The following is a 57,671-nucleotide window of genomic DNA, read 5'->3' as shown; positions in this document are numbered from 1 at the left end:
GCGTCCTGTGGTGCATACCGATTTTTGTATTTGTATTCATGATCTTTTATAGCGTGTCGGTGCTCGTCGGATTGATCTGGAAGAATGCGATCGTATCCATAGTATTCGTTGCGCTGTTTTGGGGTGTTTGTTTTGTGATGGGGATTACCCACGAGCAGATGCGCACATGGGCAGTTGATCTACCGCAGTTGACGTCGCTCGAAATCGTGGACCAGCATGTTGTTGGGGCGAGTCGCCGCGGAGAGCTTTTGATGTGGAACGAGGCCGAGCAGAAATGGAACGAGATCGGTAAAAGTGATGGGCGGATGCGACGCGTTCTTGGGCCATGTTGGGTTGAGGAACGAAAAACGCTTGTTTACGGCAGGCCGGAATGGAATCCCTTCGTTGGAATCCAAACGGATCGAATCAATTTACAGTCAATCGATCTGCATACGGAAGGCGAAGGAACTGATGAATCGATCTCTGCGGTTGACCCAACATTGCCGCTGACGAGCGAAAAGCGCATCGATTTGTTGGCAGAGTTGCCGTCCCGTTCGCGACGCGTAAAATCAGCCGGTGATTTTATTTTAGTCGCGAGTGAACAAGGCGTCTTCCAGCTTGATTTTTCTGCAGTTGGAAATCAAAAACCGAAGTCATGGCTTACCGACATGATAGGGATTCCTTTTGGAAAGAAGAACGATGCTTTCAAGCAGTTGACTCCTGCAGACTTGATACTTGAGCCACCGATCGATTTTGCTTCGATTCAGGGAACGAATGATATTCTTTTGCTGGCAAAGAAGAGTCTCTACCGCATGAATTTGGTGGAAGAAGATGGAGCAACTCGCTTTGACATAGTTGCTCAAAAAGAACTTGACTTGAAAGACGGAGTTCTGTGTCTGCTCGGAGCCAATCAAACTTGGGGCGTCATTTTGACGGACGAGGAGATTGCTTGGCGAGTCAATTTATCTGACTTGAGTTTGGAGAGTGATCTTCCAGCACCGTTGATCGAGAACAGCCCTCAAACGATCCGTGTCGATGCTGATACTGGTGATTTTTTTGTTTTGACAGGTGATGCTACGTTGTACCATGCTGATCAAAATGCCAAGAGTGCGAGGCTAGTTGATAGCAGCTGCGATTTGACGGCCATGGCGTTGGGGCCTGATGGCAACGTTTTTGTTGCGCGAAACGGAAACGTTGTCGAGAAGCTGAACGACAAAGGCGTTTCGGTTGGTTATGCAGCGCGACCAGTTTGGTCACGGCTGCAGTGGATTTATTGGACTATCGTGCGGCCGATCTATGTCGTTAACCCCAAGCCATCCGCAGTGAATGGACTGATCCAACACGTTCTGACAAAAGACAATCCGATTTCATTTGGCCAGCAAACGGAAGAGCTAGAAGAATCCAAGATCGCGGTAGATCTTTGGACACCGATTTGGTCCAACGCGTTATTTATCGCTGTGCTGTTGACGGCGAGCTGCATCTATCTTTACCGGCAAGACGTATAGCTACAGGGATTTCAGTGCGGTTATGACTTGTTCATCGTGTCCGTCTACCGAGACACGTTTGAATAGTTTTGCAACTTTCCCATTCTTGTCGATGACGAAGGTGCTGCGTTGGATCCCCATCGACTTTTTACCATACATATTTTTTTCGCGATAAGCGCCGTACAGGGTCGAGACTTCATTGTTTGGATCTGCCAGCAAAGGGAAGTTAAGCGAGTATTTGTCGCGAAACTTGACATGCGATTCGATAGAGTCCCCGCTTACGCCCAGTACGACAGCTCCGAGCTTTTTCATAATGGAAGAAGCGTCGCGAAATGCGCACGCTTCTTTTGTGCAACCCGGTGTATCGTCACGCGGATAAAAATAGAGGACGACTGGTTTTCCAGAGTAGCTGGATAACTTCCGAAGTTCGTTTTGATCGTCATAAAGTTCAAAATCGGGGGCTTCTTCCCCTTCTTCGATCCAATCGGCCATCGGGAAAAATCCTTTTGCAAAAAGTGTTTAGAGAGCTGACACGGGAAGGAATCTTGGTACAACAACTGCAATTGCGAAGTGTGGATTGCCATTTTCGACATTCCGGTCACAAATGTAGTGAAAACTGCGTTTAGAACTATAATAGGGATGTTGAAAAGCCGTCCCAATCGATTTTTCGTCAGTCGATTGACTTTGGCTAGCTACGTGAACCTGACCGGTCGTGGCGACGTCATTTGTGATAACTCTGTCTCAGGAACTAAATTACGACCCAATGACCAATCGCCTCCCACTCGCCAATGTGTTCGAAGATTCAACTGAAACGGTTGCACGCGTCTCTCAGGAACAGCGAGCACAAAGTCTGCAGACGGCGATGTTGGCTGCGAAATGCGCGGCGGAAAACAAGGGCCAGGATATCGTTGTTTTGGACATGACAAAACAGACTTCGATATTCGATTTCTTTGTGATTGTTACCGGTACCTCGCGCCGTCAGTTGCATGCGGTTGCTGATGACATTGCTCGAGTTTTGCGAGAGGATGGTGACGACCGAGCGAGCCGAAGTGGCTACGAAGAGAGTCGCTGGATCGTGCTCGATTACGGTGGGGTCATCGTGCATTTGTTTGACGAAGAGACCCGAGCGTTTTACGACTTGGAAGGGTTGTGGGCCGACAGTGCTCCAGTAGATATTAGCGAAGTGCTAAAAGAAACAGGCGCTACAGTTTCACGCGGTTTTTAGATCGAGCTTTCTCGCCCTGAAACGACTTGTGGATAAAGCTGCTCCGCGCTCCTCAAGACGTTACTGAGCTCGCGTGTCCTTTTCGCGATGTTGAATTGCGTTTAAAATACGACTAATTCTGATCTGCCATCTAATTCAGTTCTAGCTGTACTGCCATCGCCATGATTCCAATGAGCCCCTCGTACCTGTTGTACTACGTCCCGCTAGTACTTGCTGTCTCACTGGTATTGTCTGCCACACGGCATGAGCAGCCGGCATCGATCTGGAAGCAATGTCTCCACAACATCATCTGGATCACGGCGTTTATGCTGGTTGTGGCAGTGATCTTGCAAGTTGTTATGTGGCTGATCTGAAAGCCGCATCTATGCAGGGCCTTGCAGCCTTCTGCACTCGAGCAAAAAAAGAAAAATCCTCCGACCGTTTGGCGGCATGAACTGGAGCCGCTGCGAGAATGGTGAAGATCGAGCGTACACTTGTACGAGCCCTTTGGTGATCTAGACCAACGCAAAATGATGGTCCCTCTGCCGAAATGACGGCCGGAGGCTGTGCGAGCCATTTCATAGCTCACAGTCTCACTATAGAATTCAGATTACCCCAATGATAGTGCGATTAACTGTAAATTCTCCGATTACTTCTTGAACCGAAAATCGCCCGTCGCGGTTAACATCGTTGACAAGCTCGACTCAGTTGGGAGCTTTCAATTCGAATAAGCTGGGGCGCTTTTTCAGATTCCTGACGGGGCGGTGTAAAGACTGTTTTCTGTTTGGCGATTCGCGAGCAGCCGGAATGCGATCAAAATCGTGCCACAAAGAATTCCAAGGGCGCTGACCCACTGGCCGATGCTAAAAATTGTGCCAAACTGTCCCAGCTCGTCCACACGGATGATTTCTTCGATCGAGCGGCTGAATCCGTATAGAATCAGAGCTGCTCCGAAGACAGTTCCCCTTAGCCGATAAGAAAATGGAAGCGAGGCGAGAAGGAAGCTCAATATGCCAGCGTTGATCGTAGCATAGATTTGGCTTGGATGGACGGGTAGGCTTGCCGCCGGTAGCGGGAGCTGCTGCGTAGCACCGCTGGCCCGCAGAATGTTCGCCACAACCTCAGGTGAACTTGCCGGGTTTTCTGTGTCCGGATAGGACGTAAAAGCGATCTGATCCCCAGAGCTCAGCATATTCTCAGCAGCCCAGCTTTGCGGCTTGATCTTGTCAATCGAGAGTTGGCGTTGAGCCATCGAAGTTGAATTGTACTCGACTCCAATCAATTGTCCGTTATAGAGTTGGTCGGTATAGGGTGGCGAGCCCGGGGGGAAAACTATGGCGGGTAGCGGTACATCGCACACGCCGCCATAGCAACAACCATTTAGCAAACAGCCCACGCGTCCAATCGCAAGTCCCATCAAGAAGCCGGGGGTGACGATATCAGCGAGCTGAAAAAATGATCGGTTTCGAATAAAGCACCAAATTCCGGTAGCTAGTAAACCGCCAATTACGCCACCGTACACGACTAAACCACCTTCGGTAAACTGCATCGCTTGAAGTAATTTGCCACTTAGATTTGGCGATTCAAATTCAGACCATTTTTGAACGACGTAAAAGAGTCTTGCACCACCAATGCCACCGATCATTCCCCAAAATGCGAGACTGAACAGTGCGTCGATACCAAGACCAAACCGCTTGCCCCGCTGGTAAGACCAATAACAACCTGCGATTATGGCCACAATAAGCATCAAGCCATAACCGCGAACGGGGATGCCCAGCTTAATCGATTTGCCGTCAGCGAAAGTTATTGACGACTCGAGGTGTGGGACGGCGAAAGCGATAATCGCAGCCACAATTCCCCAGGAAATTAAGGTTGTGCCTTCCTGAGAAGCGTCGCTTGGTCTGCGAGCGCGCAAAAGTTGGCTGACGATCCAAGCGATCACCAGAGCGAGCAAGGCCCAGCCGAAACCAAAAAGCGGTAAAGGACCAATTTGGTGCGGAATATAAAAAAGCGTTGATCGCAAAACGACGTCCGGTGAAAAGTTTTGGTAACGAGTCTACTTGCAGTGCAGGCTCAAGTTGACGTTCGAATCTATTTCGTATGGGGAATACCAGGCCGTAGCAAAGTGCTTAAAGTCAATTGGTAGCCCACACGCTAAGTGGCACACTTTATAGCATTACGGACTGGTTTAAATCTATGGGATTCGCGACAATCCTTGCTGGTTCAGGAGCGAGTTTTATGGCATTGTAACTGCTTAAGAGCCCCTTTTGCTCGCTATCCACACACCTATCGAAGTGCTATTTTCGCCCATCGGTTTGGTAGCTTGAATCGTTGCATACGTGGTATGACTTCACTCTTGTGACTCGCAGATTTTGATAACCGTAGTATGCTTTGAAATCACATCGAGCACCTGAACCCAACATCGAAGCTCTTATTGTGCTGACAACAGCCAATACTAGCAGTATCAAAGCTTATCCGACCGGATCTCCTCTTTGCCATGCCCCACGTCGTAGACGATTCCATAAACAGTGACAACGTTGAAACCCTTAGTTCCGAGCAACTGTGCCAATATGCTAGGCATCTAGCCAAACAAAATGTCATTGTGCCCGTCGAACGGCGTAATCGACGTGCGCTGATTCGCAGGTTCCGAAAGAATGCTGAGCGAATCCGCTTTATCAACCAATCACTACGAAACTCGGTCAGAAGCGGTTTATACGTCCCGCCCGAAGCAGACTGGATTCTCGACAACTATTTTGTGATCGAAGAGCAGCTTCAGGAGATCGATCAAGACTTGCCGCCAGGGTATCTTGACGAACTTCCCCGTGTGGCTGGTGGTGACCCGCATGTGTATCGTATTGCGCACGAGGTTGCGAACCGCTCTGGTGCTGCGTTGGATGAAGACACGATCTCAAGCTTTCTGCAAGAATACCAGCAGGTAAAGACGTTATCGATTGGCGAAATGTGGGCGTTTCCAATTATGCTCCGGCTGACGTTAGTCGAGCAACTTCGGCGGCTTGGCGATCAAATGTTAGTTGCCCAACAAGCGCATGCGCACGCTGAGAAAGTTGTAAAGCGTTACGAGGAAACGTCGCGTTTGGAAGTGGAACCGGCCAAGCTTTTGCAGGCGGCCCCATGGATTGCAGATCTCGCCGATAAGTCCACGGAGAAAGTTGGGTTAGAGCTAACGTCATCGCTTAACAAACTTTTGCGCGACAATGGCTGGAAGCTGACAGACTTGGCACGGCTAGAGCACCAGCGAAGCGCTTCATCGCAAGTTTCGTTGGCGAACACAATTACAAGTATGCGATTGATGTCCGCGATTGACTGGCCGACATTCTTTGAAGACCACTGTCTTGCTGAGCAAATTTTACGAAGGGATCCTGCTGACTACTATTCGCAGATGGATCCGGCAACACGCAACCGATATCGGACAGTCGTTGAAACGCTTGCCAAACGGTCCGGAGTTCGGGATGAAGATGTAGCGCATGCTGTCATCAAGCTTTGCGATTCGGAAGCTAAGAAGTCTCCAGAGGAGTTACCACTATCATCACATATTGGGTATTGGCTGTGTGACGATGGGTTAGGGTTACTTGAGAACCAGTTGCGATTCGAGCCAAAGAGACGCGAAAGGTTGATTCGCTTTCTGCGTGCGAGGCCGTTTGCCTCCTACTTCGGTTTGCTGGGGAGCCTGTGGGTTGGCTTAACGCTTTATTGCGATTGGATGATTTCCTCGGAGGTTGGCATCGTCAACGTGCTGGTGATAAGCGCGTTTGCCGCAATCGCAGCCAGCGAGTTGGCGCTACAGCTTACAAACTGGATTCTGACGCTACTGCTACCGCCGCGAGTTCTTCCCAAGTTAGAAATTGAAACACAGGTTCCGGTTCTGCATCCGACTATCGTAGTGATTCCGTGCATGTTTGGGTCGCAAAAGGAAGTCGACATCATGATGCAGCGTTTGGAAAATCACTATCTCTCGAACTCAATAGCGGGTTTGAAATTCGCACTCTTGACGGATTTCGCCGATGCAAAAACAGAAACCACGCCTCAAGATGGAGCAATCTTAGAAAAGGCCAGGCATTGTATCGACTTTCTCAACGAACGATACGCAACCAGTGGCGCTGGGCCTTTCTATCTGTTACATCGTCCACGCAAATACAATCCTCAGGAAGAGCGTTGGATGGGGTGGGAACGTAAACGAGGCAAACTCATGGAGTTTGGACGCTGGTTGTTGGGTGAATCGGATGGAGACTATGTACTGGCACTGGGGGCACTTGAACAGCTACAAACGTTTCGTGACAAAATGACAGAACCCTTCGTCATAACGTTGGACGCAGACACGCAGCTTCCGCACGGGACATCACTCCAGCTCATCGGAACTCTTGCACATCCATTAGTCAGGCCCGTCTGGAATGAGGTGGACAGAAAGATCGAGCGTGGTTATGTCGTTCTCCAACCTCGTGTTAGTATCGATTTGCGATCACGCATGGCTTCTCATTTTGCAGCATTGCACTCGTGGGGAGCTGGTATGAATCCTTACGTAACGGCTTCTTCCGACGTTTATCAAGACCTGTTCGACGAGGGAAGTTTTACCGGCAAAGGGATCTATGATTTGCGTTCGTTCGAGCATGCTTTGCAAGGGGCTTTTCCCGAGAACGCGATCCTGTCGCACGATTTGATTGAAGGTGCCCATACACGCGTAGCGATGACAAGTGATATCGAAGTGTTTGACGGTTATCCGAGCAAATATGAAGGTGATGCTAAACGAAATCATCGCTGGGTCCGCGGCGACTGGCAGATCGCACCATGGCTATTTGGCGAAGTGCCGACGGCCGACGGACGACGCTCAAATCCGATCCATGCCCTTTCAAAATGGAAGATATTCGACAACATTCGTCGGTCTTTGGTTGCACCCTCGATAATAGTCTTTCTGGCAGCCGTCTGGATGTTTGTGCCGACCCTGGCCGCTTGGGGCGTCGTCGCAGCACTGAGCCTTTTTGTGTTGCCTAGTATTCTCCACGCACTCTATGGAGTTCTGCGTAGGCCTCCAAAAATTGCGTGGGGCGACCACTGGGCCGCTCTGGTGCGCAGTTTCGTACATAACATAGTGGCGGCATTCTTCGAGGTCGCGTTCTTAGCGCACAAAGCACACTTGATGCTCGATGCGATCGTTCGCACAATTTTTCGAATGTATGTTAGTCACAAAAATCGCCTGGAATGGCAGACGGCGCAAGCCGTTGAAATGGCAAATAAAGGTTCCTTTGCAAGCACCGCGATGTACATGTGGGCAAGTCCAGCAATTGCGGTACTGCTGTTGGTTCTGGTTTCCTGGGATAGCTTGGTGGCAGCACTGCCGTTGCTGGTCCTGTGGTTCCTTGCGCCATTGGTGGCATATCAGATGTCGAAACCAAAAGCTGATTTTCGCGAAGCTTCGGATGATTGGAATGCGAGTTACCTGCGACGAGTTGCACGACGGACATGGTCGTTCTTCGAAGCGTTCGCGACTGAACGCTATAATTTCTTGCCGCCGGACAACGTCCAAGAATTTCCGGACCTGCGAATTGCAACTCGGATTTCGCCAACCAATGAAGGGTTGTTTTTGTTGTCCGCTATGGCCGCACGAGACCTTGGTTTCATATCGATGACACAGTTGATCCCTTTGTGGGAGAAAAACTGGGCGAACTGGTCCAAGTTAGAAACTCATTTTGGGCATTTTTACAACTGGTATGACACGACAGACCTCCGGCCACTACCACCGCGCTACATTTCGACAGTAGACAGTGGCAACTTGGCAGCTTGTTTGCTCGCATGGCACTCGGCTTTACAGGCTATTGGAAGCGAGCCTATCTTGTCGAATCAGATTCCTATCGGTTTACTCGACACTCTGGAATGTTTCGGCGAGGACTTGCAAAAACTTTCCTATGGAACAGTCGAATCGCAGAGCTCGGAACAGCGGGAACGGTTCAAAGTTCTGCTGCACGAAACGGAATTGTGTCAGGGACGGATTAAGTCGCTGTTCGCGTTAAGCAACGTCATCGAAGATGAGATGCAAGAGGCCAGGAAAAGACCATATGGACTTGACCGCTTGGATGATTTCGAAAAGCTTCTTTCGGAGTTCGATTCCAAGATTTTTCCGATCATGCAGGAGATCCAAGATCGAATGCTTTACGATTGGTTGCGACAGAAGTTTGAAATACTACGTTCTGTCGTGAACGGATTTGCGAAAGACTTCGGGGTATTGCGAACGATCCTGGACCTGGGGATTTCGATCGACGAAACGAAAACGCCGGTTTCTATTCAGAGCGCTTTGGACGCATGCGACAAGCAGGCGAAGTCGCTTCGGGGTTCGCGTCTAACCGAACTTCAAGAAGTTGTTCAGCAATTGCGCGCGATGTTGGACGCAAGTCGCCGAATGGCAGCGGAAGCGGAGCAAACCGTGAATTGCATGGACTTTAAGTTCCTGTTCAACCGGAAACGCAAGCTGCTTACGATCGGATTCAACGTCGAAACGGAACGTAAAGATCGCAGCCATTACGACATGCTTGCATCCGAATCAAGGCTGGGAAGCTATGTCGCGATCGGTAAAGGCGATGTTCCAGCTAGCCATTGGTTTCGCCTGGGGCGCCAATCCACGCACGTGGCGGGGTCAGTAGCGCTGGTGTCTTGGGGCGGAACAATGTTCGAATACTTGATGCCGCCGTTACTGCAGAAGCATTTCGAAAAATCGCTGTTGACTGAAACTGCGATAGCCGCGATCCGCAGGCAGCAAGAATATGCGCGACAACGTAAGATTCCATGGGGGATTTCCGAGTCCGCTTATTGTGCCATCAACTCAAACGGCGATTATCAGTACCAGTCGTTTGGCGTCCCTGGCTTGGGGCTCAAGCGTGGTCTGGCCAAAGATCTAGTCGTTGCGCCCTACGCAAGCTTGATGGCGGTTGAATTAGTGCCCGTCGAAGCCACGAGTAACTTGCGAACGCTCGAAGCGATGGGAGCGTTGGGCGTTTGGGGATTCTACGACGCAGTCGATTTTACTCCTAGTCGTGTGCCGACTGACCAGCAACACATTCTCGTACGCAACTACATGGCGCATCACCATGGAATGAGCATTTTGGCGATTACCAATTGCTTGTGTGCAGGCGTGATGCAGGAACGGTTCTCACAACACAGGATTGCACGATCATGTGAACTGTTGTTACAAGAGAAGTACCCTACCACGATTCCGCGTACAGATGACGTAATGCAAAATTGGGAGGATGTTACTCCCGCGCCTGCGGACGAATCGGTTGTGGTGCGAAGGTTTGAGCATCTCAATACGCTCAGGCCGCGCACAATGGTCCTTGGCAACGGTCGTTATAATCTCATGTTAACCCATGCTGGTTGCGGTTATAGCCAGTGGAAGGACCTGATGATCACGCGTTGGCGGTCCGATACATTCGACGGGGTACAAGGCACCTTTATATACATCCGCGACGTAGATACGGGGACGAACTGGTCCGCGACCTATCAGCCGCTAGGGCATGTCGCAGCCGAACAGTCTGCGTCGTTCGCCGTGGATAAAGCCGAATTTCATAGTAGACATGAGAATATTGAAGTCGCGGTAGATGTAACAGTTTCGCCCGAGAATGACGCCGAGGTTCGTAGGATTCGAGTAACGAATCACTCTGATCGCGATCGCAAGATTGACGTCACATCCTACTGCGAAGTTGTGCTGGCATCACAGGCCGCTGACATCGCACATCCAGCGTTTCAAAAATTGTTCGTTGAGACTGGGAAGTATGAGGAATTGCCTGCGATCTACGCTTATCGTCGACCACGAGAAATAGAGTCGCCGGGAACGTGGGCCGCGCAGATCTTGACTCATGACAGTCAACGAGACGTAGTGTTAAGCCATGAGACATCGCGTGAAAAATTCATCGGTAGGCTGCGCGGATTGGACGATCCAATCTCTAACCAAGCAGATTCGTTAGGAGATACTGTCGGAGCGGTCTTGGATCCGGTGTTTGCTTTCAGGATTAGTACGCATATACCTGCTGGACAAACAGTTAACCTGACTTTGACGACAGTGGCAGCAGCCGAAAAATCGGAATTGGACAGTTTGGTTTCGCTTTACAGCGACTCGAAGGCTGCCCAACGAGCGTTTGAGCTAGCCTGGGCATTCTACCCAGCTGAGCTGAAAGGGCTGCGCATCAACTCCAGGCAATCTCACCTGTATCAGCGACTCGGTTCCTATCTTTTGTTTCCAAGTACTGCGATGCGGGCGCCCGAAACTGTCCTGATTTCCAACAGGATGGGGCAAAGCGGGCTATGGCAGTTCGGGATTTCGGGTGATTTGCCGCTGATGTGCGTCTTTGTGTCCAACACAGACGAAAAATCGGTGGTGGCGGACGTGTGCCGCGCACACTCTTATCTTTGTTCGATGGGTTTGCGCTTTGACTTGGTGCTGGTAAATGAGAATGCTGGAAGCTACTCCGACGAAGTATACGACATGCTAAGCGGATATTTGGCAAAGTATGCTCGTACGGAGCAGCGTGATGGCCAAATATATATCGTAGCGAAGAGTGCGCTCAACGATGCAACGCGGACGTTACTACAGACTCTGTCGAGCGTCTGCATCAATGCGGCCGATGGTTCGCTCGTGGCGCATATCGAATCGGCTATGATAGCCGAACGGAATGACTTACGCGATTTTGCTAGCGCAGAACGACGCACAGTGGACGCGATCGTCAGCCGCAAAAACGAAGAGCGAAAGACCAGTCAGGAGATCGAATTGCTGTCAGGTCTGTTGCCAAGAAAAACTCCGGTATCGTCTACTAGTTTCGATAACGGTTGGGGACATTTTCCTCAAGATAAAGCCGGATATGAAATCGACCGATCAAACGTCTTGCCAACGCCCGCGCCTTGGGCGCACGTGCTGGCAAATTCGACATTCGGCACGTTAGTGACAGAGTCTGGTGGTGGTTACACTTGGTTCGGAAACAGTCGCGAATTCAAGCTGACTTCATGGTGCAATGACCCCGTGATTGATGCTAAAGGGGAGCGGATGTGGATCCGCGACGATGAAGATTTTTCAGTGTTTTCGCCACTCGAAGATACGCATACCGTCGTCTATCAACCCGGAGTTGCAACGTTCAAATCCAGTCACCATGGACTAAGCTGCATAACAGATGTTTGGATCGACATCGATAAACCATTAAAGTTGATCCGTGTAAAGATCAAGAATGGTACAGATCGCGTGCGGAGCGTTTCGATGACGTATTTCGCAAACTTGGTCATGGGAGTCTCACGCGACAAAACGAGCCTGTCGTTGGTGACGCACGCAAGTAATGATCACAACTTTATGGCAATGCGAAACAGTGCACATGAGGAGTTCGCACGATCGACGGCCTACCTTTTCGCAAGTGGCGATTCGTTTTCATGCACCGGAGACCGACGTGTTTTTAGTTTTAGCAACGATGGCGGGCGAACTCCCTTCGCGATGCAATTGCAAACGTTGGACGGCAAATTAGGGGCTGGGCTGGATTCATGTGGCGCCGTTAGAAGCCACGGAGAGATTGCCCCTGGAGTTGAGAAGGTTTTTACGGTTGTCTTTGGTGTGGCGGATAGTGATCTACAATTTGAAGGGATGTTGTCGCAGTTCGAAACTGCCGAACTGATCCAAGAATCGTTTGAACGGACTACGAAAACTTGGTTGCGCAGGTCTCAACCCTTCGTTGTTTCCACACCCGACCGTTCATTCGATCGTTTGGTCAACGATTGGTTGCTATACCAGACAATCGCATGCCGGATGTTGGGACGTTCTGCATTCTACCAAAGTGGTGGTGCTTTCGGTTTTCGCGATCAGCTTCAGGACGCGATGGCTGCCGTTTACAGTGTTCCAGAGTTAGCTCGACAGCATCTGCTCTTAGCCGCCTCGCGTCAGTTTCGGGAAGGCGACGTACAACATTGGTGGCATCCACCCGTTGGGCGAGGGACCCGCACGCGGTTTTCGGACGATCTGTTGTTTTTGCCGTTTGCCATCATGCACTATGCTCGCGTCACCGGCGATCAATCAATATGGAGGGAGATGGCCAGCTTTGTTACGTCTGTCAAGTTACGTGATGATGAACTTGAGCGTTATGAGCTTCCCGAGAGTACAACCGAACAGGCTTCCGTGCTAGAGCATTGTATTTTGGCGATCGATCACTCTTTACAGTTTGGATCACACGGCTTGCCGTTGATGGGCTGTGGCGACTGGAATGACGGCATGAATCGCGTCGGAGCGGGTGGCGCGGGTGAAAGCGTATGGGTTGGTTGGTTTTTGTTGCAAATTCTGGAAGACTTCAGTGCGGTTCTTGAAGATAACGAATGCAAGGGCAAGAGTGCTTCGTATCGTAAGGCGGCAGCCAAATTGCGGCAATCGATTGAGTCATCAGCTTGGGATGGTGACTGGTATTTGAGGGCGTTTTTTGACGATGGAACCCCCTTAGGAGCTAAGGAGAACGATGTATGTCGCATTGATTCGCTGGCCCAATCCTGGGCAGTCATGGTCGGGAACCAACGCGGTCGAGCTGAGCATGCTTTCGATGCAGCGGTCAGTCAATTGGTTGACGATGAGAACAAGATGATACTCTTGTTCCAGCCTCCATTTGATCGAAGTAGGCCTGATCCGGGCTATATCAATGGTTACTTACCCGGTATTCGCGAAAACGGCGGTCAGTACACTCACGCTGCCGTGTGGCTGGCTCAAGCGGCTACGAAGCTTGGTAAAGGCGATCTGGCGATGAAGTTATTTGGCTACCTAAATCCGATTACACATTCGAGTGAGCCTGGGACAGCAAACCGATATAAGTTGGAGCCTTATGTGATGGCCGCCGACATTTACTCCAATCCCGATCACGTCGGACGCGGCGGTTGGTCTTGGTATACAGGTGCAGCCGGCTGGATGTACCGGCTCGCGATCGAGTCTATGTTAGGCATTTGCAAGGAAGGCAGCGTAATTGTCGTTTCCCCCTGTGTTCCGGCTAACTGGAATGAATTCCAGGTTCAAGTAAATCTCGAAGCGAAAACGATCGAGGTAACGTGTAGGCGATCGGTAGGCCGGGAAACTGCGAATCCGACCGCGAATGAATTTCAAGCTGGAGAGCGTATTGACCTGAGCGCAGTTCAGGATGGGGAGAAAATTGTGGTGCTCTTTTAGTTTGGTCGTGGCAGGATCGTACCTGGACGGGTCGACGAAACTGCTCATTCAGGGCAAAATGTCGAATTAGCAAAGCTGATCCCCTGGCCAGGCTTCTAAATTGAAGTGATGGCCGAGATGCCATATTTATCCATAGTCCTCTTTTACTTAAGATTTGCACGGAATTCATGAGCAAAGTCGAGAAATGTATTATCATCGGCAGCGGTCCCGCTGGTTGGTCGGCCGCCATTTATGCAGCTCGGGCGAATATCGAGCCGCTACTTTTCGAAGGGGCGATCACCGAGGAGAACCGGCTTCAAGGGACATTGCCGCTTGGTCAGCTGGCTCAGACCACGGAGGTCGAGAACTACGCGGGCTTTCCTAGTGGCCAACTAAAGCACTTTCTCGAGACTGCTTTGCCGCAGGACCGCATCATGATGATGCCGCCGATCGAGGAAGAATCGCATGCGGTAACGGGTCCGGAATTGATGGAGTTGATGCGTCAGCAAGCCAAGAATTTTGGGACGCGCATTATTACTGATGACGTCGTGTCGGTCGATTTCAAGAAAAAGCCCTATACGCTAACGACTCTGGAGCATGGTGAATTTCAGACGCACACTGTAATCATTGCGACTGGAGCGAGAGCGAATTATCTCGGTCTGCCAAGTGAAGAAATGTACCGTAATCGCGGCGTAAGCGCTTGTGCCGTATGCGACGGCGCTCTGCCTCGGTTCCGCAACCAGCCTTTGGCTGTAGTAGGCGGCGGCGATTCTGCAATCGAAGAAGCGACCTATCTTTCTAAATACGCATCCAAAGTCTATATGATCGTGCGACGTCATGAATTTCGCGCAAGCAAGGTCATGCAGGAACGAGCGATTACCAATAGTAAGATTGAAGTCCTCTGGAACCATGAAGTCGAAGAGGTCTTAGGCGAAGAGAAGAAGGGCGTTAACGCGCTGCGGCTCAAGAACAATCAAACGAACGGGACAAAAGAGTTAGCGATTGGCGGTCTGTTCTTGGCGATTGGACACACGCCCAACACTTTGTTTCTCAAAGGACAGGTGGAGTTGAACTCCGAAGGTTACATTAATTGGACAACGCCTCACCGAACATACACCAGCGTTGAAGGTGTCTTCTCGGCGGGCGATGTTTCAGATGACTATTACCGGCAAGCGATCACTTCGTCCGGCACGGGATGTATGGCTGCACTAGATGCAGAACGCTATCTTGCAGCACAAAACATCCACTAAGTGCCCGCAGAATGGTCCCGCTCAAACGCCCGTGACAATGTTGCCCATGCGTAACTCGTAAAGCTTTCGACATAGTCCATAATCATGATGGGTATGGACTATGTTGAGTACCGAATCAACTTAGAAATCGCTGAAATGCCTCGCTATAACCCTTCCGATATCGAACCCAAATGGCAAAAGTTTTGGGACGAAAACCAGACTTTCCGCTGCCCTGACATGCCTCAAGGCGAAAAGCTATATGTCTTAGACATGTTTCCTTACCCCAGTGGTGCTGGATTGCATGTCGGTCATCCGGAGGGTTACACTGCGACCGACATTGTTTGTCGTACGGCAAGGATGCAGGGCAAGACTGTTTTGCATCCCATGGGTTACGATGCGTTTGGACTGCCGGCGGAAGAGCACGCAATCCGGACAAACACGCCTCCGCGCGAGAGTACCGAGTCCAATATCGAGAACTTCACGCGACAGCTCAAGATGCTGGGGTTCTCATACGATTGGTCGAGAAAAATCGCCACGACCGATCGCGAATATTTCCGCTGGACGCAATGGATCTTTTTGCTGATCTATGACACTTGGTTCGATGCGAAAGAGCAGCGAGGACGCCCGATCAGTGAGTTGCCGATTCCGGCTGAAGTATTATCCAAAGGCGATGATGAAGTGCGTCGCTACCAGGATAAACACAGGCTGGCTTATCAAGAAGATGCGTTAGTGAACTGGTGTCCGAAGCTTGGGACGGTGCTTGCCAACGAAGAGGTTGTCGATGGCCGGAGCGAAGTTGGAGGGCATCCGGTGCAACGCATTCCGCTTCGCCAATGGATGCTCCGAATCACGGCTTATGCCGACCGACTGTTGGACGACCTCGAGTCTCTAGACTGGCCAATCGGTATCAAGAAACTGCAGCAAGACTGGATTGGACGGAGTAAAGGGGCTGAAGTCGACTTCTACTGTGGGCCGACTGACGGTTTCGAGAAATGGAAAACGCTGCGAGCTAACTCTGGATTTCCGGATGACCAAACAAGTGATGCGTTGCGAGTTTACACGACGCGTCCCGATACTCTTTTCGGAGCGACCTATATGGTTGTGTCTCCGGAGCATCGTATGGTTGAAAAGCTCACGACTGAAGAACAACGCGCCGCTGTCAAGCAATACGTCGAAGCAGCGTCCTTCAAGAGTGACCGCGATCGCACGGAAGGCAATCGCAAGAAGACGGGAGTCTTTACGGGCTCGTATGCGATCAATCCGGTTAATCAAGCGAAAGTTCCAGTCTGGATTGCCGACTACGTGCTAGCTGGCTACGGCACCGGAGCAATTATGGCCGTTCCAGCGCATGACGATCGCGACTTTGAGTTCGCACAGGCCTTTGGTCTTCCGGTGATAACAGTTGTTAGGCCCGCCGATGACCAAGCCGTTACTGCAGGCGAGTGTTTTTCGGGAGAAGGCATCGCAATGGCGAGCGGTCGGTTTGATGGCCTTCCAACAGCGGTCGTCAAACAAGAGATTGCAGAGCAACTGACTTGCAGCGGGATGGGACGTGTTGCATCGAATACAAAGCTGCGAGACTGGTTATTCTCTCGGCAGCGATTCTGGGGTGAGCCGTTCCCAATCTTGCACGAATTGGATCAGAACGGGACACCAACGGGCTTACGCCGGATGGTTGATTTAGATCAGTTGCCGGTCGATTTGCCGGAATTGGAAGACTTCAAACCACACGGTCGACCTGAACCGCCACTCATGAAAGCCGACGATGACTGGCTGTATGTTTCCATTGATGGCAAACGCTATCAACGCGAAACAAATACAATGCCTCAATGGGCAGGCTCTTGCTGGTATTATTTACGATATATCGATCCGCGAAACTCCGATCAAATCATTGATCCCGAAAAGGAAAAGGCGTGGATGCCGATTGATCTATACGTCGGCGGAGCAGAGCACGCTGTATTGCATTTAATGTATTCCAGATTCTGGCACAAAGTGTTGTATGACCGCGGTGTTGTGACGGAAGCGGAGCCCTTTCGAAAGCTGGTAAACCAAGGAATGATTCTTGGGGAAGTGGAATATACGGTTTACCAAGATGACGCCGGGCTGAGTTATCCAAGCAACGAAGTAGAGAAGCTTGATGACGGAACCTTTAAGCATTTCAAGTCGGGCATGGATCTCAAGTTGGTCTCGTTGAGTGAGTCGGAAGTTGTCAAACAAGGCGATGCATTTGTTATGACCGCAAACGCGGGGGTGAAAGTCGATGCACGATCTTTCAAGATGAGCAAGAGTCGCGGCAATGTTGTGAATCCCGACGAAGTTGTTCGTCAGTATGGCGCCGATGCGCTGCGGTTGTACGAAATGTTTATGGGACCGCTGGAAGCTACCAAGCCGTGGAGTATGAACGGCGTTAGTGGTGTTCGAAATTTCTTGGATCGATTTTGGCGGCTTTTGGTCGACGAACGCAGCGAAGTTGTCGAGTTGAATTCCACTATCGTTGATCGCGATTGCAACAAAGATGAAGCGCGTGCCGTCCACACAGCTATTCAGTCAGTTACGCGTGACATTGCCAACTTGAGCTTCAATACGGCGATTGCGAGAATGATGGAAACGGTGAATTTTTTTACTAAACAAACCGAACGTCCTCGTGCCGCGATGGAATCGCTCGTTCTTTTGTTATCACCATTCGCGCCACATATTGCTGAAGAGCTCTGGAGAGTATTGGGGCGTAAAGAAACCTTGGCTTATGAACCCTGGCCACAGTTTGACGAGTCCGCGATTCTAGAAGAACAGATTGAGATACCTATTCAGGTCAATGGTAAAGTACGTGCCAAGATGATGGTGGATGCGGCAGCCGATGCCGCGGCAATGGAGTTACAGGCGATGGAAGACCCTCGCATTGTAGAATTGCTAACTGGAAAAACTGTTGTCAAAAAAGTAGTCATTCCAGGCCGCATGGTAAACCTAGTCATTAAATAATAAAAGGTTTCAATTGTACGATGCGCCGACAGCGAGTTTGTATAGCGGAGTTCTAGTCTTAGTCTGCGCCTATAACGAAGGCGAAAACTTGCCGAAGCTATTCTCGACTATTCAGGCGACCTGCCCCGGAGTAGACATGCTGTTGGTCGACGATGGTTCGCAGGACAATACTTATCCTTGGCTATCAGCGAATGCCGAGCGTTTTCCGACGCTCAAGGTCGTAAACCGCGGCGCAAAGCTTGGGCTGGGGACTGCGATTCGTGATGGATTGAGTTACGCAGTTCAACATGGTTATCGCCTGTGCGTAAACCTCGATGCAGATCTGAGCCACGACCCAACTGTTATGCCGAAGTTGATTGAGGCTAGCCGAGTGAACAGCGAGGAGACCGCCGATTTGGTGATTGGTTCCAGATACGTTGAGGGCGGCGGGCTCGAGAACTGCAGTTGGAAGCGTGTGTTAGTGTCACGAACTGTCAATCTGCTAGCTCGAACCTTGATCGGTTGGAGTGTCCGCGATTGCTCGTCGGCTTACCGATGTTATAAAGTTCAGGCCCTGCAGTCGCTAGAGTTGAATAAAATTGATAATGCCAGTTACGGGTTTCTGGAAGAAATCCTTTGGAAGATATGGAAGAACGGCGGAGTCATTCGAGAGTTTCCGATTGTCTATTTGGAACGCGAGAAAGGCAAATCAAAGATTTCTCTGCAAGAAGGTTGGGGCACATTGAAGACCTTACTGCGTTTGTCGCGATTTCGTTTGAACCGATAGACGTACGTGACTTCCGACCATCTCTTACGCACAGTCGTTGTGATGTCGGCCCCGACAGTCTTTGACGGCAATTTCGCATGTGCGTCATATCGTCGCCCAGCCAAAATCTTGCTTCTTCGAGAGCTTGGTAGCATTACCATATACCTATGACTAAGGCGGACAGTCGTACTATGTATTCAAGTTTTTTGGCGTAAAGACAACAGTCCTTGCGAATGTGTCCAAGACGCTCGTAGCCGAAACGGTTTTTGCCGTTTCGCAATGTCCAGTAGGAATGCAAAATGGCACTGTCGCAACTCAACGCGCAAGTAATTTCTGACTTAGCAAAGCTCAATTACGACGGTCCAAATTGGGTACCGCCGACGCGTCACAGTGATGGTCATGTATATGACGTGGTGATTGTGGGGGGCGGGCAAAGTGGACTTGGAACTGCGTTTGCTCTAAAACGCGAGAGAATCCATAACATTCTTATCATCGACGAGTCACCTAAGGGATTTGAGGGGCCTTGGGAGACGTATGCTCGAATGATGACACTTCGCACGCCTAAACAGATGATTGCGATTGATCTTGGCATCCCATCGCTGACTTTTCGGTCTTATTGGGAAGCGATTGCGGGTGAGGACGGTTGGAAGCAAGTCGATAAAATACCTCGCGGCGATTGGATGAATTACTTGCGATGGTACCGTGAAGTCCTAGATCTGCCCGTACGAAACTGTGTTAAACTTAACAAGATTGTTCCTCACGAGGATGGAATCCACCGCCTCCACGTGGACGGAGACTGTGCACCGGAGTTACTGGCCCGCAAGGTTGTTCTGGCGACCGGGATGCAGGGCGGTGGTCAATGGCATACACCCGAAGAGATATCCGACAACCTACCTCGAAATCTGTATGCTCATACGTCGGAAACGATTGATTTCGAGTCGTTACGGGGAAAGAAGATCGGAGTCTTAGGCGGTGGTGCTTCGGCATTTGATAACGCAAACTATGCACTCAACAGTGGAGTTGCAGAAGTGCATGTGTTTGTTCGTAGGGCTGAATTACCGCGGGTCAATCCCATTCGCCAGATGGAGCTTTCCGGTCTTATTGAGCACTATAGCGCGTTGAGCGACGCGGAAAAGTATGCGGCAATTGCGCATTTCTTCAAATTCAACCAGCCGCCAACGAACGACACTTATGCGCGGGCTGCGTCGTGGCCTGGGTTCAAGGTTCACACGGGCGCGCCGTGGACTAAAGTCAGCGAGACTGGAGGACGAGTGAATGTCGAGACTCCTGGCGGCTGTTACGAATTCGATTTCGTGATAATCTCAACTGGTTTGATTTCTGATCCTCGGTTACGTCCTGAACTATGTGACGTTGTGGCGGATATTGCGTTGTGGAGTGATGTTTATGAACCCCCTGAAGAGATTCGGAATCCACTTTTAGATCGTCATCCATATCTTGATCCATCGTTCGGATTTTCATCGAAGACCTTGTGCGGTGCTAAACGTTTGTACGGACTTTTCGTTTTTAATTACTCGACGCTCCTTTCGTTGGGGCTATCTGCATCCGCGCTTTCGGGGATCCGCTATGCAATCCCAAAGTTGGTTCAGGGAATTGGCAACCAATTGTTTTTGGATGACCGTGCCCAGCACTTGAAGGCGTTCTTGAACTATGATCAAGCAGAGTTTACTGCGGATCGAGGATGAGTTCTTGACTCGTATGGGCATGAATTGAATTATACGAGATGCCGTAGCGCGCTCGCGGCAGAATAAGTCTATTGAGGCGGTGGAAGCTGCCTATCAGGAAGGGAGCATAGTCGTTACTCTTGGGTAGGGGTGGCAGCGGGTATCCAGCGTTTGGATTTTTCATAGCCTGCAAGCCGCTCCGATTCGGATTCAATATTGGAGTAATTGCGATGGCAGACAAGGGTAGCAAGGACAACGGCAAGCGTGAGCCAAAGAAGCAAGCGAAGCTGACGCCAATGGAAAAGCGAAAAGCGAAGAAGGACAAGAAAGCCAAGTGAGCTTTCGTTATTTAAACGAGGCGTAATTCCGAGCATGACGCCAGCTAGGAGCTAGCTTTTAGGTCTCTTTTAGACTTGGAAACAGCCTCAATTTGTTTAACCAGAGCTCTTTCTAATTCGAAACTCGGCTGGTCTTAAGTCAAACAAAAAAACCCTGAGAGTTTACGTCCCAGGGTTTTTGTCGGCTTTTGGCCGAATATGCGGAGGGCACGGGACTCGAACCCGCAACCCCTTACGGGGCACTTCATTTCCAATGAAGCCGCTAGCCATTCGCTTACCCTCCGTTGATTGTTGCCAATCAGGTTTTCGCTGCTAGCGGAATTTCGTCATAGCATATCGCACAGCTCTTCTTTGCGGAAGGGCTCGGCGATACTGCAAATTTGAGCAGTTCTGGCAAGCTTACCACCCACTGTCCGATTTAATTCGCGACGGAGGGAGTAAAAATGCTGGGGCCGTGGCGCCTACCGAATAATCGCGGTTGAGCCTGGCTTGAGAGCGGTTGTCATATAACGAGTGGACTCTTCTTGCGCAAGTTGCGTTTCCCCACCATCACACTGGACCTCTGCGCGGAATCGATGCATACCTGCCTGGGCGGCAACCGCGACCACACGAAGCGTCACTTTTTCTCCTGCCTCAATCATAGATATCGGTTCAAACAGAACTTGACCTGGAACTAGCGACGCCTCGGCCCCTTCAAAGCCAATCGGTTCAATTCCATCGGAGAATTGAGCTAGAACCGTGACGTCCGTGGCTGGACGAGAACCACGGTTCTGTACCACCAGTTCGTAAACCACTTGCTCCGAAACAGGAGCTGGTGCAACAGGGTCGATCACTGTCAGTTTCAGATCACTGATCGTTTCGACTTGAACTTTCGCAAAAGAACGAGTGTTGTCCCCGTACTGATTTATAACAGCCAAGTTGATGTTATGCTCTCCCAAAACATTCATTTGCAGAGGAACTACGAGTGTCTTCTTTCCGCGAGCGGCCAGCTGATCAATTTTCCAACGAAGCTTGTTTCCAAACTGTATTACTCCATCTGGCAACCCGGCTACATCTGTGCCTTCCGGTAACTCGATATCGCACTCGATGCCCTCCGCTGCGACGTCTGCTTCATTTGAGACCTCGAACGAGTATTGAGCGATCGAACCTTGGAACTGTCGATCAGGTACGACACAGGCTGTCTGCAGGCTGATCTGTGCTACGCTGACATCAATCTTACTCTCCGCTGTCAGGTCCGTGATGTCGCTGCTCGCACCGGCCAGAATTGACATCTGCCCGCTTTGTTTGAACGTCAACTCAACTTCAACAATGCGTTCTTGACCAGCTGGCACATCGCCGATTTTCGATCGGTTTGTACCAAAACTCTCCGCGTTCAACGTTACTTCGACGTCTTTTACATCGGCATTGCCTGGGTTTCGAACACGCATCCTGTAAAGCTCAGGTTTGCCATAAAGCACCTCAGATGGGCCCTCGATAGCAATTGCCAGTTGCGGTTGTACGGCGTCCAAATCTAGTGTTCCAGTTTCTGGTAAAACTGTCCACTCGATATCCATACCAAAATGTTCTGGGCGCGAAGCAGTCATCTGCAACGTCAGCGTGCGAGTTTGACCGGCAGGCAATTCTGGCAACTGCCATAACACCGATTTACTCGCGTCGTCGAGATCTTCAGCTTCAATCGTGCCGCTGGAAACTTTGATCTCATTGGCAGTTACGCCAATTGGGACCAGGGTGCTGACAAGCAAGCCAACAACTTCGCTGCTCCCCGCATTTCTCGCAGATATTTTAAAGGTAGCAGGTTGATTGACTTTCAGATCCGAAGGTCCGTCCACCCATAGATGAATTTCGGGAATCATCATTTCGAGCAACGTCTCTTCACCATTTGTCGCGTTCGCAACTTTGTTAGGTTGTACGGCAGACGCGTCGAAGGATTTTTGCGGCGCCGCTGAAGCAGTCCTCGTTTGCCGCGGCACTTGCAGCGGGTATTGATCGTTCGAATTCGAGTCGGTGTTGCCCGCAAGATCGGTCAACGGTGAAGCGGCCATGGACGGAACAGACGATTGTCGTTGAGGCAGCGATATTGGATCCGGCAGTTGTCGAGCAAATGATTCTTCGTTCGGAGGCTGGCCACTGTTGCCTGCAGTCGGTAAGTTTGAATTTTTGTTCGGATTCAATGCGACGCGCGATTGCGAGGTTGGGACGTTGTCTTCTGTCACAATTCGCTTGCGAGGCACACTGGGAATCCTCTCGTCAACTTCGGACTCGGTTGCAAGGTCACCAGCCGATTCGCTGTCTCCTGCCGGCAAGTTTGGTAGCGGTAGTTTTCCCATCCGCGCGTTACTACTTGACGTTGTATCTTGCTGCGCACTAGTGCCTACCAGCGCGTTCCGCGCGGGGGACCGTCGGCTTGATTTCTTTGAGTCGAGATCAAGAGAAGATTGATCCTGAGACGCCGAGCCACTGGTAGTTGACTCTGGAAGTGCGAGCCCAAGTTTTTCTTCAGGCCGTACAATTTTGGGAAGTGGGCGAGAGACTGGCTGCGACGTAGCTCTTCCTGCGGCCGATGGCGGTACAGCAGGTTGACTGAAGGGAACGCGCGTCGGCTTGGTGGTAGGTTGCAACGCGTCTACGGGCGCGACAACGGCAGCTTCTTCCGAACTCAGCTCTTCCCCGTCCTTATTGCTGGTGATGCCTTTAAGCTGATGAAAGATTCCTCCACCGAACATGCCTTTGTTGGATGCAGGCCGGGCACGTACGTTGCGAGCACGAGGAGCCTGTGGCTCAGGAGCAATTTCTGGTTCGTCCGCAGGGCCGTTGCCCTGGGTGGAAGCTGATTCGCTTGCGGTCTCAGAAGCGTTCGGATCGACGCCGAAGAAGCGATCGAGGGCGTTTCGAAAGCTCCGACCACTCGTCTGCTCCGATGCTTCTTGAGCCACAGTCGGAGTACAAACCAGCAGTGCCGCTAAAGAAAGACACAGGCCGCTGAACTTGATGAATCGATATGCGTCGACTCTGACACTTAACATAACTCGCCTCGATTACTCGAATTCGTAAGAGGTCGACGTAGTTAAGCCGGTCTCGCATCGACTGCGCGGCTTCTAGAAATACGTCACCTTAATCTAGGCATCGGTCAGTTAAGATGTAGCAGTTGAATCGATCTTGCCAATTTTGACGGTTTAGGCTGCTGCGGCCGAAGCCACCATCGCGAGGACGGCGATTCCAGCGACGATTCTATAGATAGCAAACGGAACGAAGCCGTGCTTCTTCACCCACTCCATCAGCCAAGCGATGACGGCCCAGGCGACGAAAAAGCTGACAATGAAGCCAGTTGCTAGCACTCCGAATTGATGTGCTGAAATTCCTTGAGGCTGCGAAATGATGAACTTCAGAAATTTGTAGCCGGTGGCGGCAAACATAACGGGAATGGAAAGGAAAAAGCTGAACTCAAGAGCTGCTGGTCTGGATAGCCCCATGACTTGGCCAGCAGCAATGGTCGACATCGAGCGGCTCGTTCCAGGGAACGCTGCCGCCAAGATTTGTGCTGCCCCAATTGTGATAGCTTGCAAAAGAGACATCTTTTCCATTCGATCGGTTTTGTATCGCTTTCCGAATTGGACGTCGATGACCCACATGGCGATGCCACCGATCAGAAGTGCCGAGCCCATCACAGTTAGGCTCTCCAAATTCTCGCCGATCAGTTTGTCCATGAGGAAACATGGAACAGCAGTGACGACAAAACTTATCAGCACCAATGAGAACGGGTGCGTAAGTCGAGTTTTTAAATCGGGAGCTGGCTTGAGAAAGCTAACTGTAAAGTCCCACAAACGTCGTGCAAAATAGACAATGACGGCGAGGATTGCGCCAAGTTGGATGACGATAGCAAACATTTTCCAGAATTCGTCGTCAGCCGGGATGTTAAGGAACTCCTGTGTGATGCGTATGTGGGCCGTTGAGCTAACGGGAAGGAATTCAGTTAGGCCTTCAACGATTCCAATAATCACAGCCATCCAATAGTCGGACACTTAGTTACCTTTTCAAACGGCGTTGACAACAAAAAACCCGGACCCGCAATTCTGTAGGAACTGCGAGTCCGGGCAGGACTAAATCACTCGAGAAACCTGAAAGGAGGTTCTAACTCGAGAGGGTAGCGGCTGAAATCAGCCCGCCGGCGTCTTACGAATCGCCACCCCACTTGCCAGTAGAACAATTTATCACCTGATCACCTCCTTTCAATTCATAGCGACCATCTCGCGTCGGACTCATGGCAGATGCCAACGCCGCATGGCACTGAAACAGGTTATGGTGCATCGCGTAACGCACCACCGATATAAATAGGATAGCAAACGAAACTGAAAAATCAACATTTTGAATGCAACCAATTTCGTTGGGTGTTTGGCATGCCAACAGTTAGCAAGTCGTCAACAAGAATCGCTGAATTTTCCTTGTGGTTACACGCGACCTGTGTACGCAAAACCGATGGCGCCGGTCATAGCAGGTATGGTTGTGACGATTGAACGCATATTACAGTTTGAATTTGTTTGACCGTTCGAACTTCTGCGTTCTGTCTATAAGTACCTTGCTCGTCTAGTCCGATAGTCAGGATAGACAAGCTCAAAGCGACGTAACAAAAAACGAAAGTTTAGATGTTGCTGCACGTAGCGGCTTGATGCTCGCACAATTCCTGGCAAGCGACGATTCAGTTGCAAGGATCTATGAATGACGAAATGCATTGTATCCATAGCACTACTGCTTATTTGCACTTCCATGGGTTGCGCGACATTGCAAGATACCAGCTTTCGGGTTGCCAACCATTGGCGATCGCAGACAGCTTGGTGGGAGTGCAAAGCGACCGTTCCAGCATGCTGCAATCGTCATGATTATGCGCATGGATTTAAGTACGGGTATCGGAAAGCAGCGGCTGGCGGACCGACCTGCCCTCCGATAGTACCACCGGCATACTACTGGAGCGTGTTGCACCAATCGACTCGTGGACAAACCGATGTAAACTGTTGGTACCAAGGTTTTCAAGCGGGAGTGATCGCAGCCGAGCAGGATTGTCGTGACGTTTGGGCAGATGTGCCGACGCTCGATGGGCCTGGAGCGGGTTGCGTGATGAATTACGATTGTCCGCTACCCGGATGCATTGATCCGAGCGGCGACATTCCCCTGGAAACGCACTCGGCAAAGTACAAGTAAGAACGCTCATGTTCGACATTGCGGATAATTTTAGCCGCGACGTTTAACGAGCACAAAGAATTATCAACTTATGCATCACAATTCGCTATCACGGAAGGTGCGAAAAATGTCTCATTCAGTTTGTTCTTTCTCCTCGAGACTTCGATTGCACTTGAGCAATTGTCTGCAGCGAGGACGTACGCCCGAGCTGAATATTCCGCAATTGGAATCGGTCGTTAAAAATCGCGTCAAACGAATCGCCTGCGGGGTTGCGCTGATGGCCGCTTCCATGGCAACAGTCGGGTGCGCCAGTGTTGCCCGAAACGCCATACCAGCGGAACGGCTTCCACCTGAATTGAGGCTATGCGAGAAAGGCACGCGAGTGCCCATCAACTTCGCATTGCTTGGGCAAGTGCCACCGCGCGACTACGTGCTCCGCGGGGGTGATGTTATCGGTGTCTACATTCGCGGCGTTATTCCAGCTGACGTGAACGAGACGCCAATTGTAAACACATCGCTGTTCTTGCAGCGGGAATACTATCCGCCAAAAGGCAACGTTGAATCGCCTGCCATTGGCGTACCGATCGAAATAACCGATCTCGGCGAATTGTTGATCCCTCTCGTTGGCACGGTCAGTGTCGATGGCTTGACGGTTGAGCAAGCTCGTTTGAAAGTAGCAGAGGAATTGGTTGCCCGAGACGTTGTGAAGAAGGATCGTGAGTTCGTCTATCTCAAGTTGATTAGACCACGTACGAAGCGCGTCGTCGTCATTCGAGAAGATTCTCCCGTAAGTCAACCGCAGTTCATGGTTCAGCCTCAAAATCTATACACTCAGCGTGGTACTGCGACCGTGGTCGATTTACCGGCTTACGAGGACGACGTGCTGCATGCGCTAGCTGCATCGGGCGGACTCCCTGGACTGGACGCAATGAATGAGGTTTGGGTTCTGCGAAAGCAGTCGGTTGGTGCTGAACTGATCGAACGCTTCGAACAACCTGGGATGATCGAAACTTCCTTCATTACGGAAGATCCATCGATTGCATCGACTGCGACGCGATTACGGCTATGGACGCGACCGGGTGAATGCACTCCTTTCAATTCAACTGACATACTGTTAGAGCAAGGCGACGTCGTCTATCTACGTCCTCGGCAACAAGATGTGTTTTATACCGGTGGTTTGTTGCAAGGCGGCATGGTTCCCCTGCCACGCGACTATGACATCGATATATTGGAAGCGATTTCGATGGCCAACGGATCGGTCGGAGCTCCGGGTGGCACCGACGGTTCAAGCTACCGGGCATCATCTGGCAATCGAGCGGTCGTGTCGCCTAGCCGAGCGATTATCGTTAGAAAGCTGGACAACGGTGATCAAATTGCAATCCGCGTCGATCTGCGTCAAGCTTTGCAGGATGCCAACCAACGAGTACGGGTTCTGCCCGGGGACTTTGTGACGGTCCACTTCCGACCCATGGAGTTGGCCTCGAACATCGCGCTCGGTCTGGTCAACATGAACTATGTGATTCCGAATAATTAGTTTCTGCCGTTTCGGACGACGAAACTCGAATGCGACTGGGATTGGGTCGCAGGGAAAAGTTTTGGGCTGGGACGAATCCAGTTCGCGGTTTCAAGTAAATCGATCAGCGTTGGAGTGGAGTAAACGTTTTGCACGCACCGGAGGCCTCGCTTCCGACGGCATCGTTTGAATTCAAACGGTATTGATTACAGTTTTGCTGCAACGTTCTGAGGTAAGCGCACTTGATGGAATTCCCATCGTAAGCGACGATATGGGCCCTAATACGACGCTAGTGACGGTTTTGGCGAAAAGCCCACGTCGCTAGGCGATTTACATTGGTTCCAGGTTGTTCGAGGAAATTCGTTGGTGTCGCAGCATTTGACGGTTCGACGCGCCATTATTAGCGTCAGTGACAAAACCGGTCTCATCGATTTTGCCAAGTTCTTGGCTGCTCATGACGTCGAGATTTACAGCACAGGCGGTACCAGTCGCCACCTCCAAGAGGCTGGGATTTCTGTCAAGGACATCGCCGAATACACCCAGTTCCCCGAGATGATGGATGGTCGAGTCAAGACGCTTCATCCCAAGGTTTTCGGCGGAATTCTTGCTAAGCGTGACCAGCCGGATCACGTAAAGTCGATGACAGACCACGGGATGTTGCCTTTTGATCTCGTGGTGGTCAACTTGTATCCTTTCCGCGAGACGATCGCTCGCAAAGGTGTGCTTGAGTCCGAAGCGATCGAACAGATCGATATCGGCGGCCCGAGTCTTATTCGGGCGGCGGCCAAAAATCATGCTTCGGTCGCCGTGGCAGTCGCTCCGTTTCAATATGAACTTTTGAAAGCGGAGATCGAGTCGATTGGCGGCGTTTCAGCTCAGCTCTGTCGCCAGTTAGCGACCGAATGCTTCGAAGCGACGGCAGCTTACGATGCGGCCATTGCGGAATATCTGCGAGGCGAAGCGGAACTCGACATGATGCCATCGACGCTTAAACTCGAGTGGCAGAAGAGTAGTTTGTTGCGTTACGGCGAGAACCCGCATCAAAAAGCTGCCGCATATCGCGCCGGCAATGTGGTAGGTCCATCGATTGTGACCGGCAAAAAATTGCACGGTAAGGAGCTGTCCTATAACAACATTTTAGACCTCGACAGCGCGTTAAGCATGGTGCGCTGTTTCAGCAATGCGGCTGCTGTCGTGATCAAGCATAACAATCCTTGCGGCGCTGCATGGGCTCACAAACTATCTTTCGCGACACGTAAAGCACTAGAAGGGGATCCGCTGAGTGCCTTTGGCGGCGTGATTGGCTTTAACAAAAGCGTGGACTTGCAAACTGCGGAAATTCTTTGCGAGGCTGGCCGTTTTATCGAAGCGATTGTCGCTCCCGACTATGACTCTGATGCGCTTAATATGTTATGCACCGTGCCAAAGTGGAGAGATTCTGTTCGCTTAATCTCCGTCGGTCCGATGGACCAGGGGGAAGCCGAGCCGCACTATCGCTTGATCTCTGGCGGATTGTTGGTCCAGGAAGCAGATAACTTGCCATCTTCACCGCTTAACTGGCACACGGTTACCGATACTCCTGTCGACGATGCATTATGGGAAGATATTGCATTCGCATGGGACATGATTCGTCACGTTAAGAGCAACGCAATCTTGCTAGCCAAGGATGCGGCGCTGGTAGGAGTCGGTGCGGGGCAGATGAGCCGTGTCGATAGTGTTGAGATCGCAATTGAAAAAGCGGGCGACCGTTCTCAAGGCAGCGTGCTGGCATCAGACGCATTCTTTCCCTTTCCTGACGGCGTTGAATTGGCTGCGGCTGCGGGTGTCATTGCCATTATCCAGCCAGGTGGTTCTCGAAAAGATTCGGAAGTAATTGACGTATGCAATAAATACCGAATTCCGATGATATTTACCGGCAAGAGACACTTTAAGCACTAATTTTCAATGCCCACCATTCTTGACAAGATTGTCGATCGCAAGCGTATCGAGATCCAAGCCGCGATGGCAGAAGTTTCTGAAGCAGAGCTAATTCGTGCAGTGCGCGATGTGCCTGCCGCATTAGATTTTTATGCGGCGATCGCCAATCATAATCAGGTGCGCTTGATTGCTGAGGTCAAGAAGGCTTCACCTAGCAAAGGCGTCATTCGAGCGGACTTCGATCCGGTCGCGATTGCGAAATGCTACGCGGACAATGGTGCAGCGGCTATCAGTGTGTTGACCGACGTCGACTTCTTTCAAGGTAGCCTCGATTACTTGCGAAGCATCCGCCGCGAAGTCTCAATTCCTTTGCTGCGTAAGGATTTTATTCTTTGCAAGTATCAGATTTTAGAAGCTCGAGCGGCCGGTGCTGATGCAATTCTGCTGATCGCAGAATGCCTTGACCAGTCGACGCTCCAGTCCTTGTACGATTACGCCCGCGAGCTTGGGATGCACGTGTTGATGGAGCTTTATGAGCCTTCCAATCTAGATCGTGTCCTCAACACTGGTTGTCCAATTGTGGGGATTAATAACCGCGACCTTCGAACATTTGAAGTCGATTTGCATCATACCACGCGTCTTGCAGAACAGATTGGTGACGATCGCTGTGTAGTGAGTGAGAGTGGTATCTACTCGAGCGATGACGTACGCATGCTTCGCGAAAATTCAATCGATGCCATTCTCGTGGGTGAGTCCCTTATGCGGCAGGCGGACATCTCCGCTGCAGTGCGACAACTGATCGGCGAACAATTACAGCGATAATAATCGCTGAATTTTCTCGTTGAGCCCACAATTGCGGGCAAAGGCATCGGGATTGCTTCCCTGCCCCTCTGCCGTTTCAAATATCGCGGAGATATTCTGACCGTTCGGCATACAGGCATCGAAACTCGTTTGATGAAGAGTCGCGACAGTGTCTTGGAAGGACCGCAAAATTGTTAAGATTATCATGGAGACCTTTACCGAGTTCGGTAAAGACGACTGCATGGCGCAGTCCGCAGCGATAGCTTACTACACGGTCTTCGCACTCGCCCCGCTGCTGGTAATCGCGATTTCTGTGGCAGCCTTTTCCGTGCAAAGCACTGGGTTAGATGAGGTGACCGGCGACGTACAGTCTCAGGTGGTAGATCGAATTAGTTCGGTAATTGGTGAAGAACCTGCAAATCAGGTTGCCCAGATGATCGAAGAGGCGAGGACGCCCAACAAGAGTATGTTCTTTAACATCATGAGCGGATTTGTGATCGCCTTTGGTGCGACAGCAATCTTCGCCCAAATACAGCTTGCGATGAACAGGATCTGGGGCGTTGAACCAGACCCGAATCAAGGCGGTATAAAATTGTTCATCAAGAAACGGTTGCTTTCCTTTGGACTCGTCTTGTCGGTAGCATTCCTCTTGCTCGTTTCCTTGGTTATCTCGGTGATTCTTCAGGCCCTGGGCGACGCGATCAATTCGCGATTAAATCTGCAACTAGACTCCTACATGCCAGCGTTCATTCAGTTCGCCCTGAACTTTGTTGTGATTGCTTGCGTTTTTGCGATTCTGCTTCGATTTTTGCCCGACGCTAAAGTTCGTTGGCGGGATGTTTGGGTCGGTGCTCTAATCACTAGTGGTCTGTTTGGAATCGGTCGCTTTGGTATCAGTATCTATTTAAGCCAATCGAGCGTGGCGAGCGGATTTGGAGCAGCAGGCTCGCTCGTGCTACTGCTAATCTGGATCTATTACTCGACTATCATTTTTTTGTTGGGCGCAGAATTCACGCAAGTCTGGTCTCGATACCACGGACACGCGATCCTTCCGGAAGAGGGCGCGGTTGCTGTCGTGAATGAAGTTCATGAAGTTAACTATCATGCGGCCGTAGAATAAAATATTGTTAGCGGTCGGTATGCGATCACGGCATTGCGAACGCCGATTCGTCGCGTATAGTAGATCGTCAACCGCGATCTGCTGGATAGCTTGGAGGACGCTTCGTGAGCCTGGAAATCAGGTCGTTTCAGAATTCCGATAGTAAACCTTGTTGTGATCTTTGGAACACTCACTTTGCTGCAAGTGGGTTAACGATCGGGCTTACCCCTGCGCTTTGGGACTACTGCGTGGTTGACAAGGTGTTTTTTGAATATCCGAACTTCTTCGTTGCGGAACTAGACGAAGCGATAGTCGGTCTGGCGCACTTGACGTTTGGGGCAGATTCTTTCAAGCATTCTTTTGATACGGGAACAGGAATTCTCAATGCACTCTGCGTTGCTCCGCACGAACTACAAGATTCCATAGCGTCGGCGTTGATTGAACAGGTCATTGAGAATGCTCGTGGTGCTGGGGCGTCGACGCTCCAGGCCCTCGGTTCCCCTCATCGTTACTCGCAGTATTTATTAGTCCCGCCGCATCTGGGCATGATGGGAGTTCTAGCATCTGACCAACGACTGCAGCGATGGCTTGCAGCAGCAAGTTTTCAGGCGGTACAGCCGACCGACTGCTGGCAAGTTGATCTAAACTCATTGCGTCTGCCGATGGATCGCGGGCAGATGGCGGTTCGTCGCACGAGCAGTATCGGGCGTGTCCTTACAGATTGCTGCGAGTCATGGTTTTTGGCGAACGCTTTCGGACATGCCGAGCAGATGCGTTTTTCATTGACAACTCGCGGCGAAGATCGATTCACGCAAGAGGTAGTGTTCCTGTATTTGGACGCGGCGTATTTTCCGGCCGATCGAGCGACAGCGGTTTTGATGCTGCCAACAATTCCGACAGATCCACTCGGGATCGATCAGCTGACATTCTTGATAGCCGAATCATTACGACAAATGCAGTTTGAACGATTCTCATCGGTATTGGCGATCGCTCCAGCCGACAATCAGCCTGCCGTTCAGATGTTGCAGCGGCTCTCGTTCCGGACGCTTAGCAGTGGTGTCGTGTATACTCGCGCGATTTGATAGCAATCGCGAAACCTTCATCCGCGATCAAAAGAATGCTTGCTTTCGAAGCGTCCGTATGAATAGAAAATGCTGGCAGTATTGCGTTTGATCTTGAGCTGACGGACCAATTTCCCGTAAATGTTCCTATTAATGGGACCTCAAGTTTTTACGACAGATCATTGCTCTCGCTCGAAGTCTGGCAGCCTTTTCAAGCTATCGCTGGGAGTTGTCTGCGCTGTGGCTACGGTCCCTGGCTGCAATCGACCGCTCGTTAATCCTGCCGCGCCCGTTTTCAATTTCGGGAGCAAGCAGAACCAAGCGGACATTGTTTACCAGAACCCCCTGCAGCTCGGCGACATGGACAGCGAGTTCCTGTGGACGCAGATTGTCGATACGCTCGACGACTACTTTAATATCAAAACCGAAACGCGTGTACGTCGCGATTTAGATCAATGGTCCGAAGGTTTTGTCGAGACATTCCCTCAAATTGGAGCAACTGCGCTGGAGCCTTGGCGTAAAGATTCGCAGCCAGGATTTGAACGTTGGCAGAGTACATTTCAGACAATTCGCCGCACCGCATTCGTGAAAGTAACGCCGCTGGAGTCGGGCTACGTTATCAGTATCGAAGTGCATAAGGAGTTAGAGGACGTCGATCGTTCGCAATCTTCAGGCGAGGGTTCGGCTTCAGTACGGCATGACGGGACTGTTGTCCGTACAGACCAGCTATTGATGAGCCCGCCTATAACAATTGGTTGGATTCGACAAGAAAACGATACGGCACTTGAGCAACGGATATTGTCCGAAATTGCAGGCCGCACGACGAACGTCGGCCCGCCCAAGTCATGGCTCTTCCACCGTTAAATTAAAGCGGCTCAACACACACCGTTAAGCTCGCGTTAATATTCAAAGAGCACCTCTTTCTTTCCATCGGAAAAACGCTCGATGGAGGTGATTCTCCAGCCCTCCCGTTCGAGGCCTAACCGAATTCGAAGTTCTAAACTTTGGCCCGGAAAATTGCCGTACCTTCCAACGACGGTTGCTTCCTCAATTGAAGAACTTATCATGTCGACTTCAAAACTAGCCTGATCCGCAATCGCGAACTTTGACGCGAATTTTTCGTTGGACCATCTATCCCTTAGTCTCGAATGAATCCAGTGATTAGCGGGTCGCTCCCCGGAACTACTTGGCAAAGCGTCTGAGATGGAGCTGAAGAAGGTTGTTACAACCGCGTAGGGACTTTGCGAATCCGATTCTAGTATGCCGTCAATCCAACGGTGCATGACAACAGCGATAGCGATATCTTGATCAGTCGGTGCGAGTTCTCGCATCGAGCCGTCATTCAAGAAGCGTTGCAGCTTCATGTCACTTGTCCATGAAAGGCTAGACCATTCCTCGCTAAAGATTTGCTTTAGGCTGTTTGTCAGCGTGCGGTCTTTCGCTTCGAGCATTGTTCGTACTTTCTCTAACGCAGATCTTGGTTGCGCCGATTTGGGCAATCTTTGGAAAGCAGCTAGTAACTCAACCGATTCCGAAACCATGGCGCTCGTCCCTGGTGGTAAGCCTGTCGTGTAAGCTTGACCCATCCCGCCGCCCATGCCCCCCATACCACCTCCCATCCCGCCTCCCATAACTGCATAAATTTGCTTGGCCGCTGCCGACTGTACGCTCCATGTACTTTGGTCGAAAGCACTCAACTGGATCTGGACACTGGACTTCATCAGCAAATCGTCTGACGCAACCCAGGCTTCGAGGCGGTGTTCGATAAACTTAGAAACTACCTTCCAGAACTCGGCCTCAGCTGCTTCAGCCCGTACGTCGATTGATTTAAGTTGCCAAAATAGCTCTGCAACATTTTCATTTGCAATAGCTTCGCGAGCCTGCTTCAGGCGGGCGTTAATTCGATTCAACTGCTCCTGCGCATCGCCAGCAAGCTGCACATCGCCAGTTGAGTAGCCTGACATGCCCGTTGGATAGTCATAGTATTGAGCTAAATTCAAAGCCGTGGCAGGGAAATGGGCGTACAAGAAACGGTTCAGAGGATGTCCAACCTTGATGTCGAAGATGCGTGTTTGGCTACCACGAGCCTGCTGTACTAAAAATCGTCGAGTTAGATTTTGATCGCTTGCAAACCATTCTTCCACTGTCTGCCAAGTCGAAGGGAGCTCTGTCCAGCTAAGTTCTCGACCTGCCAATTCACCATTGGCAACCCGCGAAGTGCATTCCTTTAAGAACTCAAGCATTTTTTCGTTGTCGTTTTCTAACCACTGAGCAAGTCTCGCATCCAGTTGCTTGTAGCCAATCCATTCCGTAAGCTTCAAACTGTTCAATCCCTCAAGGAAACCTTTTCGTTCGGCAGAAGTTTGGATAAACGGGGCAAGCTTCGATTTGTCTGCTTCGGGAATCGCTCGTTCGAGAATTGTCACAGAAGCAAGCCACGTCGCGTAATCTCGTTCCAAATGGACTTGTTTCAAGTGCTCCAAAATCGACTTATCTTTATACGTTGCACGCAACAGATCCTCCGAGATGACGCCAATGGGCAGCCATTCCGGCATGCTGTTTGGTGTTCGAAGAGCGAGGATTGGGCCAGAAGATGAAGCGTCGCCAGGTAGTGGCTCGCGATGAATCTTTGCGATTACCGTCTCTCCGCGTTTTAGCGAGACAAGCTCGGGCTCTAAAACGATTCCATCCGTTGGACTTTCTATTTTAAGTTCATACTTTCCAGCTTGAAGGCGTGTCAATGAATTTCCCTGGTGAATGGTAAGTCCGTCGCTTTGTTCGCCATCGATACTGGTCAACTGAACTTGCAGCCCGTCGATCTCCGACTGAATCACTAGATTTCCCTTGGAGTTCTCGATAATGACGGTCCAGCCAAGGTATATCATAAACGGCAAGCATGCAGCCGCGGCGGTCGACCACCAACGAAAACGGCTCCGACCTGAGACGTTGTTAAGCTGCTTCTGCACAACGCTTGGTTGTTGCATATACGGTGCATGAATCTTTTCATCAAGCTCTACGGCGGGCACTTGAGCTGCTCGATTCGCAAGACCAGGCAAGTCCGCTTGTCGGCAGAATACGTCGAGCGATTCGGCAACATGCGCAGCGCTTGCCGGCCGCTCGCGGGGATTGGTTCTTAAAAGCTGATCAAGCAATTTTGCTAATGGCTCGGGAGTATCACTTCGTAACGTTGTCACTTTGAGTGGTGCATGTTGGGAGAGCACACGCAGCTTTTCCAGCGGCGATTGATTCGGAAGAATTGCCACGGGAAGTTGCCCGGTCAACAATCGGAAAATTGTGGCACCCAGCGAATATAAATCACTGCGGTGGTCAACACTCGCACTCCGTTCCGCTTGTTCAGGAGCCATGTAATCGAGCGTACCAAGGAACTGTCCAACTGTTGTTAATTCACCCAGTGGGCTATCCCAATGATTTAGCATGACCAAACCAAAATCTAACAGTTTCACTTTCCCGGTAGTATCGAGCATTACGTTGGAAGGTTTGATGTCACGGTGTACCATTCCCATTTGATGCGCATGAGATAACCCGAGGGCCATCTGTCTTCCAATTTCGCAGACATCCGCTACTTGAAGCGGCGCGGAAAGTCTCGCAATTTTGCCAAGGTCGAATCCATGAACCAGCTCCATCGCTAAATACAGATAGCCAGCATCGGTGCCAGCGTCTGTTGAATTCACGATCGCGGGATGGGTGAGCTTTCCGGCGGCTTTTATCTCTCGCTCAAATCGCTCAATTGCAGAAGGATTTGCCATTCCCAGCGGCAAGAGCTTTAAGGCCACATCCTTGTTAAGCTTTTGATGCCGAGCTTGGTAGACGCTGCCCATACCGCCGCGACCAATCGGCTTGAGCAGCCGATACGGACCCAATTGTTCCGGAATTTGGTGCGAGAACGCTGAACGCCAAGCGAGATCTTCAAGACCGCATGCAAGTTTGCTGCAAGCAATCGCTTCGCGAACGATCGCATCTTCGTCGACAGCGATTGGCGGCACTAAATCGTCCGCCGTTTCGTCCTGCATCTGATCGATCGTTGGCAACAGATCGTCTTCGAGATCGCTTATAATTTCGTTGCACGATTCGCAACGCTCCAAATGCGCATCAATACTGTTCGCCTTCGAGTCGTCAGCGTATCCCTGAATATAATCGGTCAAATCTGACTTGCTGGGACAAGTTGATTGTAAAGGCGAAACGTCAGTTGCTGGTATGGTCATTGGCTCATTTTATCCTGTGTGCGATTGGAGAAGGGAGTTTTGCGACGTAAAATCGGATAGCTCACCAAGGAGGCCCAAAAGAGAGTCGTTTCCAGCGTGACATGAAAAGCTAAAATTCTAAGGCCAGATCCATGCAACAGTCGCAAGAACCAATTCAGCCGCGGGGCGATGCCTTAAGTCCAACTTCCAATAGCGGCACGAGACCTTCGCTTGTTGCAGGCATTAGCATTGGAAATCCGCAGGCCTGGGAACGTCTGGTAGCGTGTTATCAGCCCCGCTTGATAACGCTCTGTCGCAGCAAAGGACTCGATGACGCCGCAACAAACGATGTACTTCAAGAGGTTTGGATTGCTGTGGCACGATCCCTGCCTAAATTCTCCTCGACACTTGGCAAGGGCGCATTTCGAGCATGGCTGTGGCGCATTGCGCAACGACGAATCCTTGATTATCGGCGACAAGAAATGCGTGGGCCAGCAGGAACCGGCGGTTCAACGATGCTCGGCCGGCTTGCCAGTTTTCCCGTCGAACTAGGTTCGACATCCAGCGAGTTCACTCAAGTCCGAAGTAGCTTGTAGCTGAACATCAAAGTGCAAAACATCCTCGATCGCATATCTTTAGACTACGAACCGAGAACTTGGCAAGCGTTTTTGCGAACGGCAATGGATGGATGTGCGACAGACCAAGTTGCACTTGAGTTCGGTATGACCGCCGTGGGAGTGAGACAAATCCGAAGTCGGATTCTAAGACGCATACGAACTGAACTAGGGCAGTAGTAACTCTACGGGGTCCGCTTCGACTCGTAGGCATCATGCGAGTGCTCCCGCTCATCGTCGGAGCAGCCTGGCGTGGCCCGCGAACACATTGAACAACCAGACCTGTCCTTTGAGCAATCGCCCGAATCAAATTTCCCAGCGAGTCCACCGCAGGAACCCTTCAGCTGGGGCCGACCAAACATGACGCCAATGGCCATCGCTGTAATAACAATTAGAAACACACTGGCAGCGATTGCAAAGATCACTGCGAAATTGAACCAGTTCATACCCTACCTTAAACCTATTATCGCATCTATTTAGTCACTAGCCTCGCTCGCAACGGCTTTGTGACACAAGTCCGGATACTGTTCTGCAAATCGGTCAGAACAACTTGTCTCAAGCTTGTCACCGACGCTGAACGTCAGCAGCACCGCCCAGTGCTCAGACTGAGCCAGCTCAAGTCCTACTGTTGGGCCCAATGCCATCATGCAAGTCGCAATACCATCGGCCAAAGCGCAATTATCCGCAACAACAGACGCCGAGACAAGTTGTGAAGTGACTGGACGACCTGTCTTTGGATCAATCGTATGGGAAAAATTTTGATTCTCGAATTCAAAGAAGTTGCGGTAGTTACCACTAGTCGCAAGTGCGACATTGGACAAACCTATAACCGCTTGAATCGATCGCGAAGCCGGAGAAGGTGCTTCTAAACCAATACGCCAAGGTTCCGTGCCGGCACGAAATCCCGACGTTGCCACCTCACCTCCCACTTCCACGAAAATGTGTTCAAGGCCATGGGATCGCATCAAGGCTAGGACTCGATCCGTACCGTGTCCTTTCGCGATTGACGACAAGTCGACTTGCAACTCCGGTTGCGATTTTCGCAATGCCGGTGGGTCCAACCTTACCGACAGTTTTTCGAAACCGCAAATTGCTTTCGCTTGTTCGATCTCCGCGTCAGTTGGAACGTCGTTCCGGTGACCAGTTGGTCCAAAGCCCCAAAGATTCACCAGCGGACCGACGGTTACGTCGTACGCACCGTCGGTTAGTTGAGCCAAGCTTTGCGCCAAAGCAACCACCTCTGCGATCTCGGGTGAAACCGCATGCCAATCCGTCGATGACGACTGATTGAATCGGCTGAGTTCGGAGTCCTTTAGATAGGTAGACATTTGAGCGTTCACCTTGACAAGCTCTTCGTCAACCCATTGTTGCATTTGTTGCTGTGTAGAACTCGTATCGTTAGGCCGGTACCTGACCATGTACGTCGTCCCCATGGTCGCGCCTTGTAGTACGACGTGTTCTGACACTGCAGTTTCTTGCGAACGTTCCGGCTTTTTATAAATGAAAGCGATAATGATCGCTGCCATTATCACCACCAAGAACAACGAACGTTGCACCGCGGCGATTGAGAAACTAGACATCCTTTATAGTTCGCTTTCAGAGGACAAATGTAGGACGCGTCTGAAGTCACAGCCTACTGGCGAAATTGCAGATTGAGAAAGGCCTAGCCGCCGAAGTCGTCAAACGCAATGTTGCTTTGCGGAACGCCAAGGTCGTCCAGCATCTTGAAGACCGCAGCGTTCATCATGGGCGGTCCGCAGAGGTAATACTCAATATCCTCGGGTGCGGGATGATTCTTCAGATAGTTCTCAAGTACAACTTGATGTATAAAGCCAACATACCCGGACCAATTGTCCTCGGGTTTAGGTTCTGACAAAGCGATGTGGAAAGTAAAATTCGGGAACTCTTTCTCGATCTCACGGAATTGGTCGATGTAAAACAGCTCGCGAGAACTACGACCACCATACCAGTACGAGACTTTACGATCTGTCTTGCGATTCTTAAAGAGTTCAAAGATATGGCTGCGAAGCGGTGCCATCCCGGCCCCACCACCGATGTAGACCATCTCGTTCTTGGTATCCTTGATAAAGAAATCTCCAAAAGGCCCCGAGATCGTCGCTTTGTCGCCTGGCTTTAGGTTGAAAATGTACGAGCTCACCCTGCCCGGCGGAGTTCCAGCTGGAGCTCGTGGGGGAGGCGAAGCGATGCGAACGTTCAGCATGATGATGCCTTTTTCGCCTGGATAGTTGGCCATCGAGTATGCTCGATAGACAGGTTCCGTGACCGTCGAAGTGTATTGCCAAACGTTAAACTTATCCCAGTCTTCATGGAAGTTCTTGTCGACATCAAAATCTTTGTAGTGGACGATATGCGGAGGCACTTCAATTTGGATGTAGCCGCCGGACTTGAAGTTTACCGCTTCACCTTCTGGCAATTCTAGAACAAGCTCTTTGATGAATGTCGCAACGTTATTGTTTGAGCGGACAGTACATTCCCACTTTTTGGTTTCGAAGACTTCGGGGGGAACTTCGATCTTCATATCTTGCTTCACCGCCACTTGGCAACTCAAGCGATACCCTTGCTTTGCTTTCGCGTTGCTGATGTGTGTTCGCTCGGTTGGCAGGATCTCTCCGCCGCCTGATTCAATTCGCACTTTACATTGAGCACAAGTGCCACCGCCACCGCAAGCGCTTGATATAAAGATGCCGTTGTTCGCAAGGCAGCCTAAGAGCTTTCCGCCCGCTGGCACAACCAGAGTCTTGCTTTCGTTAACGATGAGTTGAACATCGCCCTGCGCAACCAAGACGCGCTTGGCAGCCAAGATCAAGACAACCAAGGCCAAAACGACCAAAGTGAAGAAAAGCACGCCAAGGAGTACAAGTGAAAAGCCGGACATTACTATTCAATCCAAAATCTCATTTGCGGAACGAAAATCGAATCCATGCACCATGCGGCCTGACCGCTATCGATACAGTTAAAGTTGGATCCCCGAAAAGGCCATAAATGCCATGGCAATCAGTCCAACGGCAATGAATGTTATCCCCAATCCACGCAATCCAGGAGGAACATTGCTGTAACGCATTTTTTCGCGTACAGACGCTAGTGCAACAATTGCAAGTGCCCAGCCCGCACCCGATCCGACGCCGTATACCATGCTCTCGCTGAGATCGTATTCGCGTTGATCCATAAACAGTGACCCAGCCAGGATCGCACAGTTCACTGTGATCAAAGGCAGGAACACACCCAACGCGGTGTAGAGTGCGGGGAAGAATCGATCGAGCGTCAGCTCAAGGATTTGGACGATTGCCGCAATGACACCAATGTAGCAAATCAGACCTAAAAAACTCAGGTCTACTCCGGCAAAACTGGAGCCAAAGAAAGTAGCAAGAGCACCTTCGGAGAGAAGGTATTGAAAAAGTAGATTGTTGACCGGAACCGTAATGCCTTGCACCACAATGACGGCAATGCCTAATCCGATCGCCGTTTTAACGTTCTTTGAAATGGCTAAAAATGTGCACATCCCCAGGAAGAACGCTAACGCCAGATTCTCGATGAAAACGGCAGTAACAAATATACTTATATAATGCTGAAAACTGTGAATTTCCATTGCGACTATGCCTCCTCGACCTGTTCAGGTTTAATGGTTCGGATAATCCATATCAGAATTCCTATCAAGAAAAATGCGCTTGGGGACAGCAGCATCAAACCGTTAGGCACATACAATCCACCATCGCTCACGCGACTTAACACCGTGTAACCATAAAGCGTACCTGAGCCAAATAGTTCGCGGAAAAAAGCAACAATCAACAGAACAAGGCTGTATCCCAGGCCATTGCCAAGTCCATCCAGGAAGCTCATACGCACGTTATTCTTCATCGCAAAGCCTTCCGCGCGACCCATGACGATGCAATTCGTTATGATCAAGCCGACAAAGACGCTCATGGTCTTGCTGACCTGAAACATGTACGCTCTTAAGAATTGATCGACGACAATCACCAGCGACGCGATCACCACCATCTGTACAATCATACGAATGCTGTTAGGGATGTAGTTCCGAATGGCCGAGATGGCAACATTTGACAAACAGACGACGAAGATAACCGCAATACACATGACCGTTGCGGTCAGCATTTGAGTGGTAACAGCCAGTGCAGAACAAATTCCAAGCACTTGCAAGGTGATTGGATTGTCGTTTATCAGCGGGTTCAGTAGGACCCGTTTTGGTGTTGGTGCTAACATTGATGACTCCTTATTGTTTCGCTAGGTTCTTCAAGTACGGTCCAAAGCCATCACTGCTGAGCCAATACTTGATCATGTTATCAACACCGCGACTTGTAATGGTTGCTCCCGAGAGGCCGTCAACCATATAGGGTTCATTTTCGGGAGTTGGACTGCCTTTGGCGACACCGGCAGCAAGATTTGAATCTTCAGGCTCGCCCTTCCAGATCTTTTTACCTTCCCATTGCTGTTTCCATTTACGGTTATCTACTTCGCCGCCAAGTCCCGGTGTCTCACCATGCTCGTAAAATGTCAATCCGTTGATGGTTCGCATATCGCGATCGATAGCAACGAAACCGTACATCGTTGACCACAAGCCTTGACCATAGATAGGAAGTATGACCTGTTGGAGTTTCCCTTCTTTATCGTTGACTGGGTAAACCCACGTATATTTCTCTCGTTTGGCTATGCCAATGTTGTACTGCGAACTGTCGGTGGCTGTATTGAGTTGCGGGTCCTTCGCAGCCTTGCGTTCATCGAATGTATCCTGTGCGATAGCTGGATCTTCGACGTATTCGCCCGTTTCAAGATCTACAATTTTTGGTTCAATTGTTCCATCCTCGAACATGCCGACAATCTGTTCAGCTTTCAAGGAATTGACATTTTCAACCAGTCCGGCGGCTTCGATAATGTTCTTTTGCCGGTCCAACAGTTTGTTCTTGTCCTGCGCGTCTTTTAGGCTTACAGCCGCACCGCTGACAACTAGTGAGCATACAACGCACAGCACAATCGTCACGACAAACGTGTTTGTTATCGAATCTTTTTTGTTAACTTGCATAACGAACCGCCCTCCGCCTGATGTTCGCTTGAATAACGCAATAATCAATGAACGGAGCAAACACGTTCGCGAAGAGTATCGCCAACATGATGCCTTCCGGAAAAGCCGGATTCACAGTTCGTATCAAGATCGTCATCGCTCCGATCAATGCACCAAAGAACCACTTGCCCGTCTCAGTCATCGACGCGCTAACTGGATCGGTGGCCATAAAGACGGTTCCGAAAGCGAATCCGCCAATCACAAAGTGCCAGGCAGGTGAGACATCAAACATCGCGTTCGTGTCGCTGCCCACAGCATAAAATATCGAGGAAGTCGCCAGCGCACCCAGGCAGACCGACAACATAATCTTCCATGAACCTATGCCGGTTGCGATCAAGATTGCGGCACCGATTAAACAGCACAGTGTACTGGTTTCGCCGATCGATCCGGGGATGTTGCCCAAAAAGGCATTCATCCAAGTGTAGGTGCGCTCACCGCCCGTCGTAGCTACATGATTTAGCGATTCCATTGCATTGGGATACTGAGCTAGATTGGTGTTGGCTAACTGCCCTAAAATGGTTGCGCCTGAGTAGCCATCGACAACTCCAGCTTCATTCATGTAGTCCGACGCGATCCAAACGTTTCCCGAGATATCGGCGGCGTAGGCAAAGTACAAGAAGCACCTCGCCGTTAACGCGGGATTCAAAAAGTTCCGACCAGTACCGCCGAAGATTTCCTTGCCGATGACGACTCCAAACGCGATTCCAATGGCCACTTGCCATAACGGAATATCCGGGGGCAACGTTAAGGGAAAAAGCAGACCTGTGACCAAGAACCCTTCGTTGACTTCGTGACGCCGCACAATACTAAAGATTACCTCGCAAATCCCGCCCGCAGTCATGCAGACGATATAGATTGGCAAAAAGTAGATCGCGCCCAAAACAAAACAGTCCAAGAAACTGCCAGGATTGTGACCTAATCCTAAAAAGCTATGTATCGAATGATGCCAATCGAACGCTGGTTCGAGTTGGTTATCTATCAGCGATTGAATAGCAAGGTTTGATTGATGTCCCAGATTCCACATGCCAAACAAAGTGCATGGGATTAGAGCGACAACCACCATCGTCATCATGCGCTTGAGATCTAGCGCATCGCGGATATGAGTTGAGCCTTTTGTGACAGAGCCAGGCGTGTAAAGAAACGTGTCTCCAGCTTCGTACAACGGATATAACTTTTCAAGCTTACCTCCTTTAGTAAATAGCGGTTCGACCCGATCCAAAATGTTACGAAGTAACTTCATAGGCGGACTATCCCTCTTGCTCAATAATTGAAAGGTTGTCGCGGAGAATGCTGGGGTAGTCGTACTTGCCAGGACAAACGAACGTACAGAGCCCTAGATCCTCTTCATCCAATTCCAAGCATCCAAGTTCTTGGGCTTGAACTGTATCTTTTACAATCAAGGCTCGCAGCAGCAACGTCGGCAGCAGATCCATCGGCATTACTTTCTCATAAGTTCCAATCGGCACCATCGCCCGCGTACTGCCTTCACTGCTGGTGGTCAAAGGGAATTGCTTTTTGCCAGCCCAGCCTCCCGCGAACGCTCGTGTAATGGAGAATTTATTCAAGCCAGGCCGCTGCCAACCCAGTAGTTCTCTGTGGTTCCCTTCGTGCAGACACGAAACTTGCAGGTGGTAACGCCCGAGGTAGCCTGTCTGCTCTTCCAGCTTGCGTCCGTTTAATAGAGATCCCGAAACGACACGTGTAGATTTCGCGTCAGAAGAATCTTTAGTTGCTGTTAGTTCTCCATCAACCAGTTCGTGAACGGATGCACCGAGTCGAGTTAAAATTAGACGCGGATTTGCAACTGCAGGGCCAGCTAATGAGATGACTCGCACGGGATCCAATCGACCCTCGAGGAACGCGAGGCCAATCGCAATCACATCTTGATAATTTAAATGCCAGTTTACTCGCGAAGCCGATGCTGGCTTGAGAAAATGCATATGGGTACCTACCAACCCAGCCGGGTGAGGCCCACCAAACTCCGCGATCTTGATTCCTTCTAGCCCATCGCCCGGCGTAACAACTCCTTTGCCCCGACAAAGAAACACGTCACCCATCGTGAGCTTTTTAATAGCCTTCAAGCCTGCCACGAAATTCGCTGCGGAGGCCTGGATAATCGGGGCGGGATTAACGGCAAGCGGATTTGTGTCCATCGCATTGACAAAGATGGCCGATGGCAATGATTCCGGAACGGGAATCTTTCCGAAAGGCCGCGTACGTAGCGAAGTCCACAAGCCCGAGGCTACGATTCTCGCTACCACTTCCTCGCGAGACAGATTCGAAATTTGCTGGTCACTGAACGAGTCATATCGTTCCGCTTGTTCTGTGTCAGCGACGTCGATTACCAGAGATAAAAACTTGCGTTTCTCACCTCGATTTATCGAGGAAACGCGGCCGCCAGCCGGAGCAACAAAGACCACGCCCTCGGTTTGCTTGTCAACCATGATCGGCTGACCCAGCTTGACTTCATCCCCCTCTGTAACCAACATCGTTGGTCGCAATCCGTGATAGTCACTTCCTACCAGTGCAACTCTGCGAACCGACTTTTCGGAGATCTGCTGAGAAGGTTCCCCAGCCAAGGGGATTGTTAGTCCTTTCGAAATTTCAAACAGTCTTCCCATATTTTCGACTTCGATTCACTAGTCAGAAATGGATATTCCAATTGATGCGAAGCATTTTAGCAAAGTTTGCGGCTGGCGGACCACCAGCAAAAAATTTTCTTAATCGCCAACTGGTGCCCCGAAACGCTAGCGGTGATTGACGTTTCGAACGGTACCGATTGAGAGTGTCTCCCGCAGCTATTCGAAGCCTTTATTCTTCGGGCGTCATTCTCCGCTGCATATCGAGCTACGAAGTAGCGGCATTCATTAGCCTGGGGGGCAGCTGAGGTACGAAGCGGAACCCCAGGTTGCCTTCGTACGCATCCCAGTCTTTTTACTTTCCTCGCCCCGCTTCGGGAAAAGGGGTTTGGGGTTGAAGGGGATACTCACGCGCAGCAGATTGTAATTCCGGGATCTGAGGATCCGCCGCTGAATCGATCACAATCGTACCCACGAAGTCGTAGATCAATTCACTGTCACGACTATTTTTTATAGCACCCATCTTTCTGGGGCAAACAGACCAAGATCACTCTGCGGCGGATGATAGGCGCGGCCGGCCAGTGACAGACACCCGCCATTTTGGCGTATTAATTTGTTCTGCGCGAGCGAGTTTTCCCACAATCGATGGATCCCTTCAACTATTCTCTTCTACTTCATTCCTGCAAGGAACGGAATGGGAGCAGAAACAGCCCAACACAGTATTGCCAGCATGGTCGCCCGATCACTAGTTATTTTAAGCCATTGTCGAAACAGAATCGTTACGATGAAAGACGATACCGGCCAGAGCAAACTGCCCAACCAAAACACCAGCATTGCATCTTGATTAGGTGCATTGGTGAATCCTGCACCCGCAAGTTTCTGCAGGATAAAAGCATAACCTATTTCTGCTGGGATTAAGCACAGGAAGGAGTATTCCAACGGACTCATCATCAATCCTTAGTTGTCACAGGCAAGTGGGGAGCGACAAGATCGTCCCACAGTTTTTCGAACGTTTGGTAATTGTCAAATCGAACCCCAGGCCTTGCGAACAAATTTTGGGCTAAAGATGCATCTATTTGGATGACGACCTTTTCGTCATTCGTTCGGCCAGCTACCAGTATACATTCTCGGTTCCAACGATCAGAGTTCTGTGTCAGCGTATCAAATTCAGACGAAACGCTGTGGGAGACTTCCAAAGCGTTTGTTGGCGCGGCCGACTAGTCAGCAAATCTTACGACTCTCGCTATCGTCGGTTGTACGCCAACGCCTCGAACCTCCAAATAGTAGATGGCCGACCTCGGCGTTCCGTTGGTCACGGCGAGTTTCCCATAGCCCCAATAATCAGGTGCTCGTGATTGCAACCCCCAAACGGCTAGAAGGCACAGTACGGCGGAAATAGAAATCAGGCCTAGCAGTTGTTTCAGTGAAATTTGCATAGTGCCCCCGTGACCCAGCAATTGAAAGCACACAGGCGCCGAGTCTGATTCTGCAGTAGTAAATCACTCATTCGGTCACTCGTGTGCATTTCTTGGTTTTCCCAAGCTAGATTACGATTCTCATCGTTCGCGAGAATACGTTGCTAGGGAGCAAATATCGCAAGCAAGAGTCCGACCATCGCTAGAATACCTTCGACTGCAGCGTAAAAATAGCTAGGGAGAAGCTCAATACCGCAGACATCGTATTTTGAATACATGCGTATGCGGCCAATATCACTTCGGACGGGAGTTTTTTCGATACTGATCTTCGCGCTGTAGTCACCTCTTTTGAAAGGTGGAAGTTTCAAAAGCAGAGCGCCGCCAGAACCGCAATATATGTCTTTTGAGTTGAAAAACTGGGTTTGAACTTCAGAACCATCAGCTCTTTCGATCGTAAGAGAACCTTCTAAGCCCGCAAACTGTTCACGAATCTCATCATCACTCGTTCGTCCATCGACATCAAGACACACAGATTGCCCATGTGGACTTAAGTATGTCTGATGATAGGCAGTTCTGACCATTGAATTTGTGGCCAAATCGAATTCTAGCTCCATTGGAACTGCAGCAATTGCGCTCTCGAATTCGTGATAGATCTTCCACGATTGTGTTCCGAAGATGGCTGCAACTACAAAGAAGACGCCACTTAAGCCGAAAAATAGCATGCGTTTATTCAAAGTATCTCTCGCGTGGTGGCTTTTAAACTAAGAGGATAACTACGCCAATCATGGGGCTGCAACGAGCCTGCGTCGTATTCCGTATGATGCTCGCGAACGACGGCGAGTCAACATCTGTCGAGACACTCCTACGCCGGCGTGAACCGCTTTCGTATTGAAACGGATCGTTGGAGGCTTCCGAGCAACACTTTGTTAATTCAGCTTACGATGTTGCTCAGTGCGAGTTCAGATACTCAACGACATGCAGGGGTTCGCTGGGATCGTAATACACATTCAGTCTGAGGTTGTACACCACAGCTCCATCCTTATTCGCTATCCATAACATTCTTGTGTTGTCTACAAGCATTGTTTCGCCAGTCGGTAGGTTCGCGGTGTGAAATTCGACGCCCGGAACGGGAACCGACGGAGCTTGTTCAACTATCGCAGTCACACTTGCCGGTGAATTTGCCAAGTTGCTCAAGAGATTTCGATCGTCGCCACTCAAGCCTTTCTGTAAACTTGGACCAGTAAATACCACGGATACTTTTCCTTTTGGGAAACTCAATTCCGGCGTCACTGGCAGCGATCTTAGGTCGTCTAAGTTGAAGTAAGGTTTCTTTACAACGACATACGGACCAATTGCGTCACTGTCAGTTTCGTTCTCTGCGAACGTCTTATACAGCGAAAATCGCGGATCGTTTTTAATTGCATCAACTGAACTTGAAATTTGATTAGCCGGGATGTAGCCTTTCACACGAAGTTCTTCAAGGAGGGCAAATGCCTCTTCGGTTCTGCCATGCCTTGCAAGAGTCTGCGCACTGGCATATTTCACAATCGGGATTGCGGCATAATAGTAAGCCTTGTGCTGATCCAGCATCTCATATTTGCGAGCAACGGAAAGCGCTTCCTCAACACGTTCAATTTGCACACCTTCGGAATTGTGGCTACGCCAAAATGCACTTATTCCTTCAGGCAGTCGAAGACGTTCTACTTCTCCGATAAACTTCAGAGCGCTAACACCATTGACGGAACTCATCTCGGGTGCGCCAGATGTTGAATTTGTACCTTCAGCCGATTTCACAGTCGGGCTTGGTTGCGAATTCTGCGACTGGCTAGGTTCCTGCCGATTACAACCGTTCAAGGCAAGGCAAGCGAAAAGCATGAATGAGATCGTGGTTTTCATTGTAAGGGTTCCGAACAGCATGAGATTGTTTCGAACATAACGACAAAGATCAAACACATTGTGCTCTAGATGGAGAACATAGGGTAATTCCACTCTTGATTCTTGATGCATTGGGAAAGAATCCAGGGGTCACGATCATGGCGATCTTCCGGTGAGAACGGTGGTGTCTCACCGGAGATAGTCGACTATCACTGTAACGCCAGATCTGTTGAAACGCACCATTGGCATCCGTGCTGCCGCCATCAGACTGACTAAAAGGAAATATGCGATCGGTGGCTATCGTTCACCGCTTTGCCATTCGTGGTAATTTTGGGTTGTAGTTGCGACCGGGCAGATCGGCATACTTATTCTGATTTGTCGAGCGTAATCCTGACGTCGGGCATTTCGTCAAAGAACTGCACAACGAGTGGCTTGAAACCGGCTGCTTCAATTCGAATCTGTGCGCTACCGGTTTGGTAAGGCCCCTCTTCGGGCTGATCATCTCCCGTGCTGTAAGCGGCGAAAACGTTTGTTAGAAAGACAAACCGACCGGTTTGCTGATCATACATCAAGGGTTCGCTATCGTCCTTCTTTGTTCCCAAGAGCATGGCGTCGTTCATCCGATAGAATCCAACTATCTTGGGATGAGAACCATCCGCCCCGCGTATTTCCCCTGTCACCATCACATTGACATATCCATCGCCGTGACGGAAAACGGTCTTGCTGAGTCGCGAGTTATCTGTTTCGGGCCAGGCGGATGCTGGGCGAAAGGTAACGGGGGTTTTCGAGTCAACGTCAATGATTAATTCTGCCTTAGCTCCACATGCTCGTTTGCATGCAGATAAGAAAGTGCGTTCGTGACTGCTTGAATTTGCTTCGAGCTGCGTTATTGCTTCAATAAAGCGATGCTCTCCTAGCATTCCCATGATGCTCGCTGGGAGTGATTCTAACGACGCCAGCCAGTCCCGAGTCTGGTGCGGCTCATATTGATGTTTGCACAGGAATGGAAACAACCGCGCGTCCTCGTACTCCAGCGATTGCACTAGCTTTGGATGCTTGGCCTGAAGCGACATTAGAGCTTCAGGATATTCCAACAGAGCTAGTGCAACGATGACGGATTCCTCTTCTGGCAATTCGTCGACGTGATTCATCAAGGTTCTCATCGCGTCGTCGGTAAGCCCAATATCGTACAATAAGTACATCAGTGGAAACCGATCCTCGTGGTCTCCGCCTTTGAGGACGGCCTCGACTATTCTCTTCGAATACTGACGGGCTCGTTCGCCGTAACTTCGCAGCAGATCGATTGCGGAACTGTGTTTGGGGAAATCCTTACTGTATAGATTCTCGATGAGGCTTTCGATCACCAAATCGACTTGGGGCCATTCGTTCGTTCGCTGCTGTTTTACGTACCAGTTGACCTTTGAGTCGGCATTGTTGATACCAGCCAATATGGCGGACTGCACAGCATCAGAAGATCGGGGTGCGGTGATCAGAGCAATCGCGGCGGCCTCACGAACTTCCGAATCAGAATCGTTGACACCTCGTTCGATAGCTTTTGCAATTTCGTTCAGTTCCACATCGGTGATGGGTGGCTTAGGCTCCTCGGGCGCAGTCGCCTCAATTATTGTGTCCGAAAATCCGCCCAAGACTCGCTCGCGTCGATCCCAGTACTCGGCAAGTTCTTTGAATCCGAGCACTCGATCGGACGACGCTTCGGACTCAGACTTCTTGATCAACTGCTCCAGCGTCGAATCGCCCTGCACCAGTGCGGTTGTTGCAAAGGCGACCAAAATCCCGATAACCGCCAAGAACTTTTTCATTTTGCCAACTCTTTCGGTGGTGCGAGCAAGCTTTTGGAGGTTATCAATCGCGACGATCGTTCGGTAACTCAATCGCTCATTAGAATCGGTCTATCTGCTCGCTGCAACTAGATGAATTCAAGGCCTTTTTGCAACGCCATCGCAGAAGCGGTCGATTAGCCTTGGTCGGCCAATTCCCAGAATAACGTCTACCGCTCTTGCATCTTCAGCTTGTTAGGCATTCTCGATTCGCCGATGATTTGTACTCATATGAGTTCATGAAAGTCAGGGCGTCAATGGTTACTTGAGAGACGTGAAAGTTAGCGTGAAAGGATCTAGAACCCCGGCGCTCACTGCAGCAAACGTCATCGTTCGCCGCCAAGCATGGCCTTCAGGCATGCGCAGACCTTGGGCAGTTGACCAACAGGAAACCAAGTTTTCGGAGCTCAATCTCATTCAGGGCGGGACAGCCAGTCCCTACCTTTCTTCCTCGCAACCTTTCTTGACTACACATCAACTAGCGACTTCGGCACGGTGCCTTATATGCTAGTTGCAAGCCTAGATACTGAGCCTGTGGCTAGCAGCTACTCAGGTGAGATTCACACTCACTCGTCTTCAACTATTTCCAGTTCGATTCGTGCACGGCATGGTTCGATGATCCTTATCGTTGCCAGCCTTCGATCTTGAAAATTCGTTCGGCAAGCTTACGTTCGGTCTCGCCCGAGTCGGGTTCGAAGAAGACTTCGAAGCGGGCGGCATAGGGTTTCCCCCAATCGCCTTCGTAGACCGTGAATCCCGCCTTAGCACCGAATCGTTCCGAGGGCTCGTTTGACCACGTCATTCGCGTCTTCGATGCCGCTTCAAGCCTATCAGCCGATAATGGCGTGCCTTTCGTGATCTCGAACGCCTTCAGGTATACAGATCCAGGTTCACCAGGGTTGAGGGAATAGACCACGCCATAGATTCCTGGCTGCATGCCAGTCACCAATCGGAAGGGCGGGCCATCCTTGCCTGCGAGGCGACTAGCCAACTCGCGAGACTTGGCTTGTGCCGCTGCTACTGCGTCTTTGGGGTTCCTCAGGAACTCCGAAAACTCCTCTTCCAATGCAGTCAATGTGGCTTTAGTCACACGCCGTTCAGGTTCGCCAGATTGCTCAAACACTTCCACCCACACTCCACCGCACTCAATCATTACCCGACTCTCGTGCAGGTTATTGCCAAGGGTCATCTGTGGCTTAACTGGATTTTCTCCCTCCTGTACATGCTGCACCGAGTACCTGCTCCACTGCTTGCGATCCAGACACAGGAGGCAGCGGGTCTGAAAGCCGGAATCGCCACCGAATTCTGAAATGTAACCGTGTAATGTGTCGCGCGGTTCCCCTCCATAACTCCAGCGTCTGGATGCAAAGCGATTTCCTTGCTCTATAAACACATGCCAGTCTGGAGAGGCCTCGATAAAGTCGCCAAAGGTGTCGGAGTGATCCGTTGACGCCTTGCGTAACGACGGCATGTTTGGGGCGAACTCAGTTGCATCGTTGCCCGGGGCAGCCAGAGCCTTGCGGACCATATCCTGCAATTCATCGGTTCCTTTGAGTGTGTTTACACCCCAAGCATCAGTCGCATCCGGATCGGGATCGGCAATCTCAATGCCTTCAGGAATCGTCAGGTTGTCTGCAAATCCGTCTTCGCTAGGGCCAAACATGGATGCGAACATCAGGACGCCAAAGGAGAAGACGGTAGCCACACCACAGCCGACAACCAAAAAGAGATTGATAACGCCGAGTTTCCATCGCCTCCTGAACAAGTTCCATACCGATGCCGCGATAAGCCCCAGAAACGCGAGGCCCCCAACGCCAAGCAGCACATTGGCCACAACGGCCAGCAGCTTCCATCGCGATATTGCCGTGATTGTGAACGCGACGAGAAGGCAGATGTACGCGAGTGCAGGAAACCACCCGCTATTCAAATATCGTGTCAGGAGCTTCTTCATAATTCTTCATCGAACGACCATGTTGACCGAGCCCCCGGTAGCACGGTCTCTACAGTTCGAAACAGACCGACGGGGGCTTCGGTCCAACATTTTGTTCTGCCATATCTATCATGGAAGCTCTCCCAGCCAAGGAAACGCCTGCCACCACAACCATGAACAAAGTAAGAATGATAGAGCGATTTGCGTTCGATATCTACAGGGCATGCGGCATGCAAACCAAACAGCCCATGTTGCACAAGCAAACAATGCGTTCGTAAACACAACTCCAAAAGTGTACGAATTCCCTTGATAAGAGATCCCGTATCGAAAGCCGAAAGCAATCCATATAAGAGTCGAAACGGTTGTAACCGCAAGTGTGATGGCCATGCCAAAACCCGGTACACGCTTTGGGTTGTTCCAGATGTGACGGTAGTTCAATCCCGTGAAAGCGATAGCAGCAAACAAGGCAACGACCGAAGGTGGGACATTGAAGAAGATTGGAAAGATTACCGGGAACGGATAAGGCGAGTGGATGTGTGGGGTTGGACTTGTGACCGACGGCATTGTCAATGAAACGATCAATGCAGTCAAAACCGAGAGTAAAAGAATTGGCCTAGATTTTTCCGCGTGCGATTTTTCCGCCGTATGTTCGAGCGACGATGGTGAGGCATAAGGATTGGTCATCTACGCATCATAACTCAACGGCAGAAAGGATCTATGTAAGTCCTGGGTTTGGGGTGGGAGTCATTTGATTAAAATCTGGCGACTCGGGCCCGTGATGGAGAGTTGCTTGAAACATTATCGCTCACATTCTTCTAACCCCAAAACCTAGGAACATCCACTATGAATTTTCTCGCTCTCGGCTTGGGTAAGTTCAAGACGATGTGCTGCTTTTTTATCATCGGCATCGCCCATCAGTCGCTGTCAAGTGTGAGCGAATGATGCTGGCGTTAACTCATACCGGGACGCACTTTTATGTAAACCACAACAGTCAAAAAACAGTGGCGCCCTGCCACTTGCAAACCAAGGACTTCATAGTCGGCGGCGTTCACCGCGGCCCGCGAAGTTAATGTTTCCATTTCGAACCCAGACCAACGCACGCTCCGGCGCCACGCTTGGTTTACCAGCTCTATTACAAATGTCCATCCGTCTTCAGATGAGGTGAGAACTAGTATTACTGTGCAACCGTAGCAGAAGAAAACCAAGCGCTACAATCGCCTTGTGCGATTTCGTTTACTGGAGGAAAAAAACTAGAGGTATATCCAACAGCACGCACCGTGCGGAAGATCGGACTTGCAATCATCATTTTCCATTTCCTGCCATTTGAGTTTTCATCTTTCGATGACAGTGCCAAACATACGACGCCAAGGCGATCATTAGGAGCAGTTGTATTGGAATTGATACGCTAGGTACATCATAAAGTAGCCGACCAACCAAAGCTAAGCATGCACCCATCAAGAAAAGCAGGCCTTGATTTCGAGCTCGCCTTGATTTGGAAGAAGCACTCAACACTACCACTGGCAACCTCGCAATTAAGTTCAGACCAACATCCAGGAACACCAAGCGGCGACGGTAATTCAACCATTTCAAATTCACGCCGCATCAGTGCATCCGTTGGTTCGTCGTGCATTAGATTCAGCTGTTACTTTTGACCTTTTATACCTTAATCCAGTCACTCAAATCATATATAAGTAGATCCAACCCAACAATACAGCAGACGGGATCTCTGGGATAAGTAGAATCCAAGCCCAATGTCGAAAGAAACCAGCAATTGCAGTGAAAACCAATGAAGTGCCCACTAGAAGAATGGCAAGGCAATAGATCGAGAAAAATCTACCAAGCTCGGGATAACCATCTGATCTATCGTGTTGATAAAAGTACAGGTAGACTAGACCACATGTGCTGGTGATACAACATGCGGATATTAGAGAAGCGATTGCAGCACAGCCAGTTCTTTCGGTTTCGTCCATCAGCGTTTCAATACGATTCAATCTAATACGGAAGTTTCAATTTTCCGACGAATGGCACACGTCACCGACTCGCGACGTTCGGGTCGCGATTGCAACAACGCACCGTCCGCGACTTCGAGTGCGAAAGCTCAACGTTCCACGGCTTCGAGGCAGTCGATTGTTATGCTCATTTTCGTGCGGACTTGGGTCGATGCTTGATGTCCGCTAGTGTAATTTTCGACACGTCCTTTGATTGTACGGTCAATTGGAATAGTCCATCAAGCCAGCGTATACTCGATGGCACGGAAACTGTTTCCAACCACTGAAAATCCGCAAAAAGCGTGCGATTGTGTACGCCCAACATTGCCAAAGTGCGTTGAGGAATGGTTGCCGTGCATGCAGGAGCACGAGTATCGATCAAATCTTTAAGCTTGGAGATTCCGAGCGACTCGTTCGCAATGAATCCAGCGATAGGTTCGCACTGACCGTTGCGACTGCTGTCGAGAACGTATGCAATGGAGCATCCGGCCACGCGCGTTGCGGCGTCATCGAGATCACCGTGTGTAATCGAATAAGGTGTGAATCGCCCTTCCAAGACTTGGTAAGTGTCAGGGCTTGGTAGTCTTTCCAGCAACGAGCGCAGCAAATCAATCCGGTCCGTGCGACGAGCGATGTTGAGTGGAAAAGCTAGTGACATGGCTTTAGTGGTGTAAGGTCCGCAATTACCGACGTCGCGGCGAATAGATCAAACATCAGAAAATGGCCTAGCTGCGAATTCAGTGCAGCGATTTGTTACCATTTACTCGGGCGTAAGTATCGGAGGAATCGTCGCCAAAAAAATCGACCTATCCTCTATGTCCCCGTATTGATCAATTTCTCAATATAGCCATCTGCAAACTGAAATTCTTGATGAATTTCTTCTACTAGTGCATCAAATTCTCGGATTAACATACTGGTAGTCGTTTGCATCATCAATGTCGCGATCAAAACACCGACAAAAAAGAGAAGAAATGAAACTGCAAGCAATGCCTGCCCCCACGAAGTTGCAGCGGTATCCATGCCTAGTCGCACATGGATCCCATTTAGAGTTCTTTCAATCGCGATCATTCCGGTGCCTTCCACAAGGTTAGACAAAGCGCTAAATTTGGAAAATCGAAAGACGTTCTCCGACTGACTGTAGAAGATCGTGACATTTCTGCATTCGAGTGCTCGCCTGATCGATTGCTTGAGTCGGTCTTCGTCAAGCGTCTTTAAATGGAGGTTACGGATTATCATTGAGCGTAAAGTTTGTTGTGTCGCATGGGCTGGGAATATGGAATCGTCAAGATGCAATGGCACTTCAGACGATTAATTTGGGAAGTGACGCACAAATAATTTAGTCTACTACCGAACATTCGATCACCGAGTGGGGCTAACTTATTTACATTCAGGAATCGCTCAATCCCTCGCTCCCGTCCATCGGATCGTAATTCCGATACAGGAGTACTACTGGGGCCGCAAGTCCTCACCGATGCCTTCCAAGAAGAACTCTACTCGCCCACATTTCGGGCAACAGTATACATCAAATTTTTCTTTGTTCACAAACAACTCTCCCAGATCGCCCAGGACGCCGTATAGGGTACCTTCGTGAAACTTCTTGGTACCGACGTATGTAAGTTCTTGATTACATCGAGGACAGGCCAAGACGTTTTTTGATAGCGAAGACGACTCTGCGGTTGTCCAACTGCTTCGCACGTTATCCACTTCCTCGACGGAGCGGAACGATGGATCTTCAGTTCCGTCTTGCGAAGTACCGCAACGCCAGCACGTATCGAAGGAGGGTTCGATGGATTCTCGACATTTCTGGCAGTGCCACATGTACTTTTGTCTTTCACAATAAACGGCAGCCATTGACCGAGCCCGAGCGGCAAGCTTAACACAAGTCGGCCAATCGAGCTGGTCGCGTCCAATAGTTGGCAGTCTCAGTTTTGAGTCGATGCTTCTACGAGCCAATTTAATGTATTTGTCTATTCGTTGCCTATCCACCCTTTGACGCTATTCATCCGTCATCCTTCCGGCGTTCGTTGCAGGACATATACTGTGTTACAATCCGGCTGCCGGGGTCAAGCTGATTCTCTAAAGATGTTTTGGATTGGGATGCAAATGTGACGCTTGATGCATGGAGGTCAATCCTCATGAGGAGCCAATGGGGCATGGACTTAATTCAAGAAGTCGAGCTTTCTGACAAATGACTCTAGCAATGCGATCGAACGATTCTCAATAGCCTTACGCAAGCTTCAACCGATAGAATTCTTGCTGCTTTCAACGATCGCGTCGAAATGGCGGCTGCCCATCGCTTGATCGATAACGAGAAAGTTACTTTTGAAAATGTCATCGCGCCGCATGTCAAAAGCGCCTGCGGCAGAATCAAATGCTAGTTGCATACTCATTCTCGGCTCCCTTGCTCAGATGCAAGCAATGAATGTTGCTATGTTAGGAGACAATGCGAATCATAAGTGAAAACTTCAACCATCGGATAAAGTCATGGGCTTGGACCGTCTAGCCGAAAGCCTGTTACCGGAAACAATCGCCGAGGTCGTCCCGCAAAGCCCATGATGGACTTCGATCTTCTTACGCAGAGTATTCTTCGTCGCTGGCGCTGTCCTCAGGCTCTGGTTTCCATTTTGCCTCCGTGCAAAGACACGCATCGTCCCATGACTCGAAGGAATCTGCGACGACGTGGAGTTGCGGTTTCATTTAGCGTGTGTTTGATCGGGTTGAGCTTATTTGATATGAGCGGATAACGGAACGCGTAACCGCGCACGTGCGAAAGTTATTCCATTTCAAAAACGCGATCTCGCGTGCTCCGGGGCACGCTCTGGCTATCCTCCAAAATGGATTTGTGCGCGTAGTTCGACAAGCATTTGACCGAGCATATTGCGCCCGGTACCGTCGCCGCCATCTCCCCAGTATCCGTCGTTCTTTGTGTGTTCCACAATCATCGCGTCACCAGTGCCAAGAAGCAGCTCCCTCAGATCAGGATGTTGCGTGAATTTGGCGTGGAGTGCGACACGCATGACGTCGTCCTTCACGTCCTCCCAATCAGGACGAAGAGGTTGCTTTCGGTCACGTCCCATTCGTGCTGCCGTCATCGGAGAGTCGACGAGACGAATATCCTCAGCGTGTTGAGTGCCAGCGAACTTTTGCGCCTGGAAGTAGTGTTCAGTCGTAGGCCATGTTGCGCCATCGAGTTCAATCGGATACGCGGCGAAATTCGAGAACGCACCGTAATCGTCGTCGACCAAGTAGAAGTTGATGGTTTCAGTCATGCTCGATTTCAGTCAAACAAAGAATCTATGTAAGTCCTGGGTTTGGGGTGGGAGTCGATTTGATCCAAAACTGGCAACTCGGGCCCGTGATGGCGGTTTGCTCGAAACATGCTCGCTCACATTCTTCCAATCCCAAACCCTAGGAACATTCACCCTGAAAATTCTTGATTTAGAACTCGGTAAGTTCAAGACGATGTGCTGCTTTTTTGTCTGCGAAATTCGGAAACATAAGTTTCTCGGGCGCTGCCACCGAGCGAACTTACCTTACCACGCTCTCCCAAAAACACAAAGTCGACCTCGTTGTCATGGAAACTTGTGGACCTTCCGGATGGATCAACGACCTGTCAACGAACCTTGATAAAGACCGATAGCGATTGCGTTACTTGCATACCAAAGAGTTCATATTCACCGAGACGCGACGATAAACCTAAATTCTAAGAACGGCAATTTATGCGTCTTCGGAGCAACGCAATGATATACAGGAGTGGATCGAAGGCTTTGCACAGCATCG

General features: G+C 50.3%; 40 protein-coding genes and 1 tRNA gene (1 of these 41 running past the window's edge). 16 read left to right on the top strand and 25 right to left on the bottom strand.

What is annotated here, in order from left to right; all coding sequences use genetic code 11:
* Positions 1 to 1,484, top strand: partial view of an ABC transporter permease gene (locus SH451x_RS14530; protein WP_479357704.1) — the 3' portion only. The gene continues 862 nt to the left of window position 1, outside the view; only the last 1,484 of its 2,346 coding nucleotides appear in the window; its start codon lies beyond the left edge, outside the window; it ends in the stop codon at positions 1,482 to 1,484.
* Here SH451x_RS14530 and bcp read toward each other — a convergent pair whose 3' ends face one another.
* Positions 1,485 to 1,955, bottom strand: coding sequence for a thioredoxin-dependent thiol peroxidase (gene bcp, locus SH451x_RS14525; RefSeq protein ID WP_479357703.1), 471 nt, complete (start codon positions 1,953 to 1,955; stop codon positions 1,485 to 1,487). It lies immediately after the preceding gene.
* A 271-nt stretch (positions 1,956 to 2,226) separates the two neighbouring features.
* Between bcp and rsfS the strand changes: the two genes are divergently transcribed.
* Positions 2,227 to 2,688 (top strand): ribosome silencing factor, encoded by a 462-nt coding sequence (gene rsfS / locus SH451x_RS14520; RefSeq protein ID WP_479357702.1) that lies wholly within the window; start codon positions 2,227 to 2,229, stop codon positions 2,686 to 2,688.
* Between the two features lie 170 nt (positions 2,689 to 2,858).
* Complete coding sequence (locus SH451x_RS14515) at positions 2,859 to 3,041, top strand: hypothetical protein (RefSeq protein ID WP_479357701.1); 183 nt, start codon at positions 2,859 to 2,861, stop codon at positions 3,039 to 3,041.
* A 371-nt stretch (positions 3,042 to 3,412) separates the two neighbouring features.
* Here the strand turns inward: SH451x_RS14515 and SH451x_RS14510 are convergent, their stop codons facing one another.
* Positions 3,413 to 4,690: a prolipoprotein diacylglyceryl transferase gene (locus SH451x_RS14510; protein ID WP_479357700.1), complete on the bottom strand. Its 1,278-nt coding sequence runs from the start codon at positions 4,688 to 4,690 to the stop codon at positions 3,413 to 3,415.
* Between the two features lie 474 nt (positions 4,691 to 5,164).
* Between SH451x_RS14510 and SH451x_RS14505 the strand changes: the two genes are divergently transcribed.
* The 5 genes from SH451x_RS14505 to SH451x_RS14485 all read left to right on the top strand — a co-directional run bounded on the left by SH451x_RS14505 (position 5,165) and on the right by SH451x_RS14485 (position 20,475).
* Positions 5,165 to 13,843 (top strand): glycoside hydrolase family 94 protein, encoded by an 8,679-nt coding sequence (locus tag SH451x_RS14505; protein ID WP_479357699.1) that lies wholly within the window; start codon positions 5,165 to 5,167, stop codon positions 13,841 to 13,843.
* A gap of 167 nt (positions 13,844 to 14,010) precedes the next feature.
* On the top strand, positions 14,011 to 15,072 hold the full coding sequence (locus SH451x_RS14500; protein ID WP_479357698.1) for an NAD(P)/FAD-dependent oxidoreductase: 1,062 nt from the start codon (positions 14,011 to 14,013) through the stop codon (positions 15,070 to 15,072).
* Positions 15,073 to 15,207: 135 nt separating this feature from the next.
* Entirely contained in the window at positions 15,208 to 18,027 is a 2,820-nt protein-coding gene (gene leuS / locus SH451x_RS14495) for a leucine--tRNA ligase (RefSeq protein ID WP_479362912.1), read from the top strand.
* 13 nt (positions 18,028 to 18,040) lie between these two features.
* On the top strand, positions 18,041 to 18,793 hold the full coding sequence (locus SH451x_RS14490) for a polyprenol monophosphomannose synthase (protein WP_479357697.1): 753 nt from the start codon (positions 18,041 to 18,043) through the stop codon (positions 18,791 to 18,793).
* 278 nt (positions 18,794 to 19,071) lie between these two features.
* A complete protein-coding gene (locus SH451x_RS14485) occupies positions 19,072 to 20,475 on the top strand; it encodes an NAD(P)-binding domain-containing protein (RefSeq protein ID WP_479357696.1) in 1,404 nt (467 codons plus the stop codon).
* Positions 20,476 to 20,993: 518 nt separating this feature from the next.
* Here the strand turns inward: SH451x_RS14485 and SH451x_RS14480 are convergent.
* From SH451x_RS14480 to SH451x_RS14470, 3 genes are all read right to left on the bottom strand, one after another.
* Positions 20,994 to 21,075: transfer RNA gene (locus SH451x_RS14480), tRNA-Ser, on the bottom strand.
* Positions 21,076 to 21,253: 178 nt separating this feature from the next.
* A complete protein-coding gene (locus tag SH451x_RS14475) occupies positions 21,254 to 23,815 on the bottom strand; it encodes a COG1361 family protein (RefSeq protein ID WP_479357695.1) in 2,562 nt (853 codons plus the stop codon).
* A 150-nt stretch (positions 23,816 to 23,965) separates the two neighbouring features.
* The gene (locus SH451x_RS14470; protein ID WP_479357694.1) at positions 23,966 to 24,811 is read right to left on the bottom strand and encodes an undecaprenyl-diphosphate phosphatase; all 846 of its coding nucleotides are present in this window, start codon (positions 24,809 to 24,811) and stop codon (positions 23,966 to 23,968) included.
* Between the two features lie 694 nt (positions 24,812 to 25,505).
* Here SH451x_RS14470 and SH451x_RS14465 point away from each other — a divergent pair.
* From SH451x_RS14465 to SH451x_RS14435, 7 genes are all read left to right on the top strand, one after another.
* Positions 25,506 to 25,985: a hypothetical protein gene (locus SH451x_RS14465; protein WP_479357693.1), complete on the top strand. Its 480-nt coding sequence runs from the start codon at positions 25,506 to 25,508 to the stop codon at positions 25,983 to 25,985.
* Between the two features lie 106 nt (positions 25,986 to 26,091).
* Positions 26,092 to 27,498, top strand: coding sequence for a polysaccharide biosynthesis/export family protein (locus SH451x_RS14460; RefSeq protein ID WP_479357692.1), 1,407 nt, complete (start codon positions 26,092 to 26,094; stop codon positions 27,496 to 27,498).
* Between the two features lie 345 nt (positions 27,499 to 27,843).
* On the top strand, positions 27,844 to 29,415 hold the full coding sequence (purH, locus tag SH451x_RS14455; RefSeq protein ID WP_479357691.1) for a bifunctional phosphoribosylaminoimidazolecarboxamide formyltransferase/IMP cyclohydrolase: 1,572 nt from the start codon (positions 27,844 to 27,846) through the stop codon (positions 29,413 to 29,415).
* Between the two features lie 6 nt (positions 29,416 to 29,421).
* On the top strand, positions 29,422 to 30,216 hold the full coding sequence (gene trpC, locus SH451x_RS14450; protein ID WP_479357690.1) for an indole-3-glycerol phosphate synthase TrpC: 795 nt from the start codon (positions 29,422 to 29,424) through the stop codon (positions 30,214 to 30,216).
* A 148-nt stretch (positions 30,217 to 30,364) separates the two neighbouring features.
* Positions 30,365 to 31,315, top strand: a complete 951-nt coding sequence (locus SH451x_RS14445) for a YihY/virulence factor BrkB family protein (protein ID WP_479357689.1) — start codon at positions 30,365 to 30,367, stop codon at positions 31,313 to 31,315.
* A 104-nt stretch (positions 31,316 to 31,419) separates the two neighbouring features.
* The gene (locus SH451x_RS14440; protein ID WP_479357688.1) at positions 31,420 to 32,376 is read left to right on the top strand and encodes a GNAT family N-acetyltransferase; all 957 of its coding nucleotides are present in this window, start codon (positions 31,420 to 31,422) and stop codon (positions 32,374 to 32,376) included.
* A 132-nt stretch (positions 32,377 to 32,508) separates the two neighbouring features.
* Positions 32,509 to 33,219, top strand: a complete 711-nt coding sequence (locus SH451x_RS14435; protein WP_479357687.1) for a hypothetical protein — start codon at positions 32,509 to 32,511, stop codon at positions 33,217 to 33,219.
* Positions 33,220 to 33,254: 35 nt separating this feature from the next.
* On the opposite strand, the gene SH451x_RS14430 is transcribed toward SH451x_RS14435, so the two are convergent.
* Complete coding sequence (locus tag SH451x_RS14430) at positions 33,255 to 36,578, bottom strand: serine/threonine-protein kinase (RefSeq protein WP_479357686.1); 3,324 nt, start codon at positions 36,576 to 36,578, stop codon at positions 33,255 to 33,257.
* A 131-nt stretch (positions 36,579 to 36,709) separates the two neighbouring features.
* Between SH451x_RS14430 and SH451x_RS14425 the strand changes: the two genes are divergently transcribed.
* Complete coding sequence (locus tag SH451x_RS14425; protein WP_479357685.1) at positions 36,710 to 37,153, top strand: RNA polymerase sigma factor; 444 nt, start codon at positions 36,710 to 36,712, stop codon at positions 37,151 to 37,153.
* A gap of 494 nt (positions 37,154 to 37,647) precedes the next feature.
* Here the strand turns inward: SH451x_RS14425 and SH451x_RS14420 are convergent, their stop codons facing one another.
* From SH451x_RS14420 to ybiA, 19 genes are all read right to left on the bottom strand, one after another.
* Positions 37,648 to 38,751 (bottom strand): FAD:protein FMN transferase, encoded by a 1,104-nt coding sequence (locus tag SH451x_RS14420; RefSeq protein WP_479357684.1) that lies wholly within the window; start codon positions 38,749 to 38,751, stop codon positions 37,648 to 37,650.
* Between the two features lie 83 nt (positions 38,752 to 38,834).
* Complete coding sequence (gene nqrF, locus SH451x_RS14415) at positions 38,835 to 40,067, bottom strand: NADH:ubiquinone reductase (Na(+)-transporting) subunit F (RefSeq protein ID WP_479357683.1); 1,233 nt, start codon at positions 40,065 to 40,067, stop codon at positions 38,835 to 38,837.
* Positions 40,068 to 40,145: 78 nt separating this feature from the next.
* Positions 40,146 to 40,778 (bottom strand): NADH:ubiquinone reductase (Na(+)-transporting) subunit E, encoded by a 633-nt coding sequence (gene nqrE / locus SH451x_RS14410; protein ID WP_479357682.1) that lies wholly within the window; start codon positions 40,776 to 40,778, stop codon positions 40,146 to 40,148.
* 5 nt (positions 40,779 to 40,783) lie between these two features.
* Positions 40,784 to 41,410 carry an NADH:ubiquinone reductase (Na(+)-transporting) subunit D gene (locus SH451x_RS14405; protein WP_479357681.1) on the bottom strand — a complete coding sequence of 209 codons (627 nt, stop codon included), beginning with the start codon at positions 41,408 to 41,410 and terminating at the stop codon, positions 40,784 to 40,786.
* A gap of 10 nt (positions 41,411 to 41,420) precedes the next feature.
* Positions 41,421 to 42,227 carry a Na(+)-translocating NADH-quinone reductase subunit C gene (locus SH451x_RS14400; RefSeq protein ID WP_479357680.1) on the bottom strand — a complete coding sequence of 269 codons (807 nt, stop codon included), beginning with the start codon at positions 42,225 to 42,227 and terminating at the stop codon, positions 41,421 to 41,423.
* Positions 42,217 to 43,506 carry an NADH:ubiquinone reductase (Na(+)-transporting) subunit B gene (locus SH451x_RS14395; protein ID WP_479357679.1) on the bottom strand — a complete coding sequence of 430 codons (1,290 nt, stop codon included), beginning with the start codon at positions 43,504 to 43,506 and terminating at the stop codon, positions 42,217 to 42,219. The genes SH451x_RS14400 and SH451x_RS14395 overlap by 11 nt, the downstream gene beginning before the upstream one ends.
* Positions 43,507 to 43,513: 7 nt before the next feature.
* A complete protein-coding gene (locus tag SH451x_RS14390) occupies positions 43,514 to 44,887 on the bottom strand; it encodes a Na(+)-translocating NADH-quinone reductase subunit A (protein WP_479357678.1) in 1,374 nt (457 codons plus the stop codon).
* A gap of 627 nt (positions 44,888 to 45,514) precedes the next feature.
* Positions 45,515 to 45,796: a hypothetical protein gene (locus SH451x_RS14385; protein ID WP_479357677.1), complete on the bottom strand. Its 282-nt coding sequence runs from the start codon at positions 45,794 to 45,796 to the stop codon at positions 45,515 to 45,517.
* A gap of 266 nt (positions 45,797 to 46,062) precedes the next feature.
* Positions 46,063 to 46,281, bottom strand: a complete 219-nt coding sequence (locus SH451x_RS14380; RefSeq protein ID WP_479357676.1) for a hypothetical protein — start codon at positions 46,279 to 46,281, stop codon at positions 46,063 to 46,065.
* A 143-nt stretch (positions 46,282 to 46,424) separates the two neighbouring features.
* Positions 46,425 to 46,994 carry a hypothetical protein gene (locus SH451x_RS14375; protein ID WP_479357675.1) on the bottom strand — a complete coding sequence of 190 codons (570 nt, stop codon included), beginning with the start codon at positions 46,992 to 46,994 and terminating at the stop codon, positions 46,425 to 46,427.
* A 214-nt stretch (positions 46,995 to 47,208) separates the two neighbouring features.
* A complete protein-coding gene (locus tag SH451x_RS14370) occupies positions 47,209 to 48,156 on the bottom strand; it encodes a hypothetical protein (RefSeq protein WP_479357674.1) in 948 nt (315 codons plus the stop codon).
* Between the two features lie 344 nt (positions 48,157 to 48,500).
* Entirely contained in the window at positions 48,501 to 49,955 is a 1,455-nt protein-coding gene (locus tag SH451x_RS14365; RefSeq protein WP_479357673.1) for a hypothetical protein, read from the bottom strand.
* A gap of 640 nt (positions 49,956 to 50,595) precedes the next feature.
* The gene (locus SH451x_RS14360; RefSeq protein WP_479357672.1) at positions 50,596 to 51,924 is read right to left on the bottom strand and encodes a hypothetical protein; all 1,329 of its coding nucleotides are present in this window, start codon (positions 51,922 to 51,924) and stop codon (positions 50,596 to 50,598) included.
* A 108-nt stretch (positions 51,925 to 52,032) separates the two neighbouring features.
* Positions 52,033 to 52,587, bottom strand: coding sequence for a hypothetical protein (locus tag SH451x_RS14355; protein ID WP_479357671.1), 555 nt, complete (start codon positions 52,585 to 52,587; stop codon positions 52,033 to 52,035).
* Between the two features lie 1,452 nt (positions 52,588 to 54,039).
* Complete coding sequence (locus SH451x_RS14350; RefSeq protein WP_479357670.1) at positions 54,040 to 54,549, bottom strand: hypothetical protein; 510 nt, start codon at positions 54,547 to 54,549, stop codon at positions 54,040 to 54,042.
* Between the two features lie 155 nt (positions 54,550 to 54,704).
* Positions 54,705 to 55,127, bottom strand: coding sequence for a hypothetical protein (locus SH451x_RS14345; RefSeq protein WP_479357669.1), 423 nt, complete (start codon positions 55,125 to 55,127; stop codon positions 54,705 to 54,707).
* A 1,001-nt stretch (positions 55,128 to 56,128) separates the two neighbouring features.
* Positions 56,129 to 56,281: a hypothetical protein gene (locus tag SH451x_RS14340; RefSeq protein WP_479357668.1), complete on the bottom strand. Its 153-nt coding sequence runs from the start codon at positions 56,279 to 56,281 to the stop codon at positions 56,129 to 56,131.
* A 181-nt stretch (positions 56,282 to 56,462) separates the two neighbouring features.
* Complete coding sequence (locus SH451x_RS14335; RefSeq protein ID WP_479357667.1) at positions 56,463 to 56,588, bottom strand: hypothetical protein; 126 nt, start codon at positions 56,586 to 56,588, stop codon at positions 56,463 to 56,465.
* Positions 56,589 to 56,713: 125 nt separating this feature from the next.
* Positions 56,714 to 57,160, bottom strand: coding sequence for a riboflavin biosynthesis intermediates N-glycosidase (gene ybiA / locus SH451x_RS14330; protein WP_479357666.1), 447 nt, complete (start codon positions 57,158 to 57,160; stop codon positions 56,714 to 56,716).
* Between the last annotated feature and the right edge of the window lie 511 nt (positions 57,161 to 57,671).

Source organism: Njordella aestuarii (genome assembly GCF_056494165.1).
The sequence above is the reverse complement of the archived record's forward strand: the minus strand, read 5'-3'. Positions and strand labels throughout refer to the sequence as shown.

What these genes read in the sequence shown, in the direction of transcription:
- SH451x_RS14500 (WP_479357698.1), top strand. Translation starts at nt 14,011, where the DNA reads ATGAGCAAAGTCGAGAAATGTATTATCATCGGCAGCGGTCCCGCTGGT.
- SH451x_RS14435 (WP_479357687.1), top strand. Translation starts at nt 32,509, where the DNA reads ATGGGACCTCAAGTTTTTACGACAGATCATTGCTCTCGCTCGAAGTCT.
- SH451x_RS14335 (WP_479357667.1), bottom strand. Translation starts at nt 56,588, where the DNA reads ATGAAACCGCAACTCCACGTCGTCGCAGATTCCTTCGAGTCATGGGAC.
- bcp (WP_479357703.1), bottom strand. Translation starts at nt 1,955, where the DNA reads ATGGCCGATTGGATCGAAGAAGGGGAAGAAGCCCCCGATTTTGAACTT.
- ybiA (WP_479357666.1), bottom strand. Translation starts at nt 57,160, where the DNA reads ATGACTGAAACCATCAACTTCTACTTGGTCGACGACGATTACGGTGCG.
- SH451x_RS14420 (WP_479357684.1), bottom strand. Translation starts at nt 38,751, where the DNA reads ATGTCTAGTTTCTCAATCGCCGCGGTGCAACGTTCGTTGTTCTTGGTG.
- SH451x_RS14505 (WP_479357699.1), top strand. Translation starts at nt 5,165, where the DNA reads ATGCCCCACGTCGTAGACGATTCCATAAACAGTGACAACGTTGAAACC.
- SH451x_RS14380 (WP_479357676.1), bottom strand. Translation starts at nt 46,281, where the DNA reads ATGCAAATTTCACTGAAACAACTGCTAGGCCTGATTTCTATTTCCGCC.
- trpC (WP_479357690.1), top strand. Translation starts at nt 29,422, where the DNA reads ATGCCCACCATTCTTGACAAGATTGTCGATCGCAAGCGTATCGAGATC.
- rsfS (WP_479357702.1), top strand. Translation starts at nt 2,227, where the DNA reads ATGACCAATCGCCTCCCACTCGCCAATGTGTTCGAAGATTCAACTGAA.
- SH451x_RS14355 (WP_479357671.1), bottom strand. Translation starts at nt 52,587, where the DNA reads ATGACCAATCCTTATGCCTCACCATCGTCGCTCGAACATACGGCGGAA.
- SH451x_RS14350 (WP_479357670.1), bottom strand. Translation starts at nt 54,549, where the DNA reads ATGTCACTAGCTTTTCCACTCAACATCGCTCGTCGCACGGACCGGATT.
- SH451x_RS14405 (WP_479357681.1), bottom strand. Translation starts at nt 41,410, where the DNA reads ATGTTAGCACCAACACCAAAACGGGTCCTACTGAACCCGCTGATAAAC.
- SH451x_RS14345 (WP_479357669.1), bottom strand. Translation starts at nt 55,127, where the DNA reads ATGATAATCCGTAACCTCCATTTAAAGACGCTTGACGAAGACCGACTC.
- SH451x_RS14430 (WP_479357686.1), bottom strand. Translation starts at nt 36,578, where the DNA reads ATGACCATACCAGCAACTGACGTTTCGCCTTTACAATCAACTTGTCCC.
- SH451x_RS14395 (WP_479357679.1), bottom strand. Translation starts at nt 43,506, where the DNA reads ATGAAGTTACTTCGTAACATTTTGGATCGGGTCGAACCGCTATTTACT.
- SH451x_RS14485 (WP_479357696.1), top strand. Translation starts at nt 19,072, where the DNA reads ATGGCACTGTCGCAACTCAACGCGCAAGTAATTTCTGACTTAGCAAAG.
- SH451x_RS14425 (WP_479357685.1), top strand. Translation starts at nt 36,710, where the DNA reads ATGCAACAGTCGCAAGAACCAATTCAGCCGCGGGGCGATGCCTTAAGT.
- SH451x_RS14465 (WP_479357693.1), top strand. Translation starts at nt 25,506, where the DNA reads ATGACGAAATGCATTGTATCCATAGCACTACTGCTTATTTGCACTTCC.
- SH451x_RS14400 (WP_479357680.1), bottom strand. Translation starts at nt 42,227, where the DNA reads ATGCAAGTTAACAAAAAAGATTCGATAACAAACACGTTTGTCGTGACG.
- SH451x_RS14475 (WP_479357695.1), bottom strand. Translation starts at nt 23,815, where the DNA reads ATGTTAAGTGTCAGAGTCGACGCATATCGATTCATCAAGTTCAGCGGC.
- SH451x_RS14365 (WP_479357673.1), bottom strand. Translation starts at nt 49,955, where the DNA reads ATGAAAAAGTTCTTGGCGGTTATCGGGATTTTGGTCGCCTTTGCAACA.
- nqrE (WP_479357682.1), bottom strand. Translation starts at nt 40,778, where the DNA reads ATGGAAATTCACAGTTTTCAGCATTATATAAGTATATTTGTTACTGCC.
- SH451x_RS14370 (WP_479357674.1), bottom strand. Translation starts at nt 48,156, where the DNA reads ATGAAAACCACGATCTCATTCATGCTTTTCGCTTGCCTTGCCTTGAAC.
- SH451x_RS14515 (WP_479357701.1), top strand. Translation starts at nt 2,859, where the DNA reads ATGAGCCCCTCGTACCTGTTGTACTACGTCCCGCTAGTACTTGCTGTC.
- leuS (WP_479362912.1), top strand. Translation starts at nt 15,208, where the DNA reads ATGCCTCGCTATAACCCTTCCGATATCGAACCCAAATGGCAAAAGTTT.
- SH451x_RS14360 (WP_479357672.1), bottom strand. Translation starts at nt 51,924, where the DNA reads ATGAAGAAGCTCCTGACACGATATTTGAATAGCGGGTGGTTTCCTGCA.
- SH451x_RS14385 (WP_479357677.1), bottom strand. Translation starts at nt 45,796, where the DNA reads ATGATGAGTCCGTTGGAATACTCCTTCCTGTGCTTAATCCCAGCAGAA.
- SH451x_RS14340 (WP_479357668.1), bottom strand. Translation starts at nt 56,281, where the DNA reads ATGAGTATGCAACTAGCATTTGATTCTGCCGCAGGCGCTTTTGACATG.
- SH451x_RS14460 (WP_479357692.1), top strand. Translation starts at nt 26,092, where the DNA reads ATGTCTCATTCAGTTTGTTCTTTCTCCTCGAGACTTCGATTGCACTTG.
- nqrF (WP_479357683.1), bottom strand. Translation starts at nt 40,067, where the DNA reads ATGTCCGGCTTTTCACTTGTACTCCTTGGCGTGCTTTTCTTCACTTTG.
- SH451x_RS14390 (WP_479357678.1), bottom strand. Translation starts at nt 44,887, where the DNA reads ATGGGAAGACTGTTTGAAATTTCGAAAGGACTAACAATCCCCTTGGCT.